At 52.2% G+C, this 57,671-nt stretch carries 52 protein-coding genes (1 of these 52 only partly in view); 41 read left to right on the forward strand and 11 right to left on the reverse strand.

Features of this window, described 5'->3' with window-relative positions; translation table 11 throughout:
• From ACESSO_RS06425 to ACESSO_RS06530, 22 genes are all read left to right on the forward strand, one after another.
• Positions 1-1,073 (forward strand): NAD(P)/FAD-dependent oxidoreductase (locus tag ACESSO_RS06425; protein WP_373164231.1); only part of this gene is annotated, 1,073 nt, incomplete at its 5' end.
• Positions 1,074-1,155: 82 nt separating this feature from the next.
• On the forward strand, positions 1,156-1,569 hold the full coding sequence (locus ACESSO_RS06430) for a SoxR reducing system RseC family protein (protein WP_373164232.1): 414 nt from the start codon (positions 1,156-1,158) through the stop codon (positions 1,567-1,569).
• A gap of 118 nt (positions 1,570-1,687) precedes the next feature.
• On the forward strand, positions 1,688-2,572 hold the full coding sequence (locus ACESSO_RS06435; RefSeq protein ID WP_373164233.1) for a DUF5685 family protein: 885 nt from the start codon (positions 1,688-1,690) through the stop codon (positions 2,570-2,572).
• Positions 2,559-3,179: a DnaJ domain-containing protein gene (locus tag ACESSO_RS06440; protein ID WP_373164234.1), complete on the forward strand. Its 621-nt coding sequence runs from the start codon at positions 2,559-2,561 to the stop codon at positions 3,177-3,179. The genes ACESSO_RS06435 and ACESSO_RS06440 overlap by 14 nt, the downstream gene beginning before the upstream one ends.
• A gap of 1 nt (position 3,180) precedes the next feature.
• Positions 3,181-3,687 carry a hypothetical protein gene (locus ACESSO_RS06445; protein ID WP_373164235.1) on the forward strand — a complete coding sequence of 169 codons (507 nt, stop codon included), beginning with the start codon at positions 3,181-3,183 and terminating at the stop codon, positions 3,685-3,687.
• Positions 3,688-3,701: 14 nt separating this feature from the next.
• The gene (locus tag ACESSO_RS06450) at positions 3,702-4,577 is read left to right on the forward strand and encodes a YicC/YloC family endoribonuclease (RefSeq protein ID WP_373164236.1); all 876 of its coding nucleotides are present in this window, start codon (positions 3,702-3,704) and stop codon (positions 4,575-4,577) included.
• 20 nt (positions 4,578-4,597) lie between these two features.
• Entirely contained in the window at positions 4,598-4,861 is a 264-nt protein-coding gene (gene remA / locus ACESSO_RS06455) for an extracellular matrix/biofilm regulator RemA (protein WP_125115280.1), read from the forward strand.
• Positions 4,848-5,414, forward strand: a complete 567-nt coding sequence (gene gmk / locus ACESSO_RS06460) for a guanylate kinase (protein WP_373164237.1) — start codon at positions 4,848-4,850, stop codon at positions 5,412-5,414. Before remA ends, gmk begins: the two co-directional genes overlap by 14 nt.
• A 56-nt stretch (positions 5,415-5,470) precedes the next feature.
• Positions 5,471-5,866, forward strand: coding sequence for a DNA-directed RNA polymerase subunit omega (rpoZ, locus tag ACESSO_RS06465; RefSeq protein ID WP_373164238.1), 396 nt, complete (start codon positions 5,471-5,473; stop codon positions 5,864-5,866).
• A 3-nt stretch (positions 5,867-5,869) separates the two neighbouring features.
• The gene (gene coaBC / locus ACESSO_RS06470; RefSeq protein WP_373164239.1) at positions 5,870-7,069 is read left to right on the forward strand and encodes a bifunctional phosphopantothenoylcysteine decarboxylase/phosphopantothenate--cysteine ligase CoaBC; all 1,200 of its coding nucleotides are present in this window, start codon (positions 5,870-5,872) and stop codon (positions 7,067-7,069) included.
• A gap of 26 nt (positions 7,070-7,095) precedes the next feature.
• Positions 7,096-9,549 (forward strand): primosomal protein N', encoded by a 2,454-nt coding sequence (gene priA, locus ACESSO_RS06475; protein WP_373164240.1) that lies wholly within the window; start codon positions 7,096-7,098, stop codon positions 9,547-9,549.
• 205 nt (positions 9,550-9,754) lie between these two features.
• The gene (locus ACESSO_RS06480) at positions 9,755-10,363 is read left to right on the forward strand and encodes an N-acetyltransferase family protein (protein WP_373164241.1); all 609 of its coding nucleotides are present in this window, start codon (positions 9,755-9,757) and stop codon (positions 10,361-10,363) included.
• A 1-nt stretch (position 10,364) separates the two neighbouring features.
• Entirely contained in the window at positions 10,365-10,865 is a 501-nt protein-coding gene (gene def / locus ACESSO_RS06485) for a peptide deformylase (protein WP_373164242.1), read from the forward strand.
• Complete coding sequence (gene fmt / locus ACESSO_RS06490; RefSeq protein ID WP_373164243.1) at positions 10,862-11,794, forward strand: methionyl-tRNA formyltransferase; 933 nt, start codon at positions 10,862-10,864, stop codon at positions 11,792-11,794. Before def ends, fmt begins: the two co-directional genes overlap by 4 nt.
• A gap of 3 nt (positions 11,795-11,797) precedes the next feature.
• Positions 11,798-12,505, forward strand: a complete 708-nt coding sequence (locus tag ACESSO_RS06495; protein WP_373164244.1) for a zinc metallopeptidase — start codon at positions 11,798-11,800, stop codon at positions 12,503-12,505.
• On the forward strand, positions 12,498-13,850 hold the full coding sequence (rsmB, locus tag ACESSO_RS06500) for a 16S rRNA (cytosine(967)-C(5))-methyltransferase RsmB (protein WP_373164245.1): 1,353 nt from the start codon (positions 12,498-12,500) through the stop codon (positions 13,848-13,850). Before ACESSO_RS06495 ends, rsmB begins: the two co-directional genes overlap by 8 nt.
• Positions 13,847-14,881 (forward strand): 23S rRNA (adenine(2503)-C(2))-methyltransferase RlmN, encoded by a 1,035-nt coding sequence (gene rlmN / locus ACESSO_RS06505; RefSeq protein WP_373164246.1) that lies wholly within the window; start codon positions 13,847-13,849, stop codon positions 14,879-14,881. Before rsmB ends, rlmN begins: the two co-directional genes overlap by 4 nt.
• Positions 14,882-14,950: 69 nt before the next feature.
• The gene (locus ACESSO_RS06510) at positions 14,951-15,703 is read left to right on the forward strand and encodes a Stp1/IreP family PP2C-type Ser/Thr phosphatase (RefSeq protein WP_373164247.1); all 753 of its coding nucleotides are present in this window, start codon (positions 14,951-14,953) and stop codon (positions 15,701-15,703) included.
• A 6-nt stretch (positions 15,704-15,709) separates the two neighbouring features.
• Positions 15,710-17,767: a Stk1 family PASTA domain-containing Ser/Thr kinase gene (pknB, locus tag ACESSO_RS06515; protein ID WP_373164248.1), complete on the forward strand. Its 2,058-nt coding sequence runs from the start codon at positions 15,710-15,712 to the stop codon at positions 17,765-17,767.
• 19 nt (positions 17,768-17,786) lie between these two features.
• Positions 17,787-18,683, forward strand: a complete 897-nt coding sequence (gene rsgA, locus ACESSO_RS06520; RefSeq protein WP_373164292.1) for a ribosome small subunit-dependent GTPase A — start codon at positions 17,787-17,789, stop codon at positions 18,681-18,683.
• Positions 18,653-19,315, forward strand: coding sequence for a thiamine diphosphokinase (locus tag ACESSO_RS06525; RefSeq protein WP_373164249.1), 663 nt, complete (start codon positions 18,653-18,655; stop codon positions 19,313-19,315). The genes rsgA and ACESSO_RS06525 overlap by 31 nt, the downstream gene beginning before the upstream one ends.
• A gap of 143 nt (positions 19,316-19,458) precedes the next feature.
• The gene (locus ACESSO_RS06530; RefSeq protein ID WP_373164293.1) at positions 19,459-20,652 is read left to right on the forward strand and encodes a pyridoxal phosphate-dependent aminotransferase; all 1,194 of its coding nucleotides are present in this window, start codon (positions 19,459-19,461) and stop codon (positions 20,650-20,652) included.
• A 47-nt stretch (positions 20,653-20,699) separates the two neighbouring features.
• Here ACESSO_RS06530 and ACESSO_RS06535 read toward each other — a convergent pair whose 3' ends face one another.
• Positions 20,700-21,341 carry a GNAT family N-acetyltransferase gene (locus ACESSO_RS06535; RefSeq protein ID WP_373164250.1) on the reverse strand — a complete coding sequence of 214 codons (642 nt, stop codon included), beginning with the start codon at positions 21,339-21,341 and terminating at the stop codon, positions 20,700-20,702.
• A gap of 256 nt (positions 21,342-21,597) precedes the next feature.
• On the opposite strand from ACESSO_RS06535, the gene purB reads away from it, so the two are divergent.
• From purB to ACESSO_RS06600, 13 genes are all read left to right on the forward strand, one after another.
• Complete coding sequence (gene purB, locus ACESSO_RS06540) at positions 21,598-23,028, forward strand: adenylosuccinate lyase (protein WP_373164251.1); 1,431 nt, start codon at positions 21,598-21,600, stop codon at positions 23,026-23,028.
• Positions 23,029-23,110: 82 nt separating this feature from the next.
• Positions 23,111-25,555 (forward strand): protein translocase subunit SecD, encoded by a 2,445-nt coding sequence (secD, locus tag ACESSO_RS06545; protein WP_373164252.1) that lies wholly within the window; start codon positions 23,111-23,113, stop codon positions 25,553-25,555.
• Positions 25,556-25,684: 129 nt separating this feature from the next.
• Positions 25,685-26,476 carry a sugar phosphate isomerase/epimerase family protein gene (locus tag ACESSO_RS06550; RefSeq protein ID WP_373164253.1) on the forward strand — a complete coding sequence of 264 codons (792 nt, stop codon included), beginning with the start codon at positions 25,685-25,687 and terminating at the stop codon, positions 26,474-26,476.
• Between the two features lie 112 nt (positions 26,477-26,588).
• Positions 26,589-27,044, forward strand: a complete 456-nt coding sequence (gene nrdR / locus ACESSO_RS06555) for a transcriptional regulator NrdR (protein WP_373164254.1) — start codon at positions 26,589-26,591, stop codon at positions 27,042-27,044.
• Positions 27,041-27,262 (forward strand): hypothetical protein, encoded by a 222-nt coding sequence (locus ACESSO_RS06560; protein ID WP_373164255.1) that lies wholly within the window; start codon positions 27,041-27,043, stop codon positions 27,260-27,262. The genes nrdR and ACESSO_RS06560 overlap by 4 nt, the downstream gene beginning before the upstream one ends.
• 500 nt (positions 27,263-27,762) lie before the next feature.
• On the forward strand, positions 27,763-28,146 hold the full coding sequence (locus ACESSO_RS06565) for a hypothetical protein (RefSeq protein WP_373164256.1): 384 nt from the start codon (positions 27,763-27,765) through the stop codon (positions 28,144-28,146).
• 2 nt (positions 28,147-28,148) lie between these two features.
• Positions 28,149-29,870 (forward strand): Mu transposase C-terminal domain-containing protein, encoded by a 1,722-nt coding sequence (locus ACESSO_RS06570; RefSeq protein ID WP_373164257.1) that lies wholly within the window; start codon positions 28,149-28,151, stop codon positions 29,868-29,870.
• Between the two features lie 15 nt (positions 29,871-29,885).
• Positions 29,886-31,175: an ATP-binding protein gene (locus ACESSO_RS06575; protein WP_373164258.1), complete on the forward strand. Its 1,290-nt coding sequence runs from the start codon at positions 29,886-29,888 to the stop codon at positions 31,173-31,175.
• Positions 31,172-32,401 (forward strand): TniQ family protein, encoded by a 1,230-nt coding sequence (locus ACESSO_RS06580; RefSeq protein ID WP_373164259.1) that lies wholly within the window; start codon positions 31,172-31,174, stop codon positions 32,399-32,401. Before ACESSO_RS06575 ends, ACESSO_RS06580 begins: the two co-directional genes overlap by 4 nt.
• A gap of 2 nt (positions 32,402-32,403) precedes the next feature.
• Positions 32,404-33,006: a recombinase family protein gene (locus tag ACESSO_RS06585; protein ID WP_373164260.1), complete on the forward strand. Its 603-nt coding sequence runs from the start codon at positions 32,404-32,406 to the stop codon at positions 33,004-33,006.
• Between the two features lie 514 nt (positions 33,007-33,520).
• A complete protein-coding gene (locus ACESSO_RS06590) occupies positions 33,521-36,319 on the forward strand; it encodes a phage/plasmid primase, P4 family (RefSeq protein WP_373164261.1) in 2,799 nt (932 codons plus the stop codon).
• Positions 36,320-37,298: 979 nt separating this feature from the next.
• A complete protein-coding gene (locus tag ACESSO_RS06595; RefSeq protein WP_373164262.1) occupies positions 37,299-38,183 on the forward strand; it encodes a hypothetical protein in 885 nt (294 codons plus the stop codon).
• 486 nt (positions 38,184-38,669) lie between these two features.
• Positions 38,670-39,215, forward strand: coding sequence for an ATP-binding protein (locus ACESSO_RS06600; protein ID WP_373164263.1), 546 nt, complete (start codon positions 38,670-38,672; stop codon positions 39,213-39,215).
• A 109-nt stretch (positions 39,216-39,324) separates the two neighbouring features.
• On the opposite strand, the gene ACESSO_RS06605 is transcribed toward ACESSO_RS06600, so the two are convergent.
• The 4 genes from ACESSO_RS06605 to ACESSO_RS06620 all read right to left on the reverse strand — a co-directional run bounded on the left by ACESSO_RS06605 (position 39,325) and on the right by ACESSO_RS06620 (position 46,872).
• Complete coding sequence (locus ACESSO_RS06605; protein WP_373164264.1) at positions 39,325-42,465, reverse strand: type I restriction endonuclease subunit R; 3,141 nt, start codon at positions 42,463-42,465, stop codon at positions 39,325-39,327.
• Between the two features lie 13 nt (positions 42,466-42,478).
• Positions 42,479-43,600, reverse strand: a complete 1,122-nt coding sequence (locus ACESSO_RS06610) for a restriction endonuclease subunit S (RefSeq protein ID WP_373164265.1) — start codon at positions 43,598-43,600, stop codon at positions 42,479-42,481.
• A 5-nt stretch (positions 43,601-43,605) separates the two neighbouring features.
• The gene (locus ACESSO_RS06615) at positions 43,606-45,174 is read right to left on the reverse strand and encodes a type I restriction-modification system subunit M (protein ID WP_373164266.1); all 1,569 of its coding nucleotides are present in this window, start codon (positions 45,172-45,174) and stop codon (positions 43,606-43,608) included.
• A gap of 603 nt (positions 45,175-45,777) precedes the next feature.
• A complete protein-coding gene (locus tag ACESSO_RS06620; RefSeq protein WP_373164267.1) occupies positions 45,778-46,872 on the reverse strand; it encodes a hypothetical protein in 1,095 nt (364 codons plus the stop codon).
• 259 nt (positions 46,873-47,131) lie between these two features.
• On the opposite strand from ACESSO_RS06620, the gene ACESSO_RS06625 reads away from it, so the two are divergent.
• Positions 47,132-47,383, forward strand: coding sequence for a type II toxin-antitoxin system RelB/DinJ family antitoxin (locus ACESSO_RS06625; RefSeq protein WP_373164268.1), 252 nt, complete (start codon positions 47,132-47,134; stop codon positions 47,381-47,383).
• A 39-nt stretch (positions 47,384-47,422) separates the two neighbouring features.
• Here the strand turns inward: ACESSO_RS06625 and ACESSO_RS06630 are convergent, their stop codons facing one another.
• Both ACESSO_RS06630 and ACESSO_RS06635 read right to left on the reverse strand, forming a co-directional pair.
• Entirely contained in the window at positions 47,423-47,800 is a 378-nt protein-coding gene (locus tag ACESSO_RS06630; RefSeq protein ID WP_373164269.1) for a hypothetical protein, read from the reverse strand.
• 6 nt (positions 47,801-47,806) lie between these two features.
• Entirely contained in the window at positions 47,807-47,932 is a 126-nt protein-coding gene (locus ACESSO_RS06635; protein WP_373164270.1) for a hypothetical protein, read from the reverse strand.
• A 236-nt stretch (positions 47,933-48,168) separates the two neighbouring features.
• Here ACESSO_RS06635 and ACESSO_RS06640 point away from each other — a divergent pair, with 236 nt between their 5' ends.
• Positions 48,169-48,447, forward strand: coding sequence for a helix-turn-helix domain-containing protein (locus tag ACESSO_RS06640; RefSeq protein ID WP_373164271.1), 279 nt, complete (start codon positions 48,169-48,171; stop codon positions 48,445-48,447).
• Positions 48,448-48,575: 128 nt separating this feature from the next.
• Here the strand turns inward: ACESSO_RS06640 and ACESSO_RS06645 are convergent, their stop codons facing one another.
• The 3 genes from ACESSO_RS06645 to ACESSO_RS06655 all read right to left on the reverse strand — a co-directional run bounded on the left by ACESSO_RS06645 (position 48,576) and on the right by ACESSO_RS06655 (position 52,279).
• A complete protein-coding gene (locus ACESSO_RS06645) occupies positions 48,576-49,781 on the reverse strand; it encodes a hypothetical protein (RefSeq protein WP_373164272.1) in 1,206 nt (401 codons plus the stop codon).
• A 208-nt stretch (positions 49,782-49,989) separates the two neighbouring features.
• Entirely contained in the window at positions 49,990-51,021 is a 1,032-nt protein-coding gene (locus ACESSO_RS06650) for a hypothetical protein (protein ID WP_373164273.1), read from the reverse strand.
• Positions 51,022-52,111: 1,090 nt separating this feature from the next.
• Positions 52,112-52,279: a hypothetical protein gene (locus ACESSO_RS06655; RefSeq protein ID WP_373164274.1), complete on the reverse strand. Its 168-nt coding sequence runs from the start codon at positions 52,277-52,279 to the stop codon at positions 52,112-52,114.
• A 91-nt stretch (positions 52,280-52,370) separates the two neighbouring features.
• Between ACESSO_RS06655 and ACESSO_RS06660 the strand changes: the two genes are divergently transcribed.
• The 4 genes from ACESSO_RS06660 (at position 52,371) to ACESSO_RS06675 (ending at position 56,774) form a co-directional block, all read left to right on the forward strand.
• Entirely contained in the window at positions 52,371-52,574 is a 204-nt protein-coding gene (locus tag ACESSO_RS06660) for a helix-turn-helix domain-containing protein (RefSeq protein WP_373164275.1), read from the forward strand.
• Between the two features lie 665 nt (positions 52,575-53,239).
• A complete protein-coding gene (locus ACESSO_RS06665) occupies positions 53,240-54,748 on the forward strand; it encodes a DNA methylase (RefSeq protein WP_373164276.1) in 1,509 nt (502 codons plus the stop codon).
• Positions 54,745-55,179, forward strand: coding sequence for a hypothetical protein (locus ACESSO_RS06670; protein WP_373164277.1), 435 nt, complete (start codon positions 54,745-54,747; stop codon positions 55,177-55,179). Before ACESSO_RS06665 ends, ACESSO_RS06670 begins: the two co-directional genes overlap by 4 nt.
• 245 nt (positions 55,180-55,424) lie before the next feature.
• Positions 55,425-56,774, forward strand: coding sequence for an MATE family efflux transporter (locus ACESSO_RS06675; protein WP_373164278.1), 1,350 nt, complete (start codon positions 55,425-55,427; stop codon positions 56,772-56,774).
• Between the two features lie 278 nt (positions 56,775-57,052).
• On the opposite strand, the gene ACESSO_RS06680 is transcribed toward ACESSO_RS06675, so the two are convergent.
• Positions 57,053-57,671, reverse strand: the 3' portion of a protein-coding gene (locus ACESSO_RS06680) for a GIY-YIG nuclease family protein (protein ID WP_373164279.1). It continues 80 nt past the right edge of the window; the window shows 619 of its 699 coding nt (coding positions 81-699); its start codon lies off the right edge, out of view — the gene reads right to left on this strand; it ends in the stop codon at positions 57,053-57,055.

A 57,671-nucleotide genomic window follows, 5' to 3' on the forward strand; every position in this document is an offset into this window, starting at 1 on the left:
ACCCTCTGTGCGATACCGTGCTGGAAACGCTGGCCGCGCACGGCGCGCCGGTGGATATCGTCAAAAAGGCCAAGCCTCATGTGGGTACGGATATTCTGAAAAATGTAGTGCGTGCCATGCGGCGCGAAATCATTCAAAACGGCGGTGAAGTGCGGTTTCACACACGCCTGACCGGTGTTTCGGTCAAAAATGGTACGCTGCGCGGCATACAGGCGGGCGGTGATGAGATTGCCTGCGAGCGGGCGGTGCTGGCCATCGGCCACTCGGCGCGCGATACCTTTGATGCACTGCACCAAAACGGGGTATACTTTGAGCCGAAGGCATTTTCGGTTGGCGTGCGCATTGAGCATCTGCAAAGCGAGATGGACCGCGCGCTGTACGGAAAGTATGCGGGGCATCCGCTTTTGCCGCCTGCGGAATACAACCTGTCCCGCCGCGAGGGCGGACGAGCCTGCTATTCGTTCTGCATGTGTCCGGGCGGCGTGGTCGTCGCGGCGCAGAGCGAGGAGCATACAGTCGTTACCAACGGCATGAGCTATCATGCGCGCGATGGCAAAAACGCCAATTCCGCACTCGCGGTGTCGGTTGACCCGGCGGATTTTGACGACGGAACGCCGTTCGGCGGCGTGGCCTTGCAGCGACGTATCGAGCGCGCAGCGTTTGCGCAGACCGGGTCGTACCGTGCGCCCTGTCAGCGCGTGGGCGATTTTCTGGCGGGACAGCCGAGCACATGCGCGGGCGTGGTGCAGCCAAGCTACCCGTTGGGTGTGCAGTTTGGCGAAGCAGCGGCCTGTCTGCCATCCTTTGCACAGGATATGCTGCGGGACAGTCTGCCGTATTTCGGAAGAAAAATCCGCGGCTTCGATGCGGCCGACGCGCTGCTGACCGGGCCGGAGACTCGCACGTCCTCTCCGGTGCGTATGAAGCGTGGAGATGATTTGTTCGGTCTTGGCTGCGCGGGGATGATTCCCTGCGGCGAGGGCGCGGGCTACGCGGGCGGTATCATGTCCGCGGCGGTGGACGGCATCCGGGCCGCCCATCGGATTATGGAAGAATTTCAGCCCTTCGATTGAAACGTATAGTTTCAATTAATGGGGATGCGCCGCGCAGCGGCGCGAAAAACCTATAAAAAGTTATATAAAAGAGGCGATACCATTGACCCAACAGGGAACAATTAAAAAGATACTGCCCGGCGGCATGGCGGAAATTGAAGTGACCCGCCGATCGGCCTGCGGGCATGACTGCGCCAAGTGCGGCGGCTGCGGCGGACTGGAGACGCAGACGCTGTACGTCACCGCGCGCAACCGCGCGGCGGCGCAGGTGGGTGAGCGCGTGCTGATTGAGGGCGAAACCGGACAGGTGCTCAGCTATGCAGGCCTGGTGTATTTACTGCCGGTGGTGCTGTTTTTTGTCGGTTACGGCGCGGGCAGCGCGCTGCAAAAGGGCGCGGGCGTATCCGCGCTGTGTGGCGGTGTATTGTTTGCCGCAGGCATCGTGGCAGCGATTCTTTTCAGCCGTGAGATGAAGCGGAAAAACAGCGTGCCGTTTGAAATTACAAAAAAGCTCTGAATTTTTTGTGAATTTTTACTGATTTTGTGCCGTTTGCCCTTGTGCTATCGGAGAAAGTTCGGTAAAATAGATTGAATACGCAAGGCCGTGCGTAAACACGGCGGGAAAGGGTTGTGAAATGTTTGGCTTTATCCGTCCGGTGAAGCCCGAATTGCGGGTAAAAGAGGCAGACCGGTTCCAGCAGGTCTATTGCGGGCTGTGTCATGCAATCCGTGCGCGGTATGGTCGGTTTTATACCCTGTTTCTGAGCTATGACATGACCTTTTTCGCGCTGGTGGCCGGCTGCGGTGAGGAAGTAACCGCACCGCCGTGTCGCAAACGATGCGACGCGCATCCGCTGACGCGTCGTGCATGTGCCGCGCCCGACGAAGCGCTGGAGCTGGCGGCGGATGTGAGCGTGCTGCTCACCTATCACAAATTCCGTGACAGTTTGGCCGATGAAAAAGGACCGAAACGCGCTTTGGCATGGCTGCTGTGTCGTATGGGACGGCGCGGATACGAACGCGCGCGGGCGCGTCTGCCCGAGGCAGATAGCGAAATGGTGCAGGCGCTGGACGATTTGCAGCAGCTTGAACGCGAAAAATGTGATTCGATGGACCGTGCGGCAGACGCTTCTGCACGGCTGACGGCGGCGGCAGTGCCGCACACCGGAGATGCGCGTGAGCGCGTGCTTCGGCAGATGTTTTACCATATCGGGCGGTGGATTTATCTGCTTGATGCCGCACAGGATGTGGCAGAGGATCTGGAACAGGACAATTATAATCCGGTGGCGCTGCGCTATGGCCTGCGCACGCCGGATCTGACAGAGATAAGACAGCCGCTTGAGCGTACGCTGGAGCGGTCGCTCGCCGATATCTGCATGGCGTATGACCTGCTGGATATGGGGCGGGACGCGGACCTGATCCGCAATATTATTTTTCTGGGTATGCCGCTGGTGACGAAACAGGTGCTGGACGGGACGTACCAAACGAACGGAGGATGGGGCAAACATGGATCCCTATAAGGTGCTCGGCGTTACGCCGCAGACAAGCGACGACGACGTCAAACGCGCTTACCGCGAACTGGCGCGCAAGTATCATCCCGACAACTATATCAACAACCCGCTGGCTGATCTGGCGGAGGCCCGCATGAAGGAAATCAACGAGGCCTACGATATGATTATGAACGAGCGCGCGGGTAAAAGCTCGTCCGGTGCGTCGGGCGGACAGCAGTACGGCGGGCAGCAGTATGGCGGCAGCCAGCAGCAGCGTGCTTATTCGGGTGCGAATGCTTCGCTGTACAGCCAAGTGCGGCAGGCGATTAATCAGGGCAATCTGGGCATGGCGGAGGCGCTTTTGCAGCGCGCAAATGGCCGCGATGCCGAGTGGTTTTACCTGATGGGTACGGTATATTACCGCAAGGGCTGGTATGACGAGGCCGCGCGGGCCTATACACAGGCCTGTCAGATGGACCCGTCCAACATGGAATACCGCACTGCGCTCAACAACCTGAACATGTCTGGCGGCTACGGCGGTTATCGCCCCATGCAGGAGGCCAATCTGTGTGACTTCTGCGTGCAGCTGGCGGTCTGCAACTGCTGCCTGAACGCATGCTGCAACGCGGGCTGCTGATATGAAGACGAAGGAAATCGCGCGCGGCGGCCTGCTGGCCGCAGCAGCCGTGGCGCTTTTATATGTAGGCGGAACGGTCACCTATATCGGTCCGGCGGCCTGCCTGGTGGCGGGCGTTGCCTCGGCCGTGCCGCTGCTGCGGCGCGCGCGGCTGAAAACCGCGGTGACGTTGTATCTGGCGGTATCAATCCTGTCTGCGCTGCTTGTGCCGCGCAAGATTGTGGTTGCGGCCTATGTGCTGTTTTGTGGCTTGTATCCTATTGTGAAATTCTGCATAGAGTGCTATGCACCGCGCCGGACGCAGACGAGTATGAAGCTGGCATATTTCAATATCGCGCTGGTGATAGCGGCTGCGCTTGCCGTACTCGTTTTTCTGCCGCAGTTTGCCATTACCGGCTTTGTCCGGATAGTAGCCGTATGGGTTGCTGCCGATATCACATTTATTATCTATGACGTGGCGCTGTCACGGCTGATCGCAATGCTGCGCAGAAGCCTGCCGCCCGATTGAAAAGGGGAAACAATATGAAAAGTATGACCGGCTACGGCCGTGCGAAAGAGGAACGGGACGGCAAGACCATCACGGTCGAGCTGCGCGCCGTCAATCACCGTTATCTGGACTGCACGGTGAAAGCGCCGCGGCAGTACGGCTTTCTGGATGACGCGGTCAAAAAGGCCGCAGCCGCCTGTATTGCACGCGGTAAGGTAGAGGTTTTTGTCAGCGTAGAGGTTGAGGAAGGCGGCGATGTGGCTGTCACGGTCAACCATCAGCTGGCAAAGCGCTATCTGGACGCGCTGCACGACCTGAGTGAGACCTACGGCCTGCGTGACGATGTGACCGTTACAACGCTGGCCAAGCTGCCGGACGTGCTCGGTTCCGAGCGCATTGAGCAGGACGCTGAAGCCATGACGCGCGACGTGCTTGCGGTGTTTGACGAGGCGTGCGACGGGTTTAACCAGATGCGTTTGCGCGAGGGCGAAAAGCTCGCCGAGGATGTGCGCAGCCGCTGCGCGGCGATTGAGCGCATGGTCGGTGAAGTAGAGACGCGCTCGCCTGAGCGGGTCAAGGAATATCGTGAAAAGCTGCTGGCCCGTATGCAGGAGGTGCTGGCGGATACCAGCATCGATGAGACGCGTATCTTGACCGAAGCGGCCATTTATGCGGATAAGACCGCGGTCGATGAGGAAACCGTGCGCCTGCGCAGCCATCTGCACCAGATGGATGAGATGCTCAAAGAGACGCAGCCGGTCGGCCGCAAGCTGGATTTCCTCGTGCAGGAGATGAATCGTGAGGCCAACACCATCGGCTCTAAGGCGAACGATGTGGCCATGGCGCGCATCGTAGTGGATATTAAGAGCGAGATTGAGAAAATCCGCGAACAGATTCAGAATATCGAATAATTTTTTAGGGGGCGGCACGGGTGAAGCTCATTAACATCGGGTTCGGCAATATGGTGGCCTCGTCGCGGCTGATTGCCATTGTCAGTCCGGAGTCCGCGCCGGTTAAGCGCACCGTGCAGGAGGCGCGCGACCGCGGCATGGTAATTGACGGCACCTATGGACGCCGCACGCGCGCCGTGTTGATTATGGACAGCGACCATGTGGTGCTGAGTGCCTTGCAGCCGGAAACAGTGGCGGCCCGTTTTGCAGGCGATGCGGAGGAAGGAGCGAGTGAAGATGCGTAAGGGAACTTTATATGTATTTACCGGCCCGTCGGGCGCGGGCAAAGGGACGTTGCTCTCGCGCCTGCAGGAACAGGATGACCGCCTGTTCTATTCGATTTCCGCGACCACGCGCGCGCCGCGTCCGGGTGAAACAGACGGCGTGCAGTATTACTTTCTCTCCAAGGCGGAATTTGAGGAAAAAATTGCGCAGAACGCCTTTCTGGAGCATGCGCGCTATGTGGATAATTATTACGGCACGCTGGAAGCGCCGGTCAACGAAAAGCTGGAGCAAGGCTTTGACGTGGTTCTCGAGATCGAGGTGCAGGGCGCGATGCAGGTGCATGAAAAGCGGCCGGATGCAGTGATGGTATTCATCGCGCCGCCCTCGTTTGAAGAGCTGGCCGCGCGGCTGCGCGGACGCGGCACCGAGGACGAGGAAAAGGTGCTCAAGCGTCTGGAAACCGCCAAAGAGGAGCTGAAATTCCAGGACCGGTTTGATTATGTTGTTGTCAACGATGAGCTGGACCGGGCCGTGGAGGAACTCAAGGGCATTCTGGCAAAGCGCCGTACATAACGGCGCAGTTCTTTTCATAAATGATACAAAGGGTAATATAAGGAGATTGGATTACTATGCTGAAACCTTCGATGCAGGAACTGATGAAACGTGTGGGCAACCGCTATCTGCTGGTCAATCTGGCTGCGCAGCGCGCTCGTGATATTGCCGATCAGGCGGAGACGAGCGGCGAGCAGCTGCCGGATAAGGCGGTAAAGCTGGCGCTCGATGAGATTGCAGCCGGCACAATTGTCTATCGTCCGGGTCCGAAAACCACGCCGGTGATTGCGCAGAATAATGCGATTGCGGCGGCGATGGTCGATGTGGACGACACCATTGATTTGGATGACGAAGAGGGCGCGGTTTCCGACGAGGATAATGCCGAAGTGCAGGAGGAGGAAGAAACCCGCCGTCTGGACGAGTTTGACGACCATGAGCTGGACGAAGGCGATGTGCCGGAGGAGGACCGCTGAGCCATGCTTCTGGCTGGGAAAACCGTGGTGCTGTGCGTGACGGGCGGCATCGCGGCCTATAAAGCCGCCGACCTGACCAGCAAACTGCGTCAGGCGGGGGCGACGGTGCGTGTGCTGATGACCGAATCAGCCACGCAGTTCATTTCTCCCATCACGTTTGAAACCCTATCCGGATATCGCACGGTGGTGGACACCTTCGACCGCAACTTTGCGTGGGAGGTGGAGCATATCTCGCTGGCGAAAGCCGCGGATGTGTTTGTTATCGCACCCGCAACCGCGAATATTATTGCCAAAGCGGCGCACGGCATTGCGGATGATATGGTTTCGACCACGCTGCTGGCGACCAAAGCGCCGGTTGTCATCGCGCCTGCGATGAACACCGGAATGTACGACAATCCGGTCACGCAGCAAAATCTGAACACTCTGCGTGCGCGGGGATTTCACATCGTCGACCCGGCGGCGGGACACCTCGCCTGCGGCGATACGGGGCGCGGCAAGCTGCCGGATACGCCGACGCTGCTGCACGGCATCGAGCAGGCGCTCACGCCGCAGGACCTCAAGGGACTGCGCGTGCTGGTGACCGCCGGACCCACGCAGGAGGCGCTTGACCCGGTGCGCTTTCTGTCCAACCATTCGACGGGCAAGATGGGCTACGCCATTGCGGCGCGTGCAGCCATGCGCGGAGCCGAGGTGACGCTGGTCTCCGGCCCGACTGCGCTGCAAACGCCACCCGGCGTTGAGCGCGTGGACATTGTCTCGGCGCGCGATATGTACGACGCAGTGATTTCCCGCGCGGACACGCAGGATATCATCATCAAGGCCGCCGCGGTGGGCGATTACCGGCCGGCGCAGACGGCAGACGAAAAGCTGAAAAAGAGCGATGATGATTTGTCCGTCGCTCTGGTGCGAAATCCGGACATTCTGGCCGAGTTGGGGCGGAATAAACGTCCGGGACAGCAGCTTTGCGGCTTTGCGATGGAGACGCAGAATCTGCTGGAGAACGCCGTCGACAAGCTGCGCCGCAAAAACTGCGATATGCTGGTCGCCAATTCTTTGCGCGACAAGGGTGCGGGATTCGGCACAGACACCAACGCTGTGACGCTGCTCTTTGCGGATGGGACGCGCGAAAACCCACCGCTCATGCCCAAAGAGGACGTGGCGGACGTGATTTTTGACCGCCTGCTGGCCATGCGGGCAAACTAAACTGGAAAGAGAAAGGAGTATAGCGGTTGACGGAACAGATTTGCGCGGTCGCCGTGGACGCCGCGACCTACGCCATCGACAAGCTGTACTCCTACCGTGTGCCGGACGAGCTGCGGGAACAGGTGCAAATCGGCACCCGTGTTCTCGTGCCGTTCGGCTTTGGCAATAAACGGGCGGAAGCGGTTGTACTCGCGTTCCGAGAGGATGCGGGCGGACACAAGCTCAAACCGGTCATCGAAGTGCTGGACGACACGCCGATTTTGACCGCGCAGCAGCTCAAGCTCGCCGCGTGGATGCGCGAGCGGCTATACTGTACGTTTTTCGACTGCGTGCACGTCATGCTGCCCGCGGGACTGTGGTTTAAGCGCAACGAGACGTACACCCTCGCACCCGACATCGACCTTGCCGCGCTGCGGCAGCGGGACGGGGACGCGGGGCGCGTGCTCTCGCTGTTTGACCAGCCGGGGCAAACGCTGGCGGTATCCGATATCCGGCAGCGGCTGAGCGGCAAGAGCGTCACCCGTGTGCTGGATGCGCTGACAGGCGAGGGCGTGCTGATTTACCACAGCAATACCGTGCAGAAATCGGGTGACAAGACCGAGAAGATGCTTGCGCTCGACATGGAGGCGGGGGAGGCGATGGCGCGCATCAGCCGCCGCAGTCCTGCACGGCTGGATGTGGTGTCGGTGCTGGCAGACGGCGGCTGGATGAGCCAGAAAGAGTTGGTTTACATGACCGGCGTGACCGATGCGGCGCTGCGCGACATGGTGAAGAAGGGCATGCTGCGTACGCGGCAGGAGGAACGCCTGCGCACGCCGGACTTTTCCGAGGTGCCGCCTGCACCGCCTCCGGTACTCAGCACACAGCAGCAGCAGGCGTATGACGGCCTTGCTGCTTTGATGGACGAGGACGCACCGCGCGCGGCGCTGTTGTTTGGCGTAACCGGCAGCGGCAAAACGCAGGTGTATCTGAAGCTCATTGCGCACGCGCTTGAGCAGGGCAAAAGCGCAATTGTGCTTGTGCCTGAGATCGGTCTGACGCCTCAGGTCATGCGGCAGTTTGCCGCACAGTTTGGCGACACAGTTGCTGTGCTGCACTCCGCGCTGTCGGCCGGAGAACGGTATGACAGCTTCAAAAAAATTAAATCCGGCCGCGCGCGCGTCGTTATTGGGACGCGCTCGGCGGTGTTCGCGCCGGTTGAGCGCCTTGGGGTGCTCATCCTCGACGAGGAGCAGGACGGTGCGTATAAATCCGAGCAGTCCCCGCGCTACCATGCGCGCGACGTGGCAAAGTACCGCGCTGCACACGAAAGTGCGCTGCTTGTGCTCGGCTCCGCGACCCCGTCGGTAGAGACGTATTACGGGGCAAAGCAGGGCAAATATCCGGTGTTTTCGCTCACCGAGCGGTTTATGGGAACCAGCCTGCCCGAGGTGCAGATTGCAGATTTGCGCGGACAGGCCCGCGAAGGGCGCAGCGGTGTCATCGGTCAGCAGCTGGAAAGCGATCTGATTGACACGCTGAACAAGGGAAAACAGTCGATTCTGTTCCTCAACCGGCGCGGCAACAGCCGCGTGATTGGTTGCGCGCTGTGCGGCTGGGTGCCGGAATGCCCGTCGTGTTCGACAAGCATGACTTACCACTCGGCTTCCGGCCGTGCGATGTGTCACTATTGCGGCGCATCGGTTAAAATCACAGGCACCTGTCCGGTCTGCGGCGGCACCAGTTTGTTCACTGAAACACCCGGCACGCAGCGGGTCGAACAGGAATTGCACGAAAAATTTCCGTCCGCGCGCGTACTGCGCATGGATGCGGACACGATGACCACCAAGGGCGCGCACGAAAAGCTGCTGACACAGTTTGCAAAGGGCGGCGCGGACATCCTGCTCGGTACGCAGATGGTGACCAAGGGGCTGGATTTCGAGAACGTGACACTCGTCGGCGTGCTGGATGCCGACCAAAGTCTCTATGCGCAGGACTACCGCGCGCGCGAGCGCACGTTTTCGCTCATCACGCAGGTGGTTGGACGCGCGGGACGGCGATTCGATACGGGCAAGGCGGTTATCCAGACATACAGCCCGACGCATTCGGTCATCCTGACCGCCGCGCGGCAGGACTACGAAGCGTTTTACGAGCGTGAGATGGAAACGCGTCAGGCGCTGCAATGCCCGCCGGTCTGCGACTTGACCGTGCTGACCGCAGTGGGTGAGGTTGAACAGCAGGTGCTGGCAAGTCTGCTTTCCCTCAAAACCCGTCTGCAAAGCCTGATGGAAGGGCAGTATGCGGACGTGAAAGCGCCTGTGCTGGGTCCGGCGGCGGCGCAGATGGTCAAGGTGATGGGGCGATACCGCTATCATCTGACCATGCGCGCACAAAATACGGCACGCTGGCGCGCACTGATTGCAGGCGTCATGCGTGAGTTTTTGCAGGACAGCAAAAACCGGGGAATCACCTTGTTTGCAGACGAAAACCCCGATCTATAGCTTCGATTGGGATATACAGTCCCAATCGAGGGGATGCACCGCGCAGCGCGCGGATGCATCCAAAGCTGCGCAAAGCGCGCCTTGCAGGCACACTTTGCTGCGCACTGGTATAAAAACCGTGATACATGCTCCCGGTTTTTTATGCAAAGCAAGATGTTATCTTGCTTTGCGAATAAATGCGCGCCGAGGGCGCGGAGGAAACGATATGCATCAATCATTTACCATCCGTCGGGCAGTGGCAGACGATGCGGCTGCGCTGCTGGAAATATATGAGCCGTACATCACGGATACGGTTATCACATTCGAATATGAGGTGCCCGCGGCAGAGGAATTTGCCGCGCGCATCACGGACACGCTCACGCAGTTTCCCTATCTTGTGTGCGAATGGGACGGAAAGCCGGTCGGCTATGCTTATGCGCATCACATTCGTGAGCGCGCGGCATACGACTGGGCGGTCGAGCTTTCGATTTATCTTGCGCCTGCGGCGCAGGGATACGGCGTTGGTACGGCGTTGTACCGCTGCCTCATCGATCTGCTGGAAAGGCAGAATGTACGTATTTTGTACGGCTGCGTCACGCTGCCGAACGAAAAAAGCCGATGCCTGCACGAAAAGCTGGGCTTTGTACTCACGGGCGTGTGGCATGGTTCGGGCTGGAAGTTTGAGCGGTGGCACGACGTGGGATGGTTTGAAAAGCGTATGGGCGGGGACGGACCGGCGCAGCCGGTCGTGCCGTTTCCCAAACTCGAAGAAGAAAAAATACAGGAATGTTTGCGCCGGTATACGGCAATGCTGAAGGATGGAGGACTGAACTGACATGGCACTTCGTAAAATTCTGACACAGGGCGATGAACAGCTTTTGAAGCACAGCCGCAAGGTGGAAAAATTCGATGCGCGTCTGCACACGCTGCTCGACGACATGCGCGAGACGCTGGAGGATTCGGGCGGCGTCGGTCTTGCCGCACCGCAGGTCGGTGTATTGCGCCGTGTGGTCGTGCTGCTGGACGTTAACACCGAGCCGGAGGAGCTGATCGAGCTGGTCAACCCTGAGGTGATCGAAACGCGCGGAGAGCAGCGCATCGTTGAGGGCTGTCTGTCCGTGCCGGGCGTATACGGCTATGTTACCCGCCCGACCTGGGCCAAAATCCGTGCGCAGGACCGCGACGGCAACTGGTTTGAGCGCGAGGGCGAGGGCATTGTCGCACAGTGCTTCTGCCATGAGACCGAGCATCTCGACGGCCATCTGTTTACCGAGAAGGTAGAGGAGTATGTCGATCCCGAGGACTTGCAGCAAGGCGATGAGGGCGATGCGGAATGAGAATCGTATTCATGGGCACGCCGGATTTCGCCGTGCCGAGCCTGCAGGCGCTCATTGACGCGGGACATGAGGTGTGTGCGGTTTACACTCAGCCCGATAAGCCGCAGGGCCGCAAGCAGATTCTGACCCCGCCGCCGGTGAAAACGCTGGCGCTGGAGCATAACATCCCGGTTTATCAGCCGCAGACGCTCAAAAACGAGGACGAACAGGCGCGGCTGCGCGCGCTTGCACCTGAGGTTATCATTGTGGTGGCCTATGGCAAGCTGCTGCCGAAGGCTGTGCTGGATATCCCGCCGCGCGGATGCATCAATGTGCATGGTTCGCTGTTGCCGCGCTGGCGCGGCGCCGCGCCCATTCAGTGGTCGGTCATTGCGGGCGACCAAAAAGCAGGCGTGACGACCATGCTGATGGCGGAGGGGCTGGACACGGGCGACATGCTGCTGAAGTACGAAACCGAGGTCGGCGCGCGGGAGACCGCGGGCGAGTTGTTCGACCGGCTGGCGCAGGCGGGCGCGGAACTTCTGGTGCGTACCATTGTCCAACTGGATACCATCGTTCCTACCCCGCAGGATGACAGCCAAAGCTGCTATGCGCACATGCTGGATAAGCAGATGGCGGTGATCGACTGGTCCAAGTCCGCGCATGAGATTGATTGTCTGATTCGCGGGCTTAATCCGTGGCCAGTCGCCCTGACGACGCTGGATGGCGCGCGGGTTAAGGTGTATGCGGCGCAGCCGGTGGACGGCAAAGGCAAGCCGGGCGAAGTGCTGGTGAGCGATGCGAAAAAGGGGCTTGTGGTCGCGTGCGGCGCGGGGGCGCTGGCACTCGAAGAGATTCAACTGGTTGGCGGCAAACGCATGAAGAGCGCGGATTTCCTGCGTGGTCATGCGGTGGAGAAAGCAACCGTTTTGGGCGAATCAAAGGAGTAAATTATGCCTTATTTTGGTTATTACGGTATCGATATGTATTATATCGTGCTGGTGGTTCCTTGCATCATTCTGGCGTTCTGGGCGCAGAGCAAAGTCAAAAGCACCTTCGGTAAATATTCGCAGGTGCTCAATCGCCGCGGTTTGAGCGGCGCGCAGGCGGCGGATGCCGTGCTGCGGGCGAACGGCGTGACCGGCGTGCGTATCGAGCGCGTGTCCGGTCGCTTAACCGACCATTTTGACCCGCGCTCGAACGTTATTCGGTTGTCGGACGCAGTGTATGACTCGACCTCGGTCGCGTCGGTCGGCGTGGCCGCACACGAGGCGGGACACGCGGTGCAGCACGCGGTTGGTTATTTCCCCATCCGGCTGCGCTCGGCCATCATTCCACTGACGCAGTTCGGATCGATGGCGGCGTTCCCGCTGATTCTGCTCGGTTTGGTGTTCAATTCCGAGGTGTTTATCAATGTCGGTATTCTAGCGTTCGCACTTTCGACCGTATTTCAGCTGGTGACGCTGCCGGTCGAGCTGGACGCATCGCGTCGCGCGCTGGCGGCCATCCGTGAGCGCAATCTGCTTTACGAGGACGAATATCCGATGGCGAAAAAGACACTGACCGCCGCCGCAATGACCTATGTCGCCGCGCTTGCGGTATCGCTCGCGCAGCTTTTGCGACTGCTGCTGATTTTTGGAGGACGGAGACGAGATGACTGACAAACGCCCGCGCACGGCGCGCGAAGCCGCAGCCTTTGCGCTGTTTGCAATGGACGAGGACGGCGCGTGGTCGGACGGCGCGCTGCATCAGTGTCTTGCCCGCGCGGCGCTCGAAAACCGGGACGCGGCGCTGGCCTCCCGGCTGGTGTACGGCACGGTGCAGAACGAGCTGCTGCTGGACTGGTATCTGCGGCGCTTTTCCAGTGTGCGGCTCAAGAAAATCGCGCCGCGCGTGCGCATCTGCCTGCGCATGGGACTGTATCAGCTGATTTTGATGGATAAAATCCCGCCGCACGCCGCAGTCGCGGAGACAGTGGAGCTGGTGCGGCGGTACTGCCGTGCAGACAGACGCACGGTTTCGTTTGTGAACGCCGTGCTGCGGCACGCGGCGGATGCCGTACAGAGCGGCAGCCTGCCCGTGCTCGACTGCCCGGACAAGGAAAGCTACTATGCGTTGCGGTACAGCCATCCCGAATGGCTGGTGCGTCTGTGGTCGGCGCAGTTCGGGCAGAAAATGGCCGAAAAGCTGTGTCAGGCGGACAACGCGGACACGCCGGTGTCCGTGCGGGTCAACCTTTTGAAAACCACGCCGGAGGCCGCGCGCGCGGCGCTTGAAAGCGCGGAGATGGCCGTGCAGGTGCATCCGGCGTTTGACGACATTCTGCTTTGCACCGGCGGGGACGCGGCGGCAACGCCTGCGTTTCAGGCGGGCGAAATCACCGTGCAGGATGCGGCAAGCGCGCTCGCGGCTGCGGTGGCCGACCCCAAGCCGGGTGACACGGTGCTGGACTGCTGCGCCGCGCCCGGCGGCAAGAGCTTTGCCATGGCAGGGCGCATGCAAGGGCACGGTAGCGTTACTTCGTGCGACATATACGAACATAAGCTGACCCGCATCCGCGAGGGCGCGCAGAGGCTGGGGCTTGCGAATATCCAGACTGCTTTGCAGGATGCTTCCGCGCCGCGCGAGGAATGGAAGGGCACAGCAGACGTAGTGCTGTGCGACGTGCCGTGCTCGGGGCTGGGTATTATCCGCAAAAAGCCCGAAATCCGCTACAAAGACCCGGCGGAACTGGAAAATTTGCCCGCCTTGCAGGCGAAAATTTTGCAAAACTGCGCGCAGTATGTGAAAGAAGGCGGCACGCTGGTCTATTCGACCTGCACGATTTTGCAGCGCGAAAACGAGGACATTGTCCGCGCATTTCTGGCGGCGAATCCGTCGTTTGAAGCTGTGCCGTGGGAGCATAAGGTATGCGGCGCACGCGAGGACGGCATGGTGACACTGCTGCCGCCCGTACATCAGACCGACGGTTTTTTTATCGCCAAAATGAGGAAGAAGAACGCATGACAGAAATCAAGTCCCTGACAATCGAAGAACTGAAAGCCGAGCTTGCCCAGATGGGCGAAAAACCTTTCCGCGCGGGACAGATCTTCAAATGGCTCCACCAAGGGGTAGAGTCCTTTGAAGAGATGTCCAACCTGTCCAAAGACCTGCGCGCGCGGCTTGCCGAACGCTTTGTGCTGACTGTGCCGCAGGTGGCGCGCAAGCAGGTCAGTCAGGTGGACGGTACGGTCAAATACCTGTGGTGGCTGCGGGATGGCGACTGCGTCGAGTCTGTTTTGATGCACTACGAGCATGGCGTGTCGGTCTGCGTATCCACGCAGGTCGGCTGCCGGATGGGGTGCAAGTTCTGCGCTTCTGGATTAAACGGACTCAAACGCCACCTGTCCGCAGGAGAAATCCTCGATGAAGTGTTGTTTATGCAGAAGGACAGCGGTGAGACGGTGTCCAACATTGTGCTGATGGGCACGGGTGAGCCGCTCGATAACTACGATAACGTGCTCAAATTCCTGCATCTGGTCAGCTGTCCCGAGGGCATCAATATCGGACAGCGCCATATTTCCTTGTCAACAAGCGGAATTGCTGATAAAATAGAGAAGCTGGCGGGAGAAAAATTGCAGATAACCTTATCGGTGTCGCTGCACGCACCGGACGACGAGACGCGCTCGTCTATCATGCCGGTGAACGACGCGTATCCGGTCGAGCGGCTGATGCGTGCCTGTCGATACTACTTTGACACGACCGGGCGGCGCATTTCCTACGAGTACATGATGGCGCGTGATAAGACCGACCGCCCATGGCAGGCGGAAAAGCTGGCTGCGCTCCTGCGCGGCAGGCCCGCGCACGTCAATCTCATTCCGCTCAACGAGGTGGCGGAAAGCCCGCTGCGGCCTTCGCGGCCCGAGGCGGTGCGCCGTTTTCAGCAGGCGCTGGAAAAGCGCGGCGTGACTGCGACCGTGCGCCGTCGGCTTGGCCCGGACATTGATGCCGCCTGCGGCCAGCTGCGCCGCAGAGAACTGCAAAAACAGCAGAGTTAAGCCCGGTTTTATCAAGACCGGATACCCGAACGGGAGATATCATCCTTACAAGACACTGGAGGTGTTCCTATGGAATGGTTTGGCTTGACGGACAGAGGCCGTGTGCGCCCGACCAATCAGGATATCTATCAAATCGAAGCGCGGGAGGATAACCAGACCGTGCTGCTTGTCGTGTGCGACGGTATGGGCGGCGCGAACGCGGGCAACGTGGCCAGCCGCTTTGCCGCGCAGTCGTTCATGGAGGCAGCACGCAGTGCGTTGAATGATGCGTTGGATGCGCAAAAAAGGCAAACACTGCTGTCATATGCGCTGGTGCAAGCCAATGACACGGTGTTTTCGCTTGCCGGACGGCAGCCCGAATTTCGCGGCATGGGTACCACGCTGGTTGCGGCGCTGGTACAGGGCGAAGAGGCAACCATCCTGAATGTCGGGGACAGCCGCGCCTACTTATTCGACGGTACACGTCTGCACCAGCTGACCGAGGATCACTCCTATGTCGAGGAGATGCGCCGTCAGGGCCGCATCACCGAAGCGGATGCCCGCACGCACCCGCAAAAAAATCTGATCACCCGTGCGGTCGGCGTGGAGCCGGACGTGGACGGCGATCTGTTTGAAGCACGGCTCGCGCCGGGCGAGATTCTGCTGCTTTGCTCGGACGGGTTGACCGGCATGGTCGAGGACGAGAAAATCGCGCAGACACTGAAAGATGCCAAAACGCTCGCGCTGGCGGGCGATGCGCTGCTGACCCTCGCGCTGGAGGGTGGCGGCCGCGATAATATCACGGTTGCGCTGTTCACCCGCGGCGCGGAAGAGGAGGCGTAACCCCCTATGGATAAATATATCGGCAAATTGCTCGGCGGCCGGTATGAGATCATTGATGTGGTCGGCGTGGGCGGCATGGCGGTCGTTTATCGTGCGCGCTGCCATGTGCTCAACCGCTATGTCGCCGTCAAAATTCTCAAGGACGAATATGCCAAGGACCCGGATATCCGTAAGCGATTCTCGATTGAATCGCAGGCGGTCGCCAAGCTCAGCCATCATAACATCGTGTCGGTATATGATGTTGGCAGCGAAAACGGCACGGATTATATCGTTATGGAACTGATTGAGGGCATCACCCTCAAGGAATATTTGCAGAAAAAGGGCCATTTGAACTGGCAGGAGGCCGTATTCTTTGCAGAGCAGATCTGCCGTGCGCTCATACATGCGCACTCCCGCGGCATCATCCATCAGGACATTAAGCCGCAGAACGTTATTATTCTGCGCGACGGTACAGCAAAGCTGACCGACTTCGGCATTGCGTCCTTTGCAACCACGCAGGAAACCCGCGTGGTACAGGAAGCTATCGGCTCGGTGCATTATATCTCGCCCGAGCAGGCGAAAGGCTCCAAAATTGACTACCGGACGGACATTTACTCGCTGGGCGTTGTGATGTACGAAATGCTCACCGGCAAGCTGCCGTTCGAGGGCGAAACGGCCCTGCAGGTTGTCATGCAGCACCTGAACGCTGTACCGCTCACGCCGAGTGAGCTTATGCCCGGCATCCCCAAGGGACTGGATGAGATTGTGATGCACGCCATGTGCGCGAACATCAACAAGCGATATGCTTCGGCGGAGGCGCTGTACGCGGATTTGGAGCAGCTCAAGAACGATGCACAGACGCGCTTCGGCTATGCCTATACGGATGACGAAGCGGGTGAAACACAGGTCATCGGCCGCGACGTGCAGCGTGCGGCGCGCCGTACAGCCGCGCAGGAACAAGCGGCGCACGCGGCTGCGCAGCGGCGTGAGACCGCCACAGCGGTGCGTGAGCCGGAAGGCTTTTTTGAGCGCTTGGCTGAGCGGCCGGGACTGGCCGCGGGCATCGCGGTGGCAGTCGTGGCGGTGATTGCACTGGTAGTGGTCGGTCTGTTGATTGCCACGGGCGGCAATGGCGAGGAAAAGCTGACGGTGCCGTCGCTTGTCGGGCAGACAATCGACGACGTGATGGCTGATTCGACTTATACCGGTCAGTTTACCATTCAGGAGGCCGCGGAACGGCAGGAATCCGATCGGCCGGTCGGTGAGATTCTGGAACAGGACCCTGAACCGGGAACCAAGGTTACAAAAGGCGCGATTATCACGCTGACCGTATCTGCGGGCGGCGATAATGTCAGCGACACGTATAAGATCATTGACTTCAAGGGCCGCACGCTGGAATATGCGCAGACCATGTTGGACGAGCATGGCGTCAGCTATCAGACGCAGGAGGAATACAGTGATGAGGTCGAAGCGGGCAAAATCACCCGCACTGATCCCGCTGCTGGAGAAGAACTGGAAAAAGGTGCGACACTGACCATCTACCTGAGCAAGGGTAAGGAAGAGAAGAAGGCCACGGTGCCCAATCTGTATGGTCTGTCGCAGAGCGCTGCGGAGAAGGCGCTGACGGATAAGGGACTGGTGCTCGGAACGGTTGATCAGGTGGAAAGCTCCGCGTCCGTTGGTACGGTTGTCTGGCAGTCGGTGAGCAAGGACACGGAGGTCAGCCAAGGAACCGCGGTCAACATTCAGATTTCCAAGGGGAAGAGCGAGCAGCCCACCACACCGGATGATTCGGATCAGGAAGAAAAGCCGGATACCGGCGGTGAGAGCAGCGGCGGCAATGGCGGCAGCACGCAGGAGCCGACCACACCGACCACCGGTTCTGCAACCGTCCCGGTGACGCTGCCGGATAATACGGACATGGCTCATGTGGTCATTTCGGTGGATGGCGTGGTGCAGTATGACGAGACGCATGAAACCAGTCTGGGCAGCATTTCAGTACCGTTGACCAGCACGCCCGGACAGCATGAGGTTACGGTCAGCGTGGACGGTGTATCCAGCTCGCAGACCTATACGTTCAGCTGACGGGAGGGGCGAAGGTTTGATCGAAGGGATCATTCTCAAAGGCATCGGCGGGTTCTACTATGTGGACACCGCCGAAGGCCTGATTGAGTGCAAGGCGCGCGGGCGCTTTCGGAAAACGGTGGGCAAGCCCATCGTGGGAGACCGCGTGACGCTCGAAATTCAGCCGGAGGACGGTACGGGCTATCTGCTCGACATTGCGCCGCGCAAAAACAGTCTGGTGCGGCCCGCGGTGGCCAATCTTGACCTGCTGGTGGCAGTCGCCTCGGCCGCGCCGCCTGTGACCGACCCGTTTTTGATTGACAAGGTGACGGCGATTGCGGTGCATAAGGAGATCGACGCATTGGTGGTCATCAATAAAACGGACGAAAATCCGGGAGACGAGCTGTTTGAAACCTATCAGAAAAGCGGCATTGATGTGCTGCGCGTCAGCGCACTGACCGGCGACGGTATCGACGCGCTCAAAGAGCGTTTGCGTGGGCGGGTGACTGCCTTCGCGGGCAATTCTGGCGTGGGCAAGTCGAGCGTACTGAACCGCATCGACCCGCAGTTCGGTGCGGCGGTCGGCGCGATTTCCGACCGCATCGGACGCGGCAAGCATACCACGCGGCACGTCGAGCTGCACCCGATTGCGGGCGGCGGGTATATTGCGGATACCCCCGGCTTTTCCTCGTTTGAGACCGAGCAGATGGATCTGGTGCTGGCGGAGGATCTGCAATATGCGTTTCCTGAGTTTGAACCCTATCTGGGTCAATGTCAGTTTACCGGCTGCGCCCATGTAAAAGAAAAGGGCTGCGCAGTGCTGGCGGCGGTGGAAGCGGGGGAGATTGCCAGAAGCCGCCATGAAAGCTATGTGAAGCTGTACGACAGCGTAAAGGATTTGAAGCAATGGGAGATTTCCAAGGGCGGCACGCGCTGATTTTTGCGGCCGCGCCCGAAACCGAATATGGTTACATCCGCGCGTTTCTGGCAGAGCACCCGGACGCGCTTATTGCCTGTGCGGACGGCGGTCTGCGCCATGCGCGCGCGCTTGGACTGCATCCGGATTTTATGATTTCAGACTGCGATTCCATGCCGGAGGTCGAGGGTGCGGAGGTCATTCGCCTGAAGCCGGAAAAGGATGACACGGATACGCAGGGCTGTCTGCGTGAGGTATTTCGCCGCGGCTGCACCGAGGCGACGCTCGTCTGTGCGACCGGCGGGCGCATCGACCACATGCTGGCCAACCTGTCGCTGCTGGAAGAAGCATATGCCATGGGCGGGCATCTGACCGTGCTCGATCGGCAAAACCGCATCGTTTTGCATGAGGGCGGCTGCCGGAAATTCAAAATGCCGGCGGCGTACCGCTATTTCTCCATTGTGCCGCTGGATGCTGTGCTGCATGGCGTGACGATTGAAAATGCAAAATACCCGCTGCGTGACGCAACGATCACGCGCGCGGGCATGATCACCATTTCCAACGAGGCTACGGCAAACGAGGTTGTTACAGTTGAAATCCGGGACGGGCGTGCGCTCGTCGTCTTTTCGCGCGACTTTGACTGCGCTTTGTGAAATATCCACACCAAAACCGCCCAAACCGGCGGTTTTTTCTATTCTTCTGTTTTGCAGTTTTGCAGGCGCGGACTTGCAAAAATAAACCGGCAGGCATATAATAAAACCATAGAGAGACGAAAAGGGAGTGCTGAGCAGTGGCATTGAAACCGATTTCCAGAATCGCGGCGGGGGTACAGGCATCGACGACGCTTGTCATCGACTCGCTGTTCAAGCAGATGAAGGCAGAAGGCAAGGATGTGGTCGGCTTTGGCGCGGGCGAGCCGGATTTTCCGACTCCGGAGCACATCAAGCAGGCAGGTATTGAAGCGATTGAGAACAACCAGACCCGCTATACGCCGGCAGCCGGCCTGATGGAGCTGCGTGAGGCAGCGTGCTACCGACTGAAGGCAGATTTCGGTCTGGACTATGAGCCGAAGCAGATTGTCGTGGCTTCGGGCGCGAAGCACTCGGTTTATATCGCGCTGATGACGCTGTGCAACCCGGGCGATGAGGTCGTCATCGCGGCGCCCTACTGGGTCAGCTATTCGGAAATGGTACAGCAGGCGGGCGCGGTGCCGGTGATTGTGACGGCGGAAGAAGAGCAGGATTTCAAGATTACCGCGGCGCAGCTGGAAGCGGCTATCACGGACAAAACCAAGGTGTTTATGCTCAACTCGCCATGCAATCCGACGGGCATGGTTTACACCCGCGAGGAGCTGGAAGCGATTGCGGAGGTCTGCTGCCGCAAGAACATCTATGTTATCGCGGATGAAATCTACTGCAATCTGGTCTATGACGACATTGAGTTTGTCTCCTTCGCATCGCTGAATGAGGATGTGAAGAACCGCACCATCATCGTCAACGGCGTATCCAAGAGCTACGCGATGACCGGCTGGCGCATCGGTTACAGCGCTTCCAACCCGGAACTCGCGCGCGTGATGAGCAATTATCTGAGCCATTCGACTTCTGCCCCCTCGACCATTTCGCAGTATGCAGCGATTGTGGCGCTCAAGGGTCCGCAGGAGGATATGCAGGTGATGAAGAAGGCGTTCGAGGCGCGCCGCGATCATTTGGTTGAGCGCATGAACCGCATCGAAGGTGTTTCCTGCATCAAGCCGCAGGGCGCGTTCTATGTTATGATGAACATGAAGAACTTCCTTGGCAAGACCATGTACGGCAGAAAAATCGAGAGCGCGGAGGACTTTGCGCAGCTCTTCCTTGAAAAGGGCTTGGTTGCGACTGTGCCTTGCACCGCGTTTGCCGCACCGGGCTTTGTCCGCTGGAGCTATGCGACCTCGCTGGCGGAGATTGACAAGGGCCTTGACCGGCTGGAGGAGTTCATCAAGAACGCATAAAATGAACCATATCAAAAGGACGTGCTTTTGCACGTCCTTTTATTGTATCAAAGTGGCGAAAGCAGCGGCAGCAAAAGCCGGTATTCGGTGAATTCTCCGCTGGTGTATACTTGCTTGAGCTTAAAGCCAAAGTGAAGATACATCGGCACGTTTTCGCGCGACAGCGTCTCGAGCGCAATTGCCGGATAGCCCTGCGCGGCGGCGTGCTCAATAGCACCTTCCAGCAGCTCTCGCGCAATGCCCGTACCGCGGTAGGGCTTTGCCACCGCAAACTGCGCGATATAATACGGTCGGCCGCAATAGCGCTTGTACCAGTTTGCGCTGTGTACCGCCAAAACCGGACGGCTGTTGCGCATAATTTGCGTCAGCAGAGAATTGGGGATGTCTCGCAGTACGCGGCTGTGACGCAGAGCATAGAAAAACTGCCCAATTGGGCCGAAGCGGGACAGGCGGCGCGGGTCTGCGCCGACGAGCGCGCCAGCCAGTGATCCGTCCGGTGCGTCGCATACGAATACATCCCCGCGGGAGAAAAAGTAGTTTTGTCCAAGGCTGAGAACAGTCGGGCCGATTTTTCGGGCGGTTTCCGGGTCAATGCCGGAAAACTGCTGCTGCAATTCCTGTTTTTCGTAAAACTGGTCAAACATCAGCGCGGCCAGTGCCGCGCGGTCCTCCTGCCGGGCTTTTCGCATGCCGCGCACCTCCTGTATCCCTTGCTGCCCTGATGATAGCATGTGTTTTCACATCCGTCAAGCGACAGGGCGGGGCGGCGTGTCAAATACACGGGGCAGGGTGGGAAATTCTTTGTTTATTGTTACAATATATGCGCGAAACAGGGCGATTTGGCTTGAAATGCGCCGTGTGCAGTGTTAAAATAAATAAGCTGTATAATTGTCTGACCGTTTGCTGTTGCAATCCAAAAAAGACAGAGTTGAAAGGACGACTGACATGAATAACGTGTATGAAAGCCCGCTGTCCTCGCGCTACGCTTCGGAAGAGATGCTGTATGTGTTCTCTTCGGATATGAAGTTCTCGACTTGGCGCCGTCTGTGGGTGTCGCTTGCCAAGGCGGAGATGGCGCTCGGTCTGCCCATCACGCAGGAGCAGGTCGATGAGATGGAGGCCCACCTGACCGACATTGATTACGATACCGCGCGCGCACGCGAGAAGGAAGTCCGCCATGATGTCATGGCGCATGTGTACACCTTCGGCAAAGCCGCACCCAAGGCGGCCGGTATCATTCATCTGGGCGCGACCAGCGCTTATGTCGGCGACAATACCGATATCATCCAGATTCGTGAGGGCCTGCTGCTGGTGCGCAAAAAGCTCGCGGTTGTGCTGGACAAGCTCGCGCGCTTTGCGGACGAGCACAAGGCGCAGCCGACACTTGGCTTTACGCACTTCCAGCCCGCGCAGCTGACTACTGTCGGCAAGCGCGCGACGCTCTGGATGAACGAGCTGCTGATGGACTTGAATGAGGTTGAGTACCGCATCGAAAACCTGCGCATGCTCGGCAGTAAGGGCACGACCGGCACGCAGGCGTCCTTTATGGAGCTGTTTGACGGGGACGAAGCCCAGGTCAAGGAGTTGGAAAAGCGCATTGCGGACGATTTCGGTTTTGCAGGCGTCGTTCCGGTGTCCGGTCAGACCTATTCGCGCAAGATTGACGCACAGACGCTGGCAACGCTTGCCGGCATTGCTGAGTCCGCGTCCAAGTTCGCTACCGACCTGCGCCTGCTTCAGCATCTCAAGGAGATTGAAGAGCCGTTTGAAAAGCATCAGATTGGCTCGTCTGCAATGCCGTACAAGCGTAATCCGATGCGTTCCGAGCGCATCTGCGCACTGGCGCGTTACGTCATCTGTGACAGCCTCAATCCGGCCTTTACTTCTGCAACCCAGTGGTTTGAGCGCACGCTGGATGACTCTGCCAACAAGCGCATTTCCGTGCCGGAGGCGTTCCTTGCGGTCGACGCGATTCTCAACATCATGATTAACGTAGTTTCCGGTCTGGTGGTTTACCCCAAGGTCATCCATGCGCATGTGATGAACGAGCTGCCCTTTATGGCGACCGAGAACATCATGATGGACGCGGTCAAGCGCGGCGGCAACCGGCAGGAGCTGCATGAGCGCATCCGTGAGCATTCGATGGCAGCCGGTAAGCGTATTAAGGAAGAGGGCTTGGATAACGACCTGATTGACCGCATTGCGGCGGACCCGATGTTCGGCATGACGCGCGAGCAGATTCTTGCGCATCTGGACCCGGCGGCTTACATCGGCCGATGCCCGTCTCAGGTGGACGAGTTCTTGAAGGAGTGCGTCCGTCCAGCGATTGCCCCCTATCTGGAGGGAGAAGAGGTTACAGTGGAGATCAACCTGTAAGCATGCGGCGCTGTGGTTGACTTTTCAGTAGTTTCGCAGTATACTACTTTAGCTGTGTAAGAAAACGAAGGAGGCAGAAAAATTGAAGAAAAGTGTGATTTCCTTCATTGCTGTCATGCTCTTGATTATTTTCCTGGGTGTGACCGCAGTGACAGGTGTGTATATTCCGGGGGGCTGGACGATGCCGTTCCGGGATACGGCGGCGTCCGATACCGTCGATACGACAGACACCACCGCGAATACCGATACGGCGGCGGATAACACCGCAGACGATACGGCAAACCAAACCACAACGGATGACGCGGCGACCGATGGTACTGCTACGGATGACACCACAGTAAATACCGTGGATGATACGGCTACGAATACGGATACTTCGGACGAGAACGTGGCTGCATCCATCAAGGCAATCATTCCGAGCGTGCTGGATACCGAAAACGGTATTCGTCTGGGCCTCGACTTGGTTGGCGGTTCGCGTATTGTGTATGAAGCACAGATTCCGGACGGCTATGATATGTCCAATCTGGCGGATGACATGAACTCGGTACAGAAGGTCATTCGTCAGCGTCTGACGGATAAAGGCTTTACCGAAGCGACTGTCACCCTGACAGGCGACAACCGCGTGACGGTTGAGATTCCGCAGATCACCAATCCGGAAGAGGCAGTACAGACGCTCGGCACGACCGCGCAGCTGCTCTTTATGGATGCGGACGGTAAGGAATGGCTGACCGGCGAGGACATCGCCAAGGCTTCCTATGGCTACGGCAAGCCGACTGGTTCGGAAGTGGCCGATGTTCACTATGTCCAAGTGCAGTTTACCAGTGAGGGCCGACAGAAGTTTGCTGAGGCTACCGCATCGGTGGCAGCCCGTTCGACGGAAAACGGCGGCGACGGCACGAATCAACTGTATATTGTCATGGATGATCAGGTGATCTCTTATCCGTCGGTCGGCGAAAAAATCGACAACGATAGCTGTGTAATTTCGGGTAATTTCACCCGTGAAAGTGCGCAGGAACTGGCCGATCTGATTAACGCCGGTCAGATTCCGTTCTCGCTGACGCAGGTGGAGCTGCGTTCGGTCGGCCCGCAGCTGGGCGCGGACGCGATGCGCACCTCGCTGATTGCCGGCGCAATCGGCGTGCTGTTGGTATGCCTGTTCATGCTGATCGTTTATCGCATCCCCGGTCTGGTTGCCTGCCTTGCGTTGGGCTTCTATATCGTGATTGAAGCGCTGATCTTCAGCCTCATTCGTGTCAACCTGTCCCTGCCGGGCATCGCGGGTATCATATTGTCAATCGGTATGGCAGTGGACGCCAATGTCGTTATTTTCGAGCGTATCAAGGAAGAACTGCGCGCGGGCAAGACGGTCAAGAGCGCGATCGAGTCGGGCTTCAAGCGCGCGTTCACCGCGGTCCTTGACTCCAACGTGACCACGCTGATTGCAGCGGCAGTTCTGTTCTTCCTCGGCACCGGTACGATTGTCGGCTTTGCAACCACGCTGGGCATCGGTGTTATCGTTTCCATGTTCACGGCACTGACCGTGACCCACTTCCTGCTCAACCGCATGGTGGATTTCCACATCCGCAGCCCCAAGGCATACGGCCTGAACGACCATGCGCTGCGTCCGCGCTTTGCGGTGATCAAGAACTTCAAGATCTTCGGCAGTATCTCGATCCTGCTGGTTTTGACCGGCTTGGTTTCGCTGATTCTGCTGCCGTTCGGTCAGAATTTCTTCAACCTGAGCATTGACTTTGCGGGCGGCACCGAGATGGAGTTCGCAATGCATCAGACGGTGGATCAGAACCTCCAGACCGAGATCGGCGACCTGTTTAAGGAGGTTACCGGCACGGAGGCTTCTTCCGTCACCTCTTCGGGCGATAACAACGAGAACGTGCTGATTCGCTCGACCTCGATTGATTCGCAGAAGCGTGAGGCCGTCATCGAAAAGATGACCGAGACCTACGGTTTAGCCGAGACTGATATCTACAACAACAACGACGTTTCTGCGTCGGTTGGTTCCGACCTGCAGCGCGCTGCATTCCTATGCGCGATTGTTGCGATTGTGTTGATGCTGATTTATATCACCATCCGCTTTGAGCTGACCAGCGGTTTGGCAGCGATTGTCTGCCTGGTACACGACCTGCTGATCATGCTGTCGGTCTATGTCTGGCTGCAGATTCCGCTGGACACCAACTTCATCGCCGCGGCGCTGACCATCTTCGGTTATTCGATTAACGCGTCGATCATCGTATTTGACCGCGTGCGTGAGAATCTGCGCACCGCGCGCAAGGAGCCGTTTGAGGCAGTGGCGGAGCGCAGCGTATGGCAGACCATGGGCCGTACGATCAATACTTCGCTGACCACGCTGTTCACGGTTGGCATGATCTATATTCTGGGTGTGCCGTCGCTTAAGCAGTTTACGCTGCCGCTGATTGTCGGCATTCTGGCGGGCGCTTGGTCGTCCATCATGCTGTCCTCCAGCTTGTGGGGCTTCTTCCGCAAGAAGTTCCGCAAAAAGCGCATCTAATTCTGGATGAAAAAAGGCCGGGCAAAGCGCCCGGCCTTTCGTGATTTGTTTGACACAGGAAAAAGAAACAGACAGCGAAGCATATTCAAGGCTTGCTTGTCTATCAAAGCAGAAGAAGGGAGAAAAGCCATGCGAATCGGAATGTCAACCGCGTGTTTCTACCCGCAGCCGCTGGAAGAGGCCCTGCCGATTATCGCCGGGCTGGGCGTGCGTGCGATTGAAATTTTTTTCAATACCGAAAGCGAATTTCAGCCGCGCTTTTATGAGGCGCTGGGAGCGCAGGCGCGCAGTCTGGGGCTGGATGTGATATCCGTGCATCCCTATACTTCGCTGATGGAAGGGATGCTGCTGTTTTCCGATTATGCGCGTCGCACAGAGGATGGACTGATGCAGTATCAGCGGTATTTTGAGTGTACGGCAGCGCTAGGGGCGCGGTTTTTGACCTTTCACGGGGAACGCCATATGGGGCAGCAGGATGATCCGGCACACTGGGAGCACAAATGCGAGGTTTATCAGCGGCTTTGTGAAATCGGCACAGCCTGCGGCGTGACACTTGCACAGGAAAATGTCGCATGGTGCCGGTCGCGCGACCCGGCGTTTATCCATGCTCTGTACCGCGATGTGCCTGCGCTGCACTATACGTTAGATGTCAAACAGGCATATCGTGCCGGACAGAGCTGGAAGGCGTTTATGGATGCAATGGGAGAGCGGCTGGTCAACGTGCATATCAACGACTTCTCTGCTGAGCAAAGTTGCCTGATGCCCGGTGAAGGCATCATGGATTATGCGGATTTCTTCTCGCGGCTGCGTATGAAAGGGTATGACGGTCATACCATCATTGAGGTTTATCGAACCAACTTTGATGCACCGGAGGAGCTGGAACGTGCGGTGCGTACGCTGAGCCGGTTTGCATCGGTATAAAACAGGAAAAGAGGGACGCAGATTAGGGTGTGTCGATTGACTTTATACCACAAGCGGTGGTATAATAAGGGAAAATACAGGACTGTATACCGGTTTGCAAGGGGGAAACGCAATGAAATGTCCGTTTTGCGGGTTTGATGACAGCAAGGTAGTCGATTCCCGACCGACTGATGAGGGAACAAGTATTCGCCGCCGCCGAGAATGTCTCAAATGTCTCAAGCGTTTTACCACCTATGAAACCGTGGAGCGGATGCCGCTGATGCTGGTCAAGCGTGACGGTACGCGGCAGGCCTATGACCGGCAGAAACTGCTGGGCGGCCTCATGAAAGCGTGTGAAAAACGACCGGTATCGCTCATTCAGCTTGAGCAAATCGTGGATAACGTTGAGCAGCGTGTTTTTGGCTCTCTGGAAACCGAAGTGTCCAGCAAGGAGATTGGCGAACTGGTGATGGAGCAGCTGCGCAAGGTCGATGAGGTGGCCTATGTGCGCTTTGCGTCTGTCTACCGGCAGTTTAAGGATATCAACACCTTTATGGAGGAGCTGAATACTCTGCTCAAGGATAAGTGATTGTTAACCTCCCTCACAAAACCGGCATAATGTCCGGGAAAAAAGCGCATAAACCGGGAAAAGAAGAACGAGGACTCAAGGCATGGAAAGTGCTTTGGGTCTTTTTTGTTGCGCAAAAATGGCTTGAAAAGGGGGATAAAAGTTCTGAAAATGAGAAAGTAGGGAAACGGGGGAAAAGAAAAAATGTCGATTTTAGAGAGATTTTCGGTCTGTTTTAGGTAAGACGGAATGGAAAAGGGAGGAATTGGAGCAGATCGAACGGAATGGGGTTGGAATGGATAGAGAATGGATGAGAATGGGACAAATGGGGCGCATTTGGTATAGAAAAGTTTCGAACTTCGCGTCACACAATTATTCGGAGTTTACAGTTCCTTACAGATATTGGACGGGATTCATGAGAAAAATCCGGCTCAAACGGCCAAAATAGTGCGTTTTTCATGGAAAAATTGCTTGTTTTTGCAGGGATAATAACAGGGAGTTTAAGGATAATTGCAATTATGCGAAGATTTTCAAGATGGATAGAGAAAAAGAAATAGTAAAAATATTTTGTATTTGAGGCTGAAACACTGGTTTAAGGGGAGTTTGTATAGTCAAAAATTCGGAAATTCATTTTTCGTAAATAACGGATTTATGCGGAGATTTTGAAGGCAAAACGCAAAAAGCTCAGCGCAATTCAAAGAATTAACCGAAGATTTTGTGTTCCAGAGGAGGGTGCGTTATGGAAAAGCAAGGCAAACGAACAAGGGAAATTTGCTTTTACAGCCAAAAGAACCAAGCGATGTGCAGTGTTCACTCGGCCGGTGCGCGGGACTACACCAAATGGTTGGAGGAACGCGAGGATGTGCGCGGCTATGAAGCCAATATTGCTTGGGACACCGCCTTTCTCAGTCGGATTGATCGCGTGGATATTCGTGGTTCTTACCTCACTACGGACTGGACAAGCGATTTCAAGCTGTTCTTCACAGACGGACATATCGGCATCCGGGAGATGATCCTGAAACGGAAGTTACATGAGCGCGCCTATGTGGAAAAGCTGGAGCTGTCCCGTCGGTACTGGAAAGCACAGGGCATCGAGGATTGGAAACTGGTAATGGAGGAATGAGCATGTTTATCAAGGTGCTGGAGGAGATCTACCATGTGCTGCGACAGGAAACAGACGGCTGCTGGGTGATCCGGTTCGAGAATCCGCAGCGACCGCAGTTTCTGTCTGCTGCACAGATGGAGGTCTGTCAGCGTGTGCCTGCTCCCAAACGGTATCTGCAAAGCACAGACCACAAGCGCAAACCAACCGAATCTGAGCGCAAAAAACTGGCTATGCTACAACCGATGATTGATGATCTGTACTGCATTTCAGATTACAAACGGCGGAAGGAATTATCGGAGCAGATCGCAGAAAAGCACCATACCACACCGAGACGGATCTACCAGCTATATCTGCTGTATCTGGCGCAGGACAGCCTGATGCCAAAACCGAGAGCGACTTGTTCGGGTGAGCAAACCGATATTCAGCGTATCTTCCAGCAAGCCATAGAAACGCTGTACTACTCTGCCAAGCGTCCGTCCTTGCGGTCGGTGTACGACTGCATGCTGCTTGAGCACTTTACGGATGATAACGGCAAACTGTTGGAGGGCCATCCTACATGGAGCAGCTTCCGGCAGTATTACTACTCGCACGGCTTGCACAAGGGCAGCCAGAAGCAGATCAGCAGGGAGGGCCTGACCAACTACCAGCGCAACCACCGGATGCTGTTCGGCAACGCACAGAACTGGAAAAGCCAGATCGGGTGCTATCAGATGGATGCCACGCAGGGAGACCTCTATCTGGTGTCCAGCCTTGACCCAAACACCGTGATCGGCAGGCCAAACCTGTATCTGGCGGTCGATACGGTCACCGGTCTGATCGCCGGATTTTACGCAGGGATGGAAGCCGGAGAGCAGGCGGTGTTGTACTGTATAGCCAACGCTGCGCAGGACAAGGTAAAGTTCTGTGCCAAGTACGGCATCACGATCACCGCAGACCAATGGCCGAGCACAGGACTGCCGGGAGAGATCGTTACAGACCGTGGCCGGGAGTTTTGCGGGTCGCGAATTGACGTCCTCTGTAAACGGTATGGCATCGAACGCGAAAGCCTGCCTCCTTTTAGACCAGACCAAAAGGGACTTGTCGAAAAGAGCTTTGGACTCATTCAAAACAGCTATACTTCTGCTTTGCGAGGAAAGGGCATGATTGAAGCAGATGCACAGGAACGCTGGGCGACTGATTACCGCAAGCAGGCATCGCTTACCTTAAACGATTACATCAAGCTGCTGATCCATACGATCGTTTATCTCAACAGCGCAAGGGTACTGAAAAACTATCCACTCACAGACGAGATGCTGCGCGACCATGTGACACCAACGGCATCAGGATTGTGGCACTGGTTTACCGAGATGGGACGGAGCACTCTTCTGGTGTTGGAGGAACAGGAGTATTCCATGTTAGCCCTGTCTCAAGGAGAAGCTACTGTAGACCGGCATGGGGTTCGGTTCCGTGGCTTCCACTATGGTGCACCGGCATTTCGCAGTCTGCTGGAAAAGCTGAGGAACAGCAAGGTAACAGTGGCATACGACCCGGAGCGCACCGATCTTTTGTATCTGGTGCAGGATGACGAGTATATGAGATTGCCGCTGACCAAAGCGTGCAGTCGGTACCGCAGCCAGTCCTATACCGAAGCACAGCAATACCGTGCCGCAGAGCAGGACGCGAAGCAGCAGTGCAGCGCAGCCGAAACGCAGGCTCGGGTCGATCTGATGCGGGACATCCAGACTATCACAACCAAACGATAAAAGGAGGAAAGCACCATGTCGGACAATCCTTATCTGGACAGCGTACCAGAAGAGCTGAGCAAAGCGGACTTCGTACAGCAAATCAAAAGCACACCCGATTTTGCAGGTGTGCCGATGAACAACCGCATCGCCAAACTGGGTGAGCTGTTTGTGCCGATGGATTACATGTGCACGGTCTATGATCTGCTGCTTCGCGCAATCCGCACCACCTATCTGACCATAACCATGCTGGACACGATCCGCCAGATACAGGGGCTGCGGGAGGAGAGCGTTGCCAGCTTCGCAACCGAGGCGGAGAGCGGTTCGATTCTGGGCATTCCCGGCGTTGGCAAGAGCTCGACGGTCCGGCGGTGCTTGTCCCTTATTCCTCAGTGCGTGACCCACAGCGAATACAACGGCAAACCATTCTACAAAAAGCAGATCCTGCATCTGTTTGTCGAGTGCCCGTCCGACTGCTCGGTGAAAACACTGGCATACAGCATCATTGCAGCGGTAGACCGTGCGATTGGTTCGGAGTATTTTCGCTTTGCTGCCAAACAGAGCCGGTTGTCTGCCAGTGCGCTCGTGACGCAGGTGAAAATCATCTGCCTGAACCATGCGGTTGGTGTGATCGTGGTCGATGAGATCCAGAACGCCATTCAGACGGCGGTGCATAACAAGCAGGTAAGACCGCTTATCAAGTTTCTGGTGGAGCTGGTCAACGAAACCTGCACCAGCATTTACTTTATCGGGACCTCGGAGGCAGAACAGCTGTTTTGTCAGCAGGAGCATTTGCAGCGCCGCACCCGGGGACTTCGGCTTTTGCCATTGCGTCCGGATGCAGGATACCGTCAGTTTCTCGAGCAGATCTGGCAGTTTCAGATCACGGAAACATACATGCCGCTCACCGACCGTGTGGCTAATCTGATCTATGATCACTCCGGCGGGATTCCGTCTTACATCATGCAGATTTTCCAGCAGGGGCAGGCACAGACCATTCAAGCCGGGAGGGAGCAGATGGATGAAAAGCTGCTCAAACAGGGCATCGAACTGCTCAACCTGAGTGTGCCTAAGAAGTTCCCGACCGGGATATCGCTTTCGGATTTTACGGTGTCCAAGGTTGTAAGCGAGCCTGCCGCACTTCCGGAGCAGCCAGTTCAGAAGGAGCCGCAGGAGATGCCTCGTCTGTACGCCAACCCTCGAGGTCGCAAAGCCGTGAGCAGAAACAATCTGGATTTGATTGAACTGTGGAAGCGCAAGCAGGAGACAGAGAAAATCGTACAGGGTATGGAGAACTTGGGATTGATAGAAAGGGGATTGCCATGATCGGCTTCTTTCCGCAGCTATATCCGGATGAATTATGGTACAGCGTGATCATGCGCTACCATCTGCACGCCGGGATCGCCTACTGGTCTGATACGTTGCAGCTGTTGTTTCCGGATTGCCGGACCTATCCCAAAGTGGGGGAGCTGCTGCCCAATACAACGATGCAGCAATTACAGCGTGTGTTGCCGGAGGGGACACTCGATTTAAGGGAGCTGGCATTGCATCATTCCCTGTTTCGGTTCCGGCTGTTGTTTTTACCCTATGAGCGGAAAAAAGACTTGCTGGATGGATTCTGCGAGGGACAGGACATTGCACCATCCTTGTTGACCATCCGCAAGAAACTGCATGAGCATCCGCTTCGGTTTTGTCCGCTTTGCGCGCAGGAGGACAGGGAACAGTATGGAGAAGCCTACTGGCACACGGAACACCAGATCGATTTGCTGCCGCTCTGTCCCAAGCATCATTGCCGCCTGAGGGAAGCTGACCAAAAGAGGACGATGGTGCTGAGCCGGCAGTTGGTGACCATCCCGCCCGATGAGATACAGCCAGACTGCCATGCAACGGATGCAGAACTTACCTTGACCGAGTTGCTGCACCGGTGGTATCAGTTTCCGCTCGAAAGACAGGCAAACCGGAACAGTGATAATCTCGACCGTGCGGCGGAGAATGCGGGCCTGTTGGGGGATGGGAACGTCAACCGCTTGGCATGGGATAAGGAAAAGACCTATGCACGCTTGGTCGAGACATTCGGACAGCAGACTGTGCAGGAGGTATTCGGGCTGCACTTGACGACGGCACATTTGAGACGGCTTCGCAAGCTCGAGATCGCCCACACCGAGGAGTATGCGTTGCTCTGTACCTTGCTGGGTCTGGATGCAGAAAGCCTGTTTACGGACAAGATCATCCCGCTGCACTTACAGGAGCAGATGCAAGCACTCGCGCGGCAGGATCGGCAATACAGCAAGCAGGGCATCGCAGAACAGCTTGGCATTCAGGTGGGGCAGGTTGCCTCCTATGCGGCTCGTTTTGGCATCGCACCATTTTGGGTACAGAGCGGCAGTCCGGTGGCAGCAGATGCACGGAAGGAGTACACAGTTACAATTCACTTGAGCGAAACGGAAAAGCAGGAATTGGATGACTATATGCAGCAGCATCATTTTTCTGCCTACAGTCATGTACTGCGGCAATTTATGATGCAGGGGTTAAAGACGGAAGAGAAGGGATGAGTATGAAATACGGATATGTTCGATGCTCAACCAATGAGGAGCGGCAGGATATTGGACGACAGGTGCGTGAGTTGGTGCAGATGGGGATTCCAAAGGAGAACATCTTTCTGGAATACGAGTCCGGCGTGAAAACGGACCGGGTTCAGCTGAATCGGCTGCTGTCCATGGTACAACCCGGGGATGAGATCGCCACGACCGAGGTCAGCCGACTGACTCGATCGACCCGCCAGCTTTGTGATTTGATTGCCTTTACCGAGCAGCATAAGCTTCGGTTGGTTATCAAGGGTTCGCTGACGATCGACTGTACCGGTGGAGAAATGGATCCGATGACCAAGGCCTTCCTTCAGATCGCAGGTGTATTTGCAGAGTTGGAACGCAATATCATTTCCGCCCGGGTTAAGAGTGGAATGCGAAATGCCGCTGCAAAAGGGGTTCAGTTGGGCAGACCCAAGCTCACCTTTGAACGCATTTCGGATCGATTCCTGCGGTACTATGCGCTGTATCAAGCACAGGGCCTGACCGTTTCGGAGTTGGCTCGTTTGGCTGGGGTGAGCCGGATGACCGTGTATCGGTATTTACAGCTGATAGAACAGCAAACACATTGAAAAATGATACGCTCAAAAAATTTTAGCGCCTTCTTATGAAAAATTTCATAGGAGGGCGCTTTTTTAATTCCTGTTCGATAGTATTTTACTTTTTTGAACATTTTTGTTCGAAATATAATCATTGTGTTATAAAATGGAAATTTTATCGAATTTTTTTGATAACATTAAGATAAAGGTAATAAATGGAAAAATAACTCAAAATTCTTGTCAAGCGAAAAACTTGCATTTTTTGATACGAAAAAACTTGACAGCTATTTTGAATGGGGGTAACTTATAAATAAGGGATTGAATTACTCAATGGGTAATTCTGTCCTTTTTTTTTCGTCTAAATTTGTGCTACATATAAGGCAGATTATCTCATTGAAAAATTACAGGAGGTGGGACCTAAAAGTAAACTTTTAAAAAATATTTTTGATGATGATGTGCAGCACTTGTCATCCAAAAATACATACAGCATAGTCCCGACAATAGTTTGGGAGTAAAGTGTCCTCAAATCGTAGCAAAGGAGGCTTTTATGTCTAATACAAACAATTATAACTATAGCAATATCCCTGAGAAATTGCGTCAATTGAAACAGTGGGTTGTGCACCGTGGCAAGAAACCATTTAATCCGCATACTGGAGTAATGGCTAAGTCCAATGATCCAGAATCTTGGGTCACGTTTGATGAGGCAGTCCAGGCTGTGAAAACTAAAGGTTATGATGGTATCGGTTTTATGTTTTCAAAGGACAGCGGATTGCTGGTTATTGATTTGGACACCGTCTATGATCCTAAGACGGGTACAATGGATGAAGTCGCTCGGAATATAATTATAAGCGTTAATTCGTATACTGAATTTTCTCAATCTGGATATGGTTTTCATATCATTGCTTACGCAAGGAATATCAACCTTAATTGGCATCGGAAGAAGCTGGGGGATAACGGAATTCAACGTCTGGATATCGACAAAGCAACCGGAGAAGTTAAAACTACAGCGGATGGCAGGCCCCTCTATAAAATGCCGGAAATCGAGATGTATACGAGTAGTCAGTATGTGATCCTGACGGGTTCTGTGTATGAAGAGCACAATACGATCCATGATGCAACCGTGGCTGTTACTGAAATTCAAGCACAGTTTTCCGACAATAACTGCGCAATGACAACTACTAAAAAGCAAACGAAATTATTGCTCAACAATGATGCCGTTGCTGTCAGCAAAGATACTTCCGATCCTATGGCAGATGATAATTTTCCGCTTTCCAGTGAGGCACGTGATGTCTTTACAGCAGCTATATTCGCCAAGAATCATGAGAAATTTCTCAACCTCTATCAGAAAGAGCTCAATGATAGCCATGACTGGAGTTCCTCGGATATGTCATTATGCTGTATACTTGCGCACTTTACAAAAGATCCTCATATTATCGATGAAATTTTCCGCACATCGAAGCTGATGCGCCCAAAATGGGATGAACTGCACGGAAACAGCACATACGGTGCGCACACTATTCATAAAGCAATCGATTTTATACTTTCCCGTGAACAGACTGTTGTTAAATCCACGACGCAAAAAGTGGTAGCACAATCTCAGGAAACTGTCATCCCGGTATCATCTTCCTCGCAGGTCACTGCTACTCGCGAAACTGTGACTACGCAGACGCCTGAATCTGCTGGAGTATCAACTGCGCAGATGGATAAACCTCGGGAAGCACCGCCTGCCCAGACGGTTCAGTCTCAGGAAGCACTGTCCTGTCCGTTGACGGCATCGCAGGAAATTCGCTCCCCTCAACAGATTGTGGCAGTAGAAGTTGCGCCTAAGAAGCTTCCACCGGAAAAGGTAGAAGCAGTTGTTTCGATTTCATCTCAAAAGACTGTGCAAGTCTCTGAACAGTATCATCCAATTGACCTCCAGCGGAGGATTTCCAATATTATTGCACTGAAGCGGCTGCCCCTTCCTACAGAAAATCTGGATGCAGCAACATTATTCGGTGTACTTTTTGGTTCTGTATGTAAATTTGTCTGCGAAACCGGTGAATGGCTCTATTATAATGGTACGAAATGGGAGAAGAATGAATTCAAGGTGCGCAGTCTACTTCAAGATATCGCTTATGCGATTGATGGCTTGGCAAACAGCATTACAGATGATATCTCTAAGGGTGTAGCGCATGAATGCGCTAAAAAATGGAAGAATAATAGATTCCGTCAGGCTATTCTCAAGGATGCGGAAACTCTCCCTGAATGTGCTATTCGCTATGATGAGCTGAATCATAATCCCTACTTGTTCAATGTGCAAAATGGAACGATCAATTTATGTGATGGCACTTTTCAGAATCATAATCCGGAAGACTATATTACATATTGCGCTGATGTAATCTATGATCCTGACGCACATTCAGAGAAATGGGACAAGTTCCTGCATCAGATCTTTGATGATAATGAAGAGCAGATTACTTTTGTTCAGTCTATTTTGGGGTATATGCTGTATGGTAAGGCCCCGGAAGAATGCTTTTTCTTGTTTAAGGGTGTAACACGGGCTGGGAAGGGAACTTTGATCTCTACGGTGCAGAAGGCGATGGGTGATTATGTAAAAATCCTGAGTGCTGATGCTCTTGCGAGTACCAAGCAGCTGAATCCTGACAAGCCTACAGAATCTTTTGCGCGCTTGGCAAGCGCTCGTATGGTAATCGTTCACGAACCTGATCAACGTTTAAGGCTTAACAGCAGTCTTATTAAAACGATCACTGGAAACGATACACTTGTGGCACGCTTTCTTTATGGTCATTTTGTCGAATTTACCCCGGATTTTAAACTTGTTATTGTTTCGAACCATTATCCCCGTATCGATGATAAAAGCATTTTTGATTCTGATCGTCTCCAGCTGGTAAACTTTAATCATCACTTTAACAAAAACGAACAGGATAAATCATTAAAGAGTACGTTAACCTCGCCAAAGGAATTATCGGCAGTATTAAATTTTATGCTCGCAGGTTGGTTCCAGTACAAGAAAAACGGCCTCGTAGTGCCGGAAAGCAATCAGAAGAATGTAAGGCAGTTGCAGGAAGATAACGATAGAATCGGAAGCTTTATCAACGATGAGTTGGAGTACAATGAGTCGACGGATTTAAAGGCGATGGCTGTATATCATCAGTATGAAGTTTGGTGTAAAGATCGAAATTATTACGCTGACAACTATCAGTTGTTCCTCCAGCAGTTGGATTCGCGCGGACTTGTGCGTCGCAACACTCGTATTAGAGGCAACGGTAGAGCTGGCTCCCCGACCACAATCATTCGGAATTATTGTTTCCGTAGAAATACCCAGAGCAATCAAACGGCTTAATCCGTAGTTTGTCAATACAGTATGGCGATAGATAAATATAATGCACTCTCTTGTGAGGGGAGAAAGATCAAATTTCCACTCCCACATACGGAAGTGCGTCGTACATATTTTATTGTTACAACAATCAGTGTATAAATCTTTTCAATGAAATCGGAAGGCTACACGCGAAGTTGAACCAACTCCCAATCAACAAATCGACTGCCTTCCGATTTATGAATCAATCAAACATAACATTACTGTGATTCCAACTAAAGTATTATTTGCTATCTACCATATCAACTGCGAATTCGTGATACAACCCAGAGAGCAGTTGATCTTGTAACATCATTTTGCATAAATCATTTGACTATCGATAATTGATTCACCAAGTAGCAGAGTGCTGTGACATCCGCTCAGAAACATATCTTGTGGCAGAAGTATTCTTCTGCTCCACAGCACTCTTTGTTGTGTAACACATGAATTACTACTGAAACGATACTCGATTCACGAGGAAGGTGGGAGATGCCTACATCAGTACTCTCTTACCACGGGGAAGAGGGGGTAGTAGGTGTAGTACCTGCATCAGCACTCCCTCACCACAGGGGAGGGAGGGGGGTGTAGTAGGTGTAGTAGCTACATTAGCACTCTCTCACCACGGGGAGGAGAAGGGTGGGAGCATTTGCATTAAGAACTCTTCTATCAGAACAGAGAAAGCGTAAGTAGTAGGTGTGGTAATACTTCTGTTCTGGATGTGAAATATCGGGTACTACATCTACTACACCTACTACACCGTATATGAGTATTCAGAGAGATATTCTCTCCCCGCCTGTGTCTTAAGTAATGTCCTTCAAAACATCCCCCCCTCATCCCCCCGTGGCTCGGTAATCTGCCCTCAAAGTATCGAAAGAGGTGAGATATAAAAATTATGTTTAACGCGAATGATAAGAAACCAGAGTTTAGGCCCTCGAATCTGAATCCTGTAATGCAAGAGGGCGTCTGTTTGGCCAAGGTGATTCGAGTGCAAGAAAAACCGAGTGCCGTACTTATTTCTTACGAATTTGCAGCAGGTCCGAACGTAGGATGGGCGACGAAGGTTTTTCGGTATACTGGAACTTGGTTATTTCGCCAGAGGATCGATCTTGCGCATGGAAAACAGATTTTGAATATATTTTTTGATGCAGTCAAGCAGGAAACGCCGAACCGGACCATCGCAACCTTGAAACAAACCGAAGGCTGCTTTGTTTGTGTTGACGTTGCATGGGGACAATACAACGGACGGTGTTACCCGCGGGTTCGGCGTATACTGCCCGCGAAAAAGTTTCGACCGACTCCTCGTGACATGCGCGTCGGAACTGAAAGTTGGGCTAAAGGAAGCGACGATGTCAATCGCGCAGTAATGCAGGCATTTTATTCTGCATGTCCAATATTATTGGCAGATACTCAGGAGAGGCTTTCTCCTATGGTAGAGTACTGTGCAAACCATAATATTTGCATTATCCCGGTTTCCGGTATGCCGGGAGATTACATGCGCCCCAACGGCAAGATTGTCGTCGATCGAAAAGATTCTCTGGCAGAATTATATCATAATTTTTCAAACAGTAGAGCTTGTTTATCATACGCTGTTGCAGCACAACTTGCAGAAGCACAGGATAAATCGCTGGTATTTATTACGGCTGTCGATCCGCAGGATCAGGTACAAGGGCTTCGTGATTTGATCCGGTGGGACGGCATGCTCCCTGATGGCACTGTTATTCATGGAGAAACAATGATGCGGCAGATTCGTCAATATATGTTTCCGTTTCACCATGTCCGCTTTATGTTTGTGCCTCGGGAAAAACAGTGTGAAGTGATTTGGAAAACAGTTCAGTTGGATCGGATCGCTTAGCATAGGAAAATGTTCTATATCAAATAGCAACTGTTTTGCGAGACAAATCCAAGGGGTTATTTAGCCATGAAAAAAACCGCTAAATCGGCGGGTTTGGTATCGAAAATAAAGATGGCCCTTTTCGTTACAAATGCGAGGTAAGAGTCAGATAGATCTGGGAGAACTGATTGCTTTACGCCCACGCAGCCAGCAGCAGGAGGCCTCGGATATTGCAGTAATTGATCGTGTCCCGGTTAAGACCGCTCTCATCGATGAGAACGCTGCCGATTCAAACTTTATCACAAAGAATTTTAATAAAAGGCAAATGATCTTTAGTAAAGAATGTAATTGTGATAAGGAATGCGCTATTATATACTTGTTTTAGATAAATGACATACTGGAAAGCGTTCGAGCGGGAATATTGGCTTCAAAGAGAAATATGCTTGCTGATACATAGAACAAAGGGAGAAGGTGCGTGTCTTGCATAAGGATGATGATACACGCTGCATGATGAAACAGCTGTCCAATGCTGAAAGCAATCTTATTAGCCTGAAGAACGGTTTTCCACAGCGATCTGTCCTATATTATGGCGCAAAAGGCGTTGGCAAAACTGCTTTGCTACATCAGATTGAATTGCTTGTAGAGCAAGTGGGACTTTGGCATTGCTATCTGGACGCTGCCGCAACAACAGACTTCACCAAACAGCTTGTGACGCAGCTCGGTCGGTGCTTTCAAAACAGCTGTATTCAGGAGACCTCAAAAGAACCAGACTATTTTCACGCTTTTTCCGGCGTAGACACGGCTGATTTGACAGAGGACATGGTGCTATACGGTCAGGCAGCTGCGCAAAATAATCAAGGGATCTGCCTTCTTATTGACGATATGCAAGCGTTATTACTGGCAGATCTCAAAGGACTCACCATGGCTCTGCATCGCTGTAACCAGCTTCGCTTGCCGGTCATGCTGTTCGGCGCAGGGGAGCCTGTCCTCCTTCAGACGCTCGGCAAGACATGTTCTTATGCGGAACGATTATTTTCATTTGAAAAACTCTAAAAAGTACAAAAAGCCTGCTATTTCTTTCGAAACAACAGGCTTTTTGTGAAGCTTGCGGCTGGAATAGAACCGATTAGACAAAATGACAGAATATAAGAATAAAAGGCGCTTATGGTTCATCTGACTGATCGGCAACCCAATTGCTGATTCCAAAGAAGCGGTCAAAGAATCCTTTGAGCTTGTCAATCACAGACTGCTTTTTCTTGGCTCTGGTACCGCCACCGCCAAATCGGGACACCGGCGGCATCAGTTTATCGATATCCGTTCCGGTGGTCTTGATCTCGCCATCCCGGAAGGCATTTTCCAAAAACTTGCGGGTTTCCGGTTCGCGGAGCTTTTCGTCCCGGATGATTTGCGTCAGTTCTTTCTCTCGCTCCTCTGCCACAAAACCATGCCACTCTTCCAATACATCCTCCACATCGTTGATGCCGGAAATAAAGGTTTCGATGAGTTGCTTTTTGCTGCGCAGTTCGGGGCTGGCATCTACGGCTTTCTGGATGGTAATAAGGATCTCCTTATCGTCACAATGGGAATCATGGTATTTTTTCACCAACATCAGGATGTAATCGATATTGATCTCGATCTGGCGTATCAGCTCGATCTCAAACACGATATCATCCGTGATATCCTCTTTTTCGCCTTTTGTACGGCGCATCCATTCATCACGGAGGTCCTGATATCGTCCAAGATAATCTTGCAAATCACGTTCAGCGAGCTGTTCTTTTCCTTTAAACTCGTCAAACGAGGAAAGCAAGTTGCGCATCCGCAGAATGGCACCAAACAAAGCAATAAAATCCTTCTGATTTTGTTCGCCTTCGATTTGTGGTGCGGACAGCGGAAATTTTTGCGTCAGCTCTTCGATCATATCTACATAGCCGGGCTTGTCTTTGCCGTCTTGCGTCGTGTAACCATAGTAGTAATCGGCAAATTTGTGGAGCAAGACAATTCCGCCAGCCTCTTTGTCGCCAAACAATGCGATTGCAGCGTCCACGCGCTTTTGCAGGTTTCGGAAGCAGACGATATTGCCAAATGTCTTGATCGAATTCAGAATGCGGTTGGTGCGACTAAATGCTTGGATGAGACCATGCATTTTCAGGTTCTTATCCACCCAAAGGGTGTTCAGCGTAGTCGCATCAAAGCCGGTCAGGAACATGTTGACCACGATCAGCAGATCCAGTTCTTTATTCTTCATTCGCAAGGAAACATCCTTATAGTAGTTCTGGAATCTGTCGCTGTCGGTGGAGTAGTTGGTGTGGAACATCTTGTTATAATCCTGAATCGCAGCATCCAGAAAGTCACGGCTGCTCTGATCCAGCGCGCTGGTGTCTTCGCTATTTTCCTCATCCAGAATCCCATCAGCTTCGCCCTCGTTAGCTCCATAGCTGTAAATCAGCGCCACCCGCAAATGCTTGGTAGGATCGGCTGCCATTTGCTTTTGGAACTCCTGATAGTACAGCTTCGCCATGGGAACCGAAGAAACAGCAAAGATGGAATTAAATCCGCTTATACGCTGCTTATCCTTGATCTCTTCCACCTTATTGTTTTTGCTGGAGGCAACCTCTGCAATGTTGGTGAGCGTGTGAAACCAATAGCTTTTGTCTCCACGATAGGTTTTCTGGTCGAAATGCTCCAGAATGTAGCGGGTCACTAATTCAATTCTCTTGGGAGCCATGTATGCTTTTTCACGGTCGATATCCCAGACACTCTTGTCATCAATATCCGGTTCGGCATCCATGGTTTTGATGTAATCCACTCGGAAAGGCAGTACGTTTTTGTCGTTAATCGCATCCACGATCGTATAGCTGTGGAGCTGATCACCGAAAGTCTGAGCCGTGGTGAAGAATTGCGCTCCGCTGACAGCTCTGGCATTGGCCGCAAAGATGGGTGTGCCGGTAAACCCAAACAGATGGTATTTCTTGAAATTCCTGACGATAGCCGTGTGCATGTCACCAAACTGACTGCGGTGGCATTCGTCAAAAATGATGACCACATGCTTGGTATAAACCGGGTGGTTTTTCTCTTTCTTGATGAAGGTGGACAGCTTCTGAATGGTGGTGATGATAATGTGAGCGTTATCGTCCTCCAGCTGCTTTTTCAAAATGGCTGTAGAGGTATTGCTGTTGGCTGCACCCTTTTCAAAGCGGTCATACTCCTTCATGGTTTGATAGTCCAGATCCTTTCGATCCACCACAAACAGAACTTTGTCTATATAGGACAGTTGTGAAGCAAGCCGTGCCGTTTTGAATGAAGTCAACGTCTTGCCGCTGCCGGTCGTATGCCAGATGTAACCGCCGCCTGCGATCGTACCGTATTTCTTGTAGTTGTTGGCGATCTCGATGCGGTTCAGAATGCGCTCCGTGGCAGTGATCTGGTAGGGACGCATGACCATCAGCATATTTTCCGATGTGAATACACAGTATTTGGTCAACACGTTCAGGAGGGTGTGCTTGGCAAAGAAGGTGCGCGTAAAGTCGATCAGGTCGGGAATCACTTTGTTATTCGCATCTGCCCAGGAGGAAGTAAACTCAAAGCTGTTGCTGGTCTTTTGCTTTTTGACCTTGCCTCTGGCGGCTTCGCGAATGGCATTGAACCGCGTGCTGTTGGAGTAGTATTTGGTGTTGGTCCCGTTGGAGATTACAAAGATCTGTACATACTCGTATAGCCCGCTGCCCGCCCAGAAAGACTCCCGCTGATAACGGTCGATTTGGTTGAATGCCTCTCGGATGGCAACACCCCGGCGTTTGAGCTCGATATGTACCAATGGCAGACCGTTGACCAGCACCGTCACATCATAGCGGTTGTCGTGCTTTGCCCCTTGCTTCTGGCTCATCTCGTATTGGTTGATGACCTGAAGACGGTTGTTATGGATGGTCTTTTTGTCGATCAGAGAAATGTTTTTAGAAGTACCGTCATCCCGACGGAGCACCTGCACAAAGTCCTCCTGAATTTTTCTGGTTTTCTCTACGATGCGCTCGTTGGGATTTGCAATGGCATCAGAGAAGAACCGCTCCCACTCGCTGTCCGTAAACTGGTAGTCGTTTAGGATCTCCAGTTGATGGCGCAGGTTAGCAATGAGGTCAGCCTCCTGATGAATGGCGAGATATTTATAACCTTGCTGAGTGAGCATATGGATGAACTCCTGCTCGAGTGCAGCTTCGCTCTGGTAGCTGTCCGAGCGCTTTGCAACCGGCTCGTAGGAGGTGACAACGGTGTTTTCAGTTGTGGCGGCAACGATATTAAATTGGTTCATTTAAATCCCTTCTTTAAGAGGAAATCTGCGGAAAGGAAAGCAGCTTGTCCCGGTAGTATTCGTACTGCTTGCGGCGGGCTTCTATCTCAGCGGGCAGGCCGCTGGTCAGGTCATTGCAGAGGGCGTCAAAGCGGTCGAGGATGGAGACAATGTGGTGTTGCTCTTCTGGAGAGGGCAATGGAATCGGTATCTTATTTAGATTTTTCTGATTCAATTTGGGCTGTGCGCCTCCAGTAATGTATGGAGATAAATCAATAGAGTTCAAATAGATTTCTACATACCTTCTGGTTTCGTATGTATCAAAACGCAAAACATGAGCATGATTGTTTACCCAGTTTTGCCCGGAAATCGAAAAAGCAATAGGGGTACTTCTGGCTAACAGATTAGCACCATCTTCTGAAATTAGAAGATAATCTCCGTCAAAAATATAATCATCAACATAATCAACAATTCCGGATGCCCCATAGTAGGGATATTTCCCAGCAGTCCGATTGCCACTTGTTACAGGTTTTCTCTGATTATCACAATTTTCTGAGATTTCATTCAGGTAACAGACCTCTGTATCTTCAGCCGTTCTAAATAATTCATCCCGATAATACTCATACTGCTTTTTTCTTGCGGTGAGTTCTGCGGTGAGTTCTGCGGCGAGTTCTGTGGTAAGTTCTGTGAACTGATCCAGAATCCGCACAATTTCCCGCTGAATTTCCATGGGTGGGACAGGTATCAGAATTGCCCTGAAGTCACCACCTGTTAACTTAGGAATATTTCCATGAATTAAAGGAGCGATATTTACTGTTTGAAGAAAATGAAATAAATATCGTAGTAAAACTCCTTTATCCTCCTCAATAATGTGAGCATGATTGTTAACCCATATTTTTCCATCTACCCAATTTACCACCGGTCTCCCTGATGGTGTCACAACGCTTCCATCTTCTCCAACTAACACATACGTTCCATCAAAAATATAATCCGCAACATAATCTTGAATGCCATTTGCACCATAATAAGGGTATTGTCCAGAAACCCGTGCTGCCTTGGTAACGGGTTTTCTTTTTTTATCCAAAATATTACAACAGTGTTCCAAACTTCTATATTCCACCCCATCCGGGCAAAGTTGCTGGATCAGCTTCTCCAACCTGCTCATTCGTCCACCTCGATCTCTGCGATGATCTTATCGATCTCCGCGCGCAGCACTTCCTCCTGGGCCACGATCTGAGCGATCTCGGCGTTGAGCTGAACAATGTCAATCTTCTCCCGGGTATCCTCGGCCTCCACATAGGTGGAAACAGAGAGGTTATATTCCTGCTCTTTGATCTCCTCATAGGCTGCCAGACGGGAGAAGTATTGCTCTTCGGTACGATTTGCGAAGATATCCACAATACGGTCGATGTTCTCCGGGGTCAGCTTATTGTTATTCGTCACCTTGATACACTCTTTGGTGGCATCAATGAACAGGGTTTTGTTATTGGTCTTGTTCTTTTTCAGCACCATGATGCAGGTGGCGATCGACGTACCGAAAAACAGGTTGCTGGGCAGTTGGATTACGCAGTCGATAAAGTTGTTGTCGATCAGATATTTGCGGATCTTTTTCTCTGCGCCGCCCCGGTACAGAATACCCGGAAAACAAACGATCGCTGCTGTGCCATTGGACGCAAGCCAGCTGAGACTGTGCATGATAAACGCCATATCCGCTTTGCTTTTGGGCGCAAGCACACCAGCAGGCGAGAACCGCGGATCGTTGATGAGCAGCGGATTGTCATCCCCGGCCCACTTGATGGAGTACGGTGGATTGGAAACGATGAGCTCAAAGGGCTCATCATCCCAGTGCTGAGGATTGGTCAGCGTATCCTCACAGGCAATATCGAACTTATCAAACCCGATATCATGCAGGAACATATTGATGCGGCACAGGTTGTAGGTGGTAATGTTGATTTCCTGCCCATAAAAGCCGTTGCGCACCGCGTCATGTCCCAGCACCTTTACTGCTTTGAGCAGCAGAGAACCGGAACCGCAAGCAGGGTCGTAAACCTTGTTGACCTCGGTCTTTCCCACGGTCCCCAGACGGGTCAGTAGCTCAGACACATCCGCCGGGGTGAAGAACTCTCCGCCAGACTTTCCGGCGTTGCTGGCGTACATGGTCATCAGATATTCGTAGGCATCACCAAAGGCATCAATGTCGTGATCCTTGACATCACCCAGATTCATGTCGGCCACACCATTGAGGAGCTTGACCAGCTTTTCATTTCGTTTCGCTACCGTTGCGCCCAGCTTGTTGCTGTTGACATCGAAATCGTCAAACAGTCCGGCAAAGCTATTTTCGGACTCGCTGCCCTTGGCGGATTCCTCGATGTGTCGGAACACGGTTTCAAGCGTTTCGTTTAAGTTTTCATCTCCGGCAGCGCGGGCGTGCACATTGCAGAACAGCTCGCTGGGCAGAATGAAAAAGCCTTTTTCTTCGACCAGACCCTCGCGTGCTTCCTCTGCTTCCTCATCAGACATTGCAGCGTAATCAAAATCTTCGTTTCCCGCTTCGATTTCGCCACTGTTGATGTAATTGCACAGATTTTCTGAAATATAACGATAGAACATGGTGCCAAGCACGTAGTTCTTAAAATCCCAGCCATCTACCGCGCCACGAAGTTCATCGGCAATTGCCCAAATGGCACGATGCAGCTCGTCACGCTCCTGCTCTTTTTTCATATCCGGCATATCGTTTCCCCCTATCATAAAAACGCGATGGCAGATATGAAAACAGATCATACCGCTACTATTACATGCGTTTCAAATTACATATCAATATTAGTATATCAAATCTTTGCCTTTTTCGGAAGTAGTGCAATTTGATTGGAAAGAAAGCGAAGTATAGGAGTACAATGCATCTTGGACAGAATAAAGGATAGAACCTCATCAGTTAAAGCTGAATTGCGACACTTAACTTGACAAGATGGGGTCATATCCTTCCTATAATACGGGACATGGTGCATTCGCGCCAGCCACGCTCCAGCTACTTTCCCATGAGACCGCTGGGTTGGCTCTATCTTTTAGAGTTCTCTGTCCAATATGTTTGACAAACCTACAAATCGTGCTGTAAAACTACATGTTTTCTTACGCTGAAATGTTTAAAGATCAAAAAAACTGACAGCATTAGAACTTTAAAGTGCCAATGCCATCAGTTTTTTAATTCTTATCGTTAAAGTTTGTTCACCGGCGATTAGTTTCTTTGAATTCGCCATAAATTGCGTTCGACTTTCAAACAAACAAGAACAATTTTCCTGTTTTTTACGAACAACAGCGAATTTGCAATAGAGAGAATTACCGATTAAGAATGAAATCAGGCATAAGCTGAACCTCAAGACGATAGCCCTGAGTAGCATAATTCATGATTATTGATCCGCCCATTGTATACCAAGTATCATCAATGTAATAATAGTTCTGTGACGGATAAATGGAAAAATACGAACCCTTACCCTGCATCTTTTGATAAAGGCTTTGCGGTACTTTTAATGTAAAACTACCAGTTCCATCCGAGTTCGACTGAATCAACTTGACCAAGCCAAAATTCTCACTAAAAGGAGAGTCAGGATTGTAATAGCTATCATCGAGCATTACTACCGCAGACTGAATGCTGGCACGTACAGGTTTATTTGTAAGTGCATTAACAATTTTATACGAAATAGATACGTCAATCGTATTTTCGTTGCATTCGTCGAGAAATTTCTGATATGCGCTTGAGTATTCGTCAATTACGCCATGGGCCTCCGGAAATTTATCAGTGATAGTCGGAATGTTGACTTGCGGTGTTTCCGGCTCAGTAGCAGGCTCTTCAGGCTCAGTTACGGGAGTTTCAGGTTCAGTTACGGGAGTCTCAGGCTCAGACTCAGGTTCCTCAGTGGTCTGCTGGCCCTCCGGGACATAACCTTCCGTAGTGATGATGTCAACACGCTGGTTTGCGCCGTCCCATTCAACACCGATGTCAAAGGACTGGGAAACATCGCGCAGCTTGTAGTAGTTGTTGTTTTTGATGTTGTATCCGGCGTAGTTGGCCTTGGAGCCATCCTTATATACGACCGCCGTAGAAGCTTTTGCAGACTGATTTGCCGAAGAAATCGCGCCAAGCTCACCACCAACAGTAGTATAAGGCTTGCCCGAAGTCAGATCGATGCGCTGCTGATCGTTGTTCCAATCCACTTCAAACTGTTTTTCGCTGCCATTTACGATAGCTGCGATGTCGCGCAGTTTGAAATAGTTATTGCCGCCAATTGTGTAAGCTGCTACATTGGCCTTTGCGCCGTCCACATAGATTGCGTGGGGCGAAGGGATTGCCGTCTGCATATCGGAGGGCGCAGCACTTGCAACTGTTGCAAGCATCGCCGCCGCCAATATGGTGGAAACAATTTTTTTAAGCATAAAAAATACCCCCTTGTCCTTTCCTTTGGCTATGATAGCCAATTTTACCTAATGCTTTCATCATATACCTGCTTGCCCTAAAATGTAAGACGCAGGACATCGCTGCCGCATGCTATCACTCCTTTGCCCTCTCCCTTAGAGTTATCTACCCAATATGTTTGACAAACCTACATGCAGTTTGATTGGAGGTAAAGTAAAGTAGACACATTTACATTGCATATAGCAAGTACTATACTTGTAGTGCAAGGAGGTGCGACAGATGGACACTAACATGACGTTTCGCATCGACAGCCAGACCAAGGCACGGATGACAGAGATCTGCAACCAGCTTGGCATGACTCCCTCGACAGCGTTCAATATTTTCGCTAATGCCTTTGTACGCGCTGGCGGGATGCCGTTTCCGGTCCGACTGGAGCACCCGGCCACTGAGATAACACAGGAGCAGATGCTGGCTGATGCAGACGATATTCTGGACGATTATGCACAGGACTACAAGAAAATGGCCGAGTGACTTGACGTGCAAAGAGATAATTGGTTTTGAGCAGTGAAATCAAGGATGGCATCGCTTGCAAGGCTCATATCCCCGTTCAACCAGTGTTTCCCGCGAACCGGGGTAATCCTCCCGATTGGATGGCTTGATATCCTGCACGCTGGAGCAACTCGGCCGATGGAACTTGCGGGTGTATTTGTTGAGTACATAATCCGGTTCCGACTCAGGCGATACTTGCTTGATCGGCTCAAGAGAGGCTGTGTCTACCAATGCACTTTCCCCAGTAGCATAGTCGATCTGCACACCGGGCTGGATGTTGAAAGCATAGACACAAAGGCAAAACTCTGAACCGCTGTCCTCGACCGAATAGCCCTCTATAAGACCACTGCTTGCCAGCAGATTATCTCCCTCGAAAATCAATGTCACCAGATAGAGCACATGGTTTCAGGTCTGCTGCACATAGTCCGCGACCTGATATTCAAACAGTAGCATCCCCGCGATATTCAGATATCGTGTACCGGTGATCAGATTGCGCTCATTTGGGGTATCAATGGAAACCATGTTTACCATTGCAGATGTGCTAAATGTATCTGTTTCAAAGCTTTTTTAGGATTAAAATACAACCTTTTGCATACTACCGGCGTTTGCTTTCTTTGCAGATGCCGGATTTTTTGTGTTTGTTCCATTCACTCTATCCGCATTCTAAAAAACAATCTGTTAGTTACCCTATATAAGGATAACCTAATAAAAGGTAAATGTCAACACGGGTTACCAATATTAGAATGGTGTTGATAGGAGAGGACGCTATGGATCTGAAAAGCATTATCAGCTACCAAACTGCCGAATACGGTTCGATCAAAGTTAAGCTGGGTGAAATCATGGATCAGCGCGGCATCACGCGCAACCGGCTGCGCACGCTGACCGGCGTAAAATATGATGTGATCGATCGGTATTATAAGGGGCAGAATGTATCCTTGGCTGACCTCGACTTTTTGGCGAAATGCTGTTATGTTCTGGATTGCAGCATTTCAGACTTGTTGGAGTATCAGGCGCCGGAAAATACCGAACCGCCGGATTCGGTCTAATATGTAAAAAACACCTCGTAATCGGAGATCTCTCCAACTGCGGGGTGTTCGCTTTATCTCAGCCGTTTTGTAGTAGATAAACAGATTTTCAATCTCTTGGGTTGCCGCATCGAAGGCAGCACGATTCATTACTGCGTGACGAGGTAAATGTCCTGCTTATCAAAATAGATTTCACTGGTATGTCCGTAGATCTGCATCATATCATTCAGCTTTTCCGAGAAAACATGGACACCGGGATTGCCGATTGCGGCAAAGGATTCTACGACTTTCCGCTCAATTTGCACAGCATTCTGTTTCATTTGCTTCCCGCTGTCTTGCAGAAATTCATCCACAGAACCTTCCTTGACAATGGGTATATTTCCGATGACGTTACCAACCGCTTTGCTTGCGGTTCCGATGCCCTTGAGAAGATTTGTTTCCAGAGAGGCGTCACTTAGCTTTTCCAAATAGACAGAGCACTGCGTAAAGATATCTCTATATGTTGCAGCCATTTTTTCGATCTCGTCTTTGGCAAAAAGGATGTTTTCCTCCTTAAAATCACCGCTGAGCATGACCTCAATAAACGATGCCATCGAAAAAATATAAAGCGAGAGCCGATAATATTGAAAGTCCCTTAAAAGACCGTCCAGTATGGCGGTTACCTTGGCTTGAAAAACAAACCGCTTTTTGGCATGCAATGTCTCAGTGACCTTTTTCTGATATGAGATCATATTTTTTCGTGCTGACCGTGCAATGTCCAGAGCGAGCTTATAGTTGCTTGCAATATAGTGTTCGTTATCCCAATTAGATTTGTATTTGAGCATCATGGAAGACAATGTTTCCATATCGGCTTCTATCGCAGATTCCTTTTCAACCTCCAGAAAAGATAGGATTTGACGTTGCGTTTCTGCAATGCTGTCTAACTTTTGCTCAATCGAGAACAACGCGACTGCCATCATCACAGTGCCCGGATTGATTGCTACCGTTGTTGTGGTGCTCACAGGGGCCACAGCGGCTTTCTGAAGCTGCGCCATTTTCGAAGTGCCTTCCGCTGTCTTGATTGCACCCCAAAAGTTCCCGTTTTTTGCGGCTTTCAGCACATCTCCAGCCCCTGCGTTTACCAATTTATAAAGCCCATCCACATTGGCGACAGATGTCTGCGTCACCGTTCTGAATGCAGGAACGAGAGAAGCAACACCGGCCCCTAAGGTGGAGAGCTGTGAGATAGGCATGCGGATAACCGACTTATCCCGAAGATTCGCTCTGGCGTCAAAAAGAATGCCGTCAGCTATTTTTATCAAATCCGTATCATTGCTGTTTTGTTGCTGTACCTGCGAATCAAGCAATTCTTCCATGATGTGTCCTCCGTTTGGATCATAGGATGATATTTTTCTATATCACACCTTGCCATTGGCGTATCTGTAAAGAACTATTCTCTTTCCATTTTAAACCAATGTTCTATTGTTCGGCAAGTCTGTTCATGATATTTCGCTCGGTTTGGGAGGAATATGGCGGAGAATGAAAAAAGCTGCATGGACAAACGCCATGCAGCTTTTCTATCAATTATACTGCCTGATTTTCTTCACGCTTGTTTGCCTGACGCAGACGCCACAGGTAATGACGCACAACAACCTCCGAACGATTATGTCCCAGAGATGCAGAAACACGCAGCAGTGCATCGCGATCCCATGTATAACCCTGACTATCACGATACCGGGTAGGACGGGATTTACCGTTCTCCATGGTACGATCCGTGGGGCTGATGGTAGAGATGTCGCGGGCAAACTCCTGATACAACTCGCAAGCATACATGCTGCGAATGCCGTGGATACCGATACGATCCGGAATCTCGGAGCATATCTTCTCATCTGGCTGGTACGAGGACAGGATTTCACGCAGCAGGGTATTGTACTTGGGCAGGATATCAATGGTGCGTTCGCGTCCGCCCTTTGTCCAGACTGTCTTTTCATCTGGATACTTCATACGATTGGGATTGCCGGACAGATGACAGTGATAGACCTTTCCATCGAACCAAAAGTTAGACGGACGGATCTGTTCCGCTTCATCACGACGCAATCCGGTGACACAGCAGATCTGCATAATGTGAGCCACAGCCATAGGGCCGTACTTAAAGCGGTACTGCAACTGGTTCTCGTACTTTTCTTCGGTATAGCTGCGGCTACGGGTGGTATCTTCTGCGCGAACAGTCGGACGATTGTTGTGCACCTGATTCATCGTACAGCTGTGCACAAATGCGAGCGCTGCTGTATACAGCTTGATGGTCGCCGGTGAATATGCGTGCGTGTCAATCAGATACTGGATGAATTGATGGTCATAATGACGCTTATGTGCAATCGGAAGGCGATGGCAGTCAGTATGATTTTCATCCATCCAACGGGCATAGTGTGTCAGACAGTTGACATAGCTGTTAATGGTATCGTCGGAATGCAGCAGATCGCTGGACATACGTTCACTGCCTGCTGCAATATTCTGTGCGCGTGCGATGTGCTTGCTGACACCCTTTCTAATGCGGGACAGCAGTTTCTGTTCACAAGCCTGTGCAAAACGAGTGCGAACAACTTTTGTGATATTCATAAGATCAGATCCTTTCTCTGATAAACGAGGTGGATAAGAGAACGGTGGTATCTCACTCTTGCGAGTGCCTGCAAACGGCTTCATAGGAAACGCATCCTATGGTATGGCCGCCGATACCGTGCTGTTGAAACAATCAACCGGCATGTACACATGGATGAACCAGCGATGCCGATGCGCGGGGAAAAGTCCGGCGTGGGCGGTGGTTTGGGTCCCGTAGAAAGAAACACATCTTCCTGTATGACCCTTGCCACATCCTCCCACTGGGTGAATAGACGACAAAAGTTTTACATTATCCAGTCATTGTCAACCCAGTTTTGGTTGGCATTTTACCAATAAAAAAGGAAATACGTCGATTGCTTCCGACAATATTTCCACTCCGTTCATGCAAGTCCATCTGCTGAAAAGTAGACGCCTTTTCTCCGATCTTAAGTTTTTACAGCAGCGGTTTGCTCACCCCTTCACAGCATTTTTGCGGTTGGAATAGAGCAGCAGCTTACTGCGATCTCCTTTTGCCATACGATGAATCACACACATCATATGGGATTTCATATTGTGTTCGCACAACAAGCACTATAACATCACTATAGCGTTATTGCGCTTGGGATCCTCTCTTTGTTGCCATACGATAGGTCAAGCATATCGCGTTGGCTTTTTCCTATTTTTTCTCCCTTATAATCAACTGTGCTATTTCTCTCCCTTATTTTCTCTCTTTCTTTGCAATAAAAAAGCACACCTACTCTGTTATAGAATAAGTGTGCAAGTAAACGGTATTGATGAGTAGCGCGCATGGTTGTCCCAAGGCGAATTACTTATAGGTTGATTATATGATATCATGACATATATGGTTTGTCAATAGGATTTGCAATTTTATTAGCGAGTTAAAGTTGGAAAACAGCAAGAATCAAATAATAATCGAACAAATTTCCGATTTATAAATGAATAGTGTTGACAAGCAAAATAATATCCCTTCGTCTGGTTATATGACGGTATGACGGAGCCTCGAAAGGGTGGCTTTTGCCAGCACAGAAGAAGAATATAGGCGCATATTTATGCGTCTGTTGGCATCCAAAATAGAGCTTCGCCTATTGCCTTATGGCTCCTCGTTCGACTGACCATTCTGAAGGGAAATGATTTTCAGTTCGGTCTCCGGCTCGCTGATATATAATTCCTCGCATTCCTGCTGCGCTTGAATCAGCGTATTGATTGCCTGCTCGGTGGCGCGGAACAGCGTCAGGTACATCTTTTTGTAATCCGGCATAAGATCACCTCTTTATCACCAGAATAGGACATATAGTCCAAAAAGTCAATAGGACGATTTGTCCTTTGATATAGTAATTTTGGTGATAGATATGAATCTAAGAATCCGGGATTTGCGTGAAGATGCAGATTTAACACAGAAGCAGATTTCTGAAATAATACTATGTGATCAATCCCTTTATTCCAAATATGAACGAGGCGAACGTGTGCTGCCACTCGATCTGGCGGTCAAGCTGGCGGAGTATTATGGAGTATCTCTGGACTATTTGGTAGGGCGGACAGACAAACGAAAATAAAGAGAAATACAGCGGCACAGAAGGTTTTCTGTGTCGCTTTTATTATTCTGCTAATCGTCCGATAAAGGTTGTTTTCCTGCTTTTTACCGCTATCAAATCGAAGAAATATAGGTAATTTTCTTTATATAATGAATTTTTTTATTTAACATTTTTTATGATTTTTTCAGGTGCTGATTCTGAGTTTCAACTTTTTTGGGCGTCAAAGGGACTGAAATATAAAAATACAACTTTGAAATGCAACAAAAAAGGGAAACTCTTTGCTGAAAAATATCCGTAAAAGTTGCATAGTATAACGACTTTTCTTTAGCGTGCTGAAATAATCCAGCCCCAAAAGTTGTACACTATGAGGACTTTTCTTTAGTGAACCAAAATAGCTCACATAAAAAAGTTGCACACTATGACGACTTTTCTTTAGCGGACTAAAATAATTCAGAGTGAAAAGTTGCATAGTATGAGTACTTTTCCGCATCTCCAGTTCGTTTTACAAACAGTTCTGTACCATGCCGAAGTACTGCACCAGTCAAATAATTGACCCCCTTTACCAATTCCTTCTTGTTGACCGAAACGAACAAATGTTCTAAAATAGTGGCATGGAGCTGTGAAAATATGAGCCACAGTATTACAATCACACGCAGCCATGACCGGGGAAGGGGGCGCACCAAGGGATGCCACAACGAACCTATATCGCGATTGATCTCAAAAGCTTTTACGCTTCGGTGGAGTGTCGGGAGCGCGGACTTGACCCAATGGACACCAACCTTGTGGTTGCGGATGAGAGCCGTACCAATAAAACCATCTGCCTTGCGGTCACGCCCTCTTTGAAGTCTTATGGCATTTCCGGACGCGGCAGGCTCTTCGAAGTCAGACAGCGTGTAAAAGAGGTCAACGCCAAAAGACAGTGGACAGCACCGGGACGGAAGCTGAATGGCACATCGTATTTGCAATCCGAACTGCAAACCAATCCCAATCTGGCGGTGGATTTCATCATCGCACCGCCGCGCATGGCTCACTACGTAGCGTACAGTACGCGGATTTATCAGGTCTATCTGAAATATGTTGCGCCGGAGGACATCGTGGTTTACTCCATTGATGAAGTGTTCATGGACGTGACAAACTACCTGCCCACCTACAATCTCACCGCCCATGACCTCGCCGGAACAATCATTCGGGATGTGATCGAGACCACGGGCATCACAGCAACGGCCGGGATCGGCACAAATCTCTTTCTCAGCAAAGTGGCAATGGACATTGTAGCCAAGCATATTTCGGCGGACCAAAACGGTGTGCGAATCGCAGAACTGGATGAAATGCGCTATCGGCAAACCATGTGGTCGCATCAGCCGCTTACCGATTTCTGGCGGGTCGGACGCGGGTATGCCAAAAAACTGGCATCGTACGGTATGGTCACAATGGGCGATGTGGCACGGTGTTCCATTCAAAACGAATCTCTGCTTTACCGGCTGTTTGGAAAAAACGCCGAACTGCTGATCGATCACGCATGGGGCTGGGAACCGACTACCATCGCGGCAATCAAAGCATATCGGCCAAGCACCAACAGTCTGGGATCGGGACAGGTGCTGCACTGTCCCTATGAAGCGGAAAAAGCAAAGCTCGTCCTGCGGGAGATGGCAGATGTGCTGTCGCTCGACTTGGTGGACAAAGGACTGGTTACCGACCAGCTTGTTGTAACTGTCGGGTATGATATAGAAAATCTCACTGACCCGAAACGGCGGATGCAGTATCACGGTGCAATCGTAACCGATGGCTACGGACGGCAGATACCCAAGCATGCCCATGGCACGATCAATCTGAACGGTTACACAGCGTCCACCGAAAAAATTCTGTCCGCAGTATCCACATTATTTGACCGGATTGTGGATAAAAATCTTTTGGTGCGCAGGCTGAATCTCACCGCTAATCATGTCATATCGGAGACATCCGCATCGGACAAAACCGCCGGATATGAGCAGCTTGATCTGTTCATGGATTACACGGTTCGGCAGGCCGAGCAGGAATACGAGCAGCACCGACTGGAGCGGGAACGGAGCATGCAGAAAACCCTGCTAACGATCAAGAAGAAATTCGGGAAGAATGCCATCCTGCGGGGCATGAATCTGGAGGAAGGGGCAACAGGCAAAGACCGGAACGCACAGATCGGAGGACACAAGGCATGACGCAAGACTTACGGTGTGGGCAATACGAGGACATCATTCATCTGCCTCATCCCATCTCGAAAACAAGACCACAGATGCCCATGTCGGATCGTGCTGCGCAGTTTTCTCCCTTTGCTGCCCTTACCGGTTATGATGCAGCCATTCGGGAAACCGCGCGTCTGACAGATAAAAATCTGGTGCTCGACGAAGAAACCTGTGCGCTTCTGGACAGAAAACAGCAGCATCTATGCGAAATCATTGCGGAAAAGCCGGAGATTACCGTCACTTGCTTTGTGCCGGATGAGAGAAAAGACGGTGGATCATATGCCACCGTGATCGGCAAGCTCAAGCGAATTGATCTGTGCGCACGGCTGGTGCTGACCGATGGCAGGAACATACCACTGGATGATATTGCCGATCTGGAGAGCGAGCGGTTTGACGGTATTGTGTAAATGCGATTTGCTGCGTCATTGACATTACTTTTCAAATCTGTTACAATGTTTGCGTTCATCGGAGGGTGAGCAACACGTTTGAAGTTGCGAGCTGGATAAGATGGCAGGTGAAATTCCTGCTTTTCTTATCCGGCTCTATTTTTTTGAAGCAGAGCAAGAAAAATAAAGAGAAGGATAAGCTCCGCACCAGAAAAAAGTTGCATCCGCGTATGCAAAAGCATGATTTGTGAAATAAGGAGGACACCATGCGCAAAACAAAAGAACAGAGTTTGATTCAGGGAAATATCCTGCAATCCCTGATTTCCTTTGCATTCCCAGTTTTGCTGGCACTCTTTTTGCAGGCTATGTACGGTGCAGCAGATCTGATCATCGTCGGACAGTTTGCAGATACCTATGAACAGTCCGGTGTTGCTTCCGGCAGTCAGCTTTTTAACATGATCACCATGGTTCTGACCGGTTTGACAATGGGGGTGACCGTTTTTGTAGGTGATTGCATCGGCAGTGGAAAACCGGATAAGGCCGGAAAGGGTATTGGTACCGGTATTGCTATTTTTTCAGTGCTGGCAATGGTGATAACCGCCCTAATTGTTCCGTTCAGCGATCAACTGGCTGCCTTGATGCATGCACCGGCAGAGGCATTTTCCCAGACCGTCAATTATGTGCGGATTTGTGGCATTGGAACGGTTTTCATCACCGCATACAATGTGATTGGTGCGGTTTTTCGTGGTATCGGCGATTCCAAAACACCACTCCTTACCGTTGCCATTGCCTGCGTCATCAATATTTTGGGTGATTTGATTCTGGTGGCTGGTTTTGGCATGGGTGCCGTCGGTGCAGCCGTTGCAACGGTATCAGCCCAAGCGATTAGTGTCCTGTTTTCGCTTTACTTGATCGGCAAAAGCAAGCTTCCCTTTGCGTTTTCAAAAAGCTATATTCGCTTTGACTCTGCCTGCCTGAAAAAGATCCTGCGGGTGGGTATACCCATTGCGCTTCAGGAAATGCTGGTACAGTTTTCCTTTCTCTTTATTCAGGTAGTAGTCAACAGTATGGGGGTCATGGAATCTGCCGCTGTTGGTGTTGCTGAGAAGGTCTGCGTCTTTCTCATGCTGGTGGCTTCTGCTTATATGCAATCAATTTCCGCGTTCGTGGCACAGAATAACGGAGCCGGAGAATGGAAGCGTTCCCGCCAAGCGCTGTTTTATGGCATCAAGACTGCGTTGTTAGCCGGTTTCATCATGGGAGTCGTTGCATTTTTTGCAGGTGATTTATTATCTGCTATTTTCTCGGGTGAAGCAGAGGTGATTGCCTGCGCCCACGAGTATCTGAAGGCTTACGCTATCGACTGTCTGCTTACAGCGGTTCTCTTCTGCTTTATCGGATATTTCAACGGCTGCGGAAAAACGGTATTCGTCATGGTGCAGGGCGTGGTCGGTGCATTTTGTGTCAGAATCCCCGTGGTTTATCTGATGAGCCGGATGGAGGGAGCATCCCTGTTTCATATCGGTTTGAGTACGCCCATCTCGTCCGCAGCACAGATCATTCTGTGTGTAGTGGTTTATCGCTTGCAGTGTGTCTCGGCTTGGGCGGACAGATAGAAAAACGCCGGCACAAAGAAAGCTCTGCGCCGGTGGCTGTAGGCTTTATTATTTTTCTTGCAATTTGGATCATGTCCTGTACAACCAGATGAATATAAGTCTTTTGATCATCCCATCTCCATATGTGAGGGGATGATATTTATATAGTGATGAACTTGTCCAGAACATGAGCGTAGGTACAAGCTGTATCAATACAAATAGTTACAAATTTGTATGTGCCATCATAAAAATAATCCTCTCCGGCCGATGCATTTTGCAAAGGCAGGAGAGGACTGCTTTTATTCGGACTCATCCGCGACAGCTTCAGCAGCTTCGATGATATCACGCAGATCGCTGAGCGTTACATTATCTTTGGAAAAATACTGCCACCCGTTGACACTGGCGTTTTCCGACCAACCACACCGTTCGTGCAGCAGCTTACTGGCGAGCGCCGAAACGGAATAGGCTTCTCCTTGGTATTCGACTTTGTTGCGCTGATTCAGTACACGGGCAGTGATATTGTCATCATACAGAAATGTTATTACTTCGCCAACATCAATATGCAGAAGCTGGAACGAGTTGTTGGAGCGTTTGCTTCGCGTCTCGGCCAATTCTTCGTCCTGTAATTCACTTTGGCTTGGCTGGTACAAATGCAGTGCATCACTGTCTCCGCGCAGAGCGGCAACCCGTTTGAAAATGCCAAACGCCGTTTCGCGGGAAATCTTGAAAAACTCCCGTTCCCGAATGCGGCCATTTTCCAGTGTCTCCCGTGCATGCAGCGAACTATCCACCAGATCAATCAGGCCATGAATATTTTTCTCAACCTTAGACGGATCTTCAACCTCATATACTGCATAGCAGCGATAACAGAGCGGCAAATTGGTCGGGGCGTTAAGTTCACGCAGACGGTCTGCAATG

It is taken from the genome of Agathobaculum sp. Marseille-P7918 (genome assembly GCF_964248325.1).
GTDB lineage: Bacteria > Bacillota > Clostridia > Oscillospirales > Butyricicoccaceae > Agathobaculum.

Coding starts and splice junctions, on each gene's coding strand:
- ACESSO_RS06435 (WP_373164233.1), top strand. CDS start 1,688: ATGTTTGGCTTTATCCGTCCGGTGAAGCCCGAATTGCGGGTAAAAGAG.
- ACESSO_RS06440 (WP_373164234.1), top strand. CDS start 2,559: ATGGATCCCTATAAGGTGCTCGGCGTTACGCCGCAGACAAGCGACGAC.
- ACESSO_RS06445 (WP_373164235.1), top strand. CDS start 3,181: ATGAAGACGAAGGAAATCGCGCGCGGCGGCCTGCTGGCCGCAGCAGCC.
- ACESSO_RS06450 (WP_373164236.1), top strand. CDS start 3,702: ATGAAAAGTATGACCGGCTACGGCCGTGCGAAAGAGGAACGGGACGGC.
- rpoZ (WP_373164238.1), top strand. CDS start 5,471: ATGCTGAAACCTTCGATGCAGGAACTGATGAAACGTGTGGGCAACCGC.
- coaBC (WP_373164239.1), top strand. CDS start 5,870: ATGCTTCTGGCTGGGAAAACCGTGGTGCTGTGCGTGACGGGCGGCATC.
- ACESSO_RS06480 (WP_373164241.1), top strand. CDS start 9,755: ATGCATCAATCATTTACCATCCGTCGGGCAGTGGCAGACGATGCGGCT.
- def (WP_373164242.1), top strand. CDS start 10,365: ATGGCACTTCGTAAAATTCTGACACAGGGCGATGAACAGCTTTTGAAG.
- fmt (WP_373164243.1), top strand. CDS start 10,862: ATGAGAATCGTATTCATGGGCACGCCGGATTTCGCCGTGCCGAGCCTG.
- ACESSO_RS06495 (WP_373164244.1), top strand. CDS start 11,798: ATGCCTTATTTTGGTTATTACGGTATCGATATGTATTATATCGTGCTG.
- rsmB (WP_373164245.1), top strand. CDS start 12,498: ATGACTGACAAACGCCCGCGCACGGCGCGCGAAGCCGCAGCCTTTGCG.
- rlmN (WP_373164246.1), top strand. CDS start 13,847: ATGACAGAAATCAAGTCCCTGACAATCGAAGAACTGAAAGCCGAGCTT.
- ACESSO_RS06510 (WP_373164247.1), top strand. CDS start 14,951: ATGGAATGGTTTGGCTTGACGGACAGAGGCCGTGTGCGCCCGACCAAT.
- pknB (WP_373164248.1), top strand. CDS start 15,710: ATGGATAAATATATCGGCAAATTGCTCGGCGGCCGGTATGAGATCATT.
- ACESSO_RS06525 (WP_373164249.1), top strand. CDS start 18,653: ATGGGAGATTTCCAAGGGCGGCACGCGCTGATTTTTGCGGCCGCGCCC.
- ACESSO_RS06535 (WP_373164250.1), bottom strand. CDS start 21,341: ATGCGAAAAGCCCGGCAGGAGGACCGCGCGGCACTGGCCGCGCTGATG.
- purB (WP_373164251.1), top strand. CDS start 21,598: ATGAATAACGTGTATGAAAGCCCGCTGTCCTCGCGCTACGCTTCGGAA.
- ACESSO_RS06550 (WP_373164253.1), top strand. CDS start 25,685: ATGCGAATCGGAATGTCAACCGCGTGTTTCTACCCGCAGCCGCTGGAA.
- nrdR (WP_373164254.1), top strand. CDS start 26,589: ATGAAATGTCCGTTTTGCGGGTTTGATGACAGCAAGGTAGTCGATTCC.
- ACESSO_RS06565 (WP_373164256.1), top strand. CDS start 27,763: ATGGAAAAGCAAGGCAAACGAACAAGGGAAATTTGCTTTTACAGCCAA.
- ACESSO_RS06570 (WP_373164257.1), top strand. CDS start 28,149: ATGTTTATCAAGGTGCTGGAGGAGATCTACCATGTGCTGCGACAGGAA.
- ACESSO_RS06575 (WP_373164258.1), top strand. CDS start 29,886: ATGTCGGACAATCCTTATCTGGACAGCGTACCAGAAGAGCTGAGCAAA.
- ACESSO_RS06580 (WP_373164259.1), top strand. CDS start 31,172: ATGATCGGCTTCTTTCCGCAGCTATATCCGGATGAATTATGGTACAGC.
- ACESSO_RS06585 (WP_373164260.1), top strand. CDS start 32,404: ATGAAATACGGATATGTTCGATGCTCAACCAATGAGGAGCGGCAGGAT.
- ACESSO_RS06590 (WP_373164261.1), top strand. CDS start 33,521: ATGTCTAATACAAACAATTATAACTATAGCAATATCCCTGAGAAATTG.
- ACESSO_RS06600 (WP_373164263.1), top strand. CDS start 38,670: ATGATGAAACAGCTGTCCAATGCTGAAAGCAATCTTATTAGCCTGAAG.
- ACESSO_RS06605 (WP_373164264.1), bottom strand. CDS start 42,465: ATGAACCAATTTAATATCGTTGCCGCCACAACTGAAAACACCGTTGTC.
- ACESSO_RS06615 (WP_373164266.1), bottom strand. CDS start 45,174: ATGCCGGATATGAAAAAAGAGCAGGAGCGTGACGAGCTGCATCGTGCC.
- ACESSO_RS06620 (WP_373164267.1), bottom strand. CDS start 46,872: ATGCTTAAAAAAATTGTTTCCACCATATTGGCGGCGGCGATGCTTGCA.
- ACESSO_RS06625 (WP_373164268.1), top strand. CDS start 47,132: ATGGACACTAACATGACGTTTCGCATCGACAGCCAGACCAAGGCACGG.
- ACESSO_RS06635 (WP_373164270.1), bottom strand. CDS start 47,932: ATGGTAAACATGGTTTCCATTGATACCCCAAATGAGCGCAATCTGATC.
- ACESSO_RS06640 (WP_373164271.1), top strand. CDS start 48,169: ATGGATCTGAAAAGCATTATCAGCTACCAAACTGCCGAATACGGTTCG.
- ACESSO_RS06645 (WP_373164272.1), bottom strand. CDS start 49,781: ATGGAAGAATTGCTTGATTCGCAGGTACAGCAACAAAACAGCAATGAT.
- ACESSO_RS06650 (WP_373164273.1), bottom strand. CDS start 51,021: ATGAATATCACAAAAGTTGTTCGCACTCGTTTTGCACAGGCTTGTGAA.
- ACESSO_RS06655 (WP_373164274.1), bottom strand. CDS start 52,279: ATGCCGGATTACAAAAAGATGTACCTGACGCTGTTCCGCGCCACCGAG.
- ACESSO_RS06660 (WP_373164275.1), top strand. CDS start 52,371: ATGAATCTAAGAATCCGGGATTTGCGTGAAGATGCAGATTTAACACAG.
- ACESSO_RS06665 (WP_373164276.1), top strand. CDS start 53,240: ATGCCACAACGAACCTATATCGCGATTGATCTCAAAAGCTTTTACGCT.
- ACESSO_RS06670 (WP_373164277.1), top strand. CDS start 54,745: ATGACGCAAGACTTACGGTGTGGGCAATACGAGGACATCATTCATCTG.
- ACESSO_RS06675 (WP_373164278.1), top strand. CDS start 55,425: ATGCGCAAAACAAAAGAACAGAGTTTGATTCAGGGAAATATCCTGCAA.